56 protein-coding genes and 3 tRNA genes (2 of these 59 only partly in view) are annotated in these 53,832 nt (G+C 66.7%); 35 read left to right on the top strand and 24 right to left on the bottom strand.

The window, feature by feature from the left end:
- Positions 1–1,005, top strand: partial view of a cation:proton antiporter gene (locus ACIQC0_RS04665; RefSeq protein ID WP_400532970.1) — the 3' portion only. 300 nt of this gene lie to the left of the window's left edge; the window shows 1,005 of its 1,305 coding nt (coding positions 301–1,305); its start codon lies off the left edge, out of view; it ends in the stop codon at positions 1,003–1,005.
- 4 nt (positions 1,006–1,009) lie between these two features.
- Here the strand turns inward: ACIQC0_RS04665 and ACIQC0_RS04670 are convergent, their stop codons facing one another.
- Positions 1,010–2,449 (bottom strand): NCS2 family permease, encoded by a 1,440-nt coding sequence (locus ACIQC0_RS04670; RefSeq protein ID WP_377216804.1) that lies wholly within the window; start codon positions 2,447–2,449, stop codon positions 1,010–1,012.
- Between the two features lie 133 nt (positions 2,450–2,582).
- Between ACIQC0_RS04670 and ACIQC0_RS04675 the strand changes: the two genes are divergently transcribed.
- Entirely contained in the window at positions 2,583–3,182 is a 600-nt protein-coding gene (locus ACIQC0_RS04675; protein ID WP_400532973.1) for a copper resistance protein CopC, read from the top strand.
- Positions 3,183–3,189: 7 nt separating this feature from the next.
- Here ACIQC0_RS04675 and ACIQC0_RS04680 read toward each other — a convergent pair whose 3' ends face one another.
- Positions 3,190–3,810 (bottom strand): FAD-dependent monooxygenase, encoded by a 621-nt coding sequence (locus ACIQC0_RS04680; protein ID WP_400533272.1) that lies wholly within the window; start codon positions 3,808–3,810, stop codon positions 3,190–3,192.
- A gap of 280 nt (positions 3,811–4,090) precedes the next feature.
- Between ACIQC0_RS04680 and ACIQC0_RS04685 the strand changes: the two genes are divergently transcribed.
- Positions 4,091–5,128 carry a universal stress protein gene (locus ACIQC0_RS04685; protein ID WP_400532975.1) on the top strand — a complete coding sequence of 346 codons (1,038 nt, stop codon included), beginning with the start codon at positions 4,091–4,093 and terminating at the stop codon, positions 5,126–5,128.
- 2 nt (positions 5,129–5,130) lie between these two features.
- Here the strand turns inward: ACIQC0_RS04685 and ACIQC0_RS04690 are convergent, their stop codons facing one another.
- The 4 genes from ACIQC0_RS04690 to ACIQC0_RS04705 form a co-directional block, all read right to left on the bottom strand.
- A complete protein-coding gene (locus tag ACIQC0_RS04690) occupies positions 5,131–6,051 on the bottom strand; it encodes a cation diffusion facilitator family transporter (protein ID WP_400532977.1) in 921 nt (306 codons plus the stop codon).
- A 9-nt stretch (positions 6,052–6,060) separates the two neighbouring features.
- Positions 6,061–6,522, bottom strand: coding sequence for a metallopeptidase family protein (locus tag ACIQC0_RS04695; RefSeq protein WP_400532979.1), 462 nt, complete (start codon positions 6,520–6,522; stop codon positions 6,061–6,063).
- 9 nt (positions 6,523–6,531) lie between these two features.
- A complete protein-coding gene (locus ACIQC0_RS04700; RefSeq protein WP_400532981.1) occupies positions 6,532–7,491 on the bottom strand; it encodes a DMT family transporter in 960 nt (319 codons plus the stop codon).
- Positions 7,492–7,597: 106 nt separating this feature from the next.
- Positions 7,598–8,620 carry a PHP domain-containing protein gene (locus ACIQC0_RS04705; protein WP_400532983.1) on the bottom strand — a complete coding sequence of 341 codons (1,023 nt, stop codon included), beginning with the start codon at positions 8,618–8,620 and terminating at the stop codon, positions 7,598–7,600.
- A 166-nt stretch (positions 8,621–8,786) separates the two neighbouring features.
- On the opposite strand from ACIQC0_RS04705, the gene ACIQC0_RS04710 reads away from it, so the two are divergent.
- The 9 genes from ACIQC0_RS04710 (at position 8,787) to ACIQC0_RS04750 (ending at position 13,595) form a co-directional block, all read left to right on the top strand.
- Positions 8,787–8,859: transfer RNA gene (locus ACIQC0_RS04710), tRNA-Glu, on the top strand.
- A gap of 90 nt (positions 8,860–8,949) precedes the next feature.
- Positions 8,950–9,023: transfer RNA gene (locus ACIQC0_RS04715), tRNA-Asp, on the top strand.
- A 48-nt stretch (positions 9,024–9,071) separates the two neighbouring features.
- Positions 9,072–9,147 (top strand) — tRNA-Phe (locus tag ACIQC0_RS04720).
- A gap of 167 nt (positions 9,148–9,314) precedes the next feature.
- Positions 9,315–11,198, top strand: a complete 1,884-nt coding sequence (locus ACIQC0_RS04725; RefSeq protein WP_400532985.1) for a BCCT family transporter — start codon at positions 9,315–9,317, stop codon at positions 11,196–11,198.
- A 145-nt stretch (positions 11,199–11,343) separates the two neighbouring features.
- Entirely contained in the window at positions 11,344–11,814 is a 471-nt protein-coding gene (locus tag ACIQC0_RS04730) for an Asp23/Gls24 family envelope stress response protein (RefSeq protein ID WP_377216812.1), read from the top strand.
- The gene (locus tag ACIQC0_RS04735; protein WP_377216813.1) at positions 11,811–12,002 is read left to right on the top strand and encodes a hypothetical protein; all 192 of its coding nucleotides are present in this window, start codon (positions 11,811–11,813) and stop codon (positions 12,000–12,002) included. The genes ACIQC0_RS04730 and ACIQC0_RS04735 overlap by 4 nt, the downstream gene beginning before the upstream one ends.
- Positions 12,003–12,007: 5 nt before the next feature.
- Positions 12,008–12,379, top strand: a complete 372-nt coding sequence (locus tag ACIQC0_RS04740) for a hypothetical protein (protein ID WP_400533274.1) — start codon at positions 12,008–12,010, stop codon at positions 12,377–12,379.
- On the top strand, positions 12,376–12,987 hold the full coding sequence (locus ACIQC0_RS04745; protein WP_400532987.1) for a DUF6286 domain-containing protein: 612 nt from the start codon (positions 12,376–12,378) through the stop codon (positions 12,985–12,987). Before ACIQC0_RS04740 ends, ACIQC0_RS04745 begins: the two co-directional genes overlap by 4 nt.
- The gene (locus ACIQC0_RS04750) at positions 12,984–13,595 is read left to right on the top strand and encodes a hypothetical protein (protein WP_377216815.1); all 612 of its coding nucleotides are present in this window, start codon (positions 12,984–12,986) and stop codon (positions 13,593–13,595) included. The genes ACIQC0_RS04745 and ACIQC0_RS04750 overlap by 4 nt, the downstream gene beginning before the upstream one ends.
- 24 nt (positions 13,596–13,619) lie before the next feature.
- Here the strand turns inward: ACIQC0_RS04750 and ACIQC0_RS04755 are convergent, their stop codons facing one another.
- Positions 13,620–15,422, bottom strand: a complete 1,803-nt coding sequence (locus ACIQC0_RS04755) for a glycoside hydrolase family 13 protein (protein ID WP_400532990.1) — start codon at positions 15,420–15,422, stop codon at positions 13,620–13,622.
- A gap of 140 nt (positions 15,423–15,562) precedes the next feature.
- Between ACIQC0_RS04755 and ACIQC0_RS04760 the strand changes: the two genes are divergently transcribed.
- From ACIQC0_RS04760 to ACIQC0_RS04780, 5 genes are read left to right on the top strand one after another with little or no spacing between them, the layout of a single operon-like run.
- On the top strand, positions 15,563–16,852 hold the full coding sequence (locus ACIQC0_RS04760) for an ABC transporter substrate-binding protein (RefSeq protein WP_377216817.1): 1,290 nt from the start codon (positions 15,563–15,565) through the stop codon (positions 16,850–16,852).
- 7 nt (positions 16,853–16,859) lie between these two features.
- Entirely contained in the window at positions 16,860–17,897 is a 1,038-nt protein-coding gene (locus ACIQC0_RS04765; RefSeq protein WP_377216818.1) for a carbohydrate ABC transporter permease, read from the top strand.
- A complete protein-coding gene (locus ACIQC0_RS04770) occupies positions 17,894–18,790 on the top strand; it encodes a carbohydrate ABC transporter permease (protein ID WP_377216819.1) in 897 nt (298 codons plus the stop codon). Before ACIQC0_RS04765 ends, ACIQC0_RS04770 begins: the two co-directional genes overlap by 4 nt.
- Entirely contained in the window at positions 18,787–19,038 is a 252-nt protein-coding gene (locus ACIQC0_RS04775) for a hypothetical protein (RefSeq protein ID WP_377216820.1), read from the top strand. The genes ACIQC0_RS04770 and ACIQC0_RS04775 overlap by 4 nt, the downstream gene beginning before the upstream one ends.
- Positions 19,039–19,048: 10 nt before the next feature.
- On the top strand, positions 19,049–20,101 hold the full coding sequence (locus ACIQC0_RS04780) for a LacI family DNA-binding transcriptional regulator (protein ID WP_400532993.1): 1,053 nt from the start codon (positions 19,049–19,051) through the stop codon (positions 20,099–20,101).
- Positions 20,102–20,145: 44 nt separating this feature from the next.
- On the opposite strand, the gene ACIQC0_RS04785 is transcribed toward ACIQC0_RS04780, so the two are convergent.
- Both ACIQC0_RS04785 and ACIQC0_RS04790 read right to left on the bottom strand, forming a co-directional pair.
- Positions 20,146–21,030 carry a hypothetical protein gene (locus ACIQC0_RS04785; protein WP_400532995.1) on the bottom strand — a complete coding sequence of 295 codons (885 nt, stop codon included), beginning with the start codon at positions 21,028–21,030 and terminating at the stop codon, positions 20,146–20,148.
- A gap of 34 nt (positions 21,031–21,064) precedes the next feature.
- A complete protein-coding gene (locus ACIQC0_RS04790) occupies positions 21,065–21,871 on the bottom strand; it encodes an exodeoxyribonuclease III (RefSeq protein WP_400532997.1) in 807 nt (268 codons plus the stop codon).
- Between the two features lie 164 nt (positions 21,872–22,035).
- Between ACIQC0_RS04790 and ACIQC0_RS04795 the strand changes: the two genes are divergently transcribed.
- From ACIQC0_RS04795 to ACIQC0_RS04810, 4 genes are read left to right on the top strand one after another with little or no spacing between them, the layout of a single operon-like run.
- On the top strand, positions 22,036–23,535 hold the full coding sequence (locus ACIQC0_RS04795) for a CoA-acylating methylmalonate-semialdehyde dehydrogenase (RefSeq protein WP_400533276.1): 1,500 nt from the start codon (positions 22,036–22,038) through the stop codon (positions 23,533–23,535).
- A complete protein-coding gene (locus tag ACIQC0_RS04800) occupies positions 23,535–24,599 on the top strand; it encodes an enoyl-CoA hydratase/isomerase family protein (protein WP_377216824.1) in 1,065 nt (354 codons plus the stop codon). Before ACIQC0_RS04795 ends, ACIQC0_RS04800 begins: the two co-directional genes overlap by 1 nt.
- Positions 24,592–25,605: a 3-hydroxyisobutyrate dehydrogenase gene (mmsB, locus tag ACIQC0_RS04805; RefSeq protein ID WP_377216825.1), complete on the top strand. Its 1,014-nt coding sequence runs from the start codon at positions 24,592–24,594 to the stop codon at positions 25,603–25,605. Before ACIQC0_RS04800 ends, mmsB begins: the two co-directional genes overlap by 8 nt.
- Complete coding sequence (locus tag ACIQC0_RS04810) at positions 25,602–26,378, top strand: enoyl-CoA hydratase (protein WP_400533000.1); 777 nt, start codon at positions 25,602–25,604, stop codon at positions 26,376–26,378. The genes mmsB and ACIQC0_RS04810 overlap by 4 nt, the downstream gene beginning before the upstream one ends.
- A 23-nt stretch (positions 26,379–26,401) precedes the next feature.
- Here ACIQC0_RS04810 and ACIQC0_RS04815 read toward each other — a convergent pair whose 3' ends face one another.
- Both ACIQC0_RS04815 and ACIQC0_RS04820 read right to left on the bottom strand, forming a co-directional pair.
- On the bottom strand, positions 26,402–26,908 hold the full coding sequence (locus ACIQC0_RS04815) for a MarR family winged helix-turn-helix transcriptional regulator (protein WP_377216827.1): 507 nt from the start codon (positions 26,906–26,908) through the stop codon (positions 26,402–26,404).
- 41 nt (positions 26,909–26,949) lie between these two features.
- Positions 26,950–28,668 (bottom strand): AMP-binding protein, encoded by a 1,719-nt coding sequence (locus ACIQC0_RS04820; protein ID WP_400533002.1) that lies wholly within the window; start codon positions 28,666–28,668, stop codon positions 26,950–26,952.
- Between the two features lie 194 nt (positions 28,669–28,862).
- Here ACIQC0_RS04820 and ACIQC0_RS04825 point away from each other — a divergent pair, with 194 nt between their 5' ends.
- Entirely contained in the window at positions 28,863–29,996 is a 1,134-nt protein-coding gene (locus ACIQC0_RS04825) for an acyl-CoA dehydrogenase family protein (RefSeq protein WP_400533278.1), read from the top strand.
- Here ACIQC0_RS04825 and ACIQC0_RS04830 read toward each other — a convergent pair.
- The 5 genes from ACIQC0_RS04830 to ACIQC0_RS04850 form a co-directional block, all read right to left on the bottom strand.
- Complete coding sequence (locus tag ACIQC0_RS04830) at positions 29,944–30,300, bottom strand: hypothetical protein (protein WP_377216829.1); 357 nt, start codon at positions 30,298–30,300, stop codon at positions 29,944–29,946. The genes ACIQC0_RS04825 and ACIQC0_RS04830 overlap by 53 nt on opposite strands.
- A 130-nt stretch (positions 30,301–30,430) precedes the next feature.
- Positions 30,431–30,634, bottom strand: coding sequence for a cold-shock protein (locus tag ACIQC0_RS04835; protein ID WP_009357211.1), 204 nt, complete (start codon positions 30,632–30,634; stop codon positions 30,431–30,433).
- Between the two features lie 258 nt (positions 30,635–30,892).
- Positions 30,893–32,089 carry an acetyl-CoA acetyltransferase gene (locus tag ACIQC0_RS04840; RefSeq protein ID WP_400533006.1) on the bottom strand — a complete coding sequence of 399 codons (1,197 nt, stop codon included), beginning with the start codon at positions 32,087–32,089 and terminating at the stop codon, positions 30,893–30,895.
- The gene (locus tag ACIQC0_RS04845) at positions 32,086–32,766 is read right to left on the bottom strand and encodes a CoA transferase subunit B (protein ID WP_377216831.1); all 681 of its coding nucleotides are present in this window, start codon (positions 32,764–32,766) and stop codon (positions 32,086–32,088) included. Before ACIQC0_RS04845 ends, ACIQC0_RS04840 begins: the two co-directional genes overlap by 4 nt.
- 39 nt (positions 32,767–32,805) lie before the next feature.
- On the bottom strand, positions 32,806–33,513 hold the full coding sequence (locus ACIQC0_RS04850) for a CoA transferase subunit A (protein ID WP_400533008.1): 708 nt from the start codon (positions 33,511–33,513) through the stop codon (positions 32,806–32,808).
- 190 nt (positions 33,514–33,703) lie between these two features.
- Between ACIQC0_RS04850 and ACIQC0_RS04855 the strand changes: the two genes are divergently transcribed.
- Positions 33,704–34,501, top strand: coding sequence for an IclR family transcriptional regulator (locus ACIQC0_RS04855; RefSeq protein WP_400533010.1), 798 nt, complete (start codon positions 33,704–33,706; stop codon positions 34,499–34,501).
- Positions 34,502–34,523: 22 nt separating this feature from the next.
- Here ACIQC0_RS04855 and nadE read toward each other — a convergent pair whose 3' ends face one another.
- Complete coding sequence (nadE, locus tag ACIQC0_RS04860; RefSeq protein ID WP_377216834.1) at positions 34,524–35,378, bottom strand: ammonia-dependent NAD(+) synthetase; 855 nt, start codon at positions 35,376–35,378, stop codon at positions 34,524–34,526.
- A gap of 74 nt (positions 35,379–35,452) precedes the next feature.
- Here nadE and pyrE point away from each other — a divergent pair, with 74 nt between their 5' ends.
- The 4 genes from pyrE (at position 35,453) to ACIQC0_RS04880 (ending at position 38,730) form a co-directional block, all read left to right on the top strand.
- The gene (gene pyrE / locus ACIQC0_RS04865) at positions 35,453–36,037 is read left to right on the top strand and encodes an orotate phosphoribosyltransferase (protein WP_377216835.1); all 585 of its coding nucleotides are present in this window, start codon (positions 35,453–35,455) and stop codon (positions 36,035–36,037) included.
- A 76-nt stretch (positions 36,038–36,113) separates the two neighbouring features.
- A complete protein-coding gene (locus ACIQC0_RS04870; RefSeq protein ID WP_377216836.1) occupies positions 36,114–36,881 on the top strand; it encodes a GAF and ANTAR domain-containing protein in 768 nt (255 codons plus the stop codon).
- 115 nt (positions 36,882–36,996) lie between these two features.
- Positions 36,997–37,623 carry a hypothetical protein gene (locus ACIQC0_RS04875; protein WP_400533013.1) on the top strand — a complete coding sequence of 209 codons (627 nt, stop codon included), beginning with the start codon at positions 36,997–36,999 and terminating at the stop codon, positions 37,621–37,623.
- A 66-nt stretch (positions 37,624–37,689) separates the two neighbouring features.
- Positions 37,690–38,730 (top strand): alpha/beta fold hydrolase, encoded by a 1,041-nt coding sequence (locus ACIQC0_RS04880; protein WP_400533015.1) that lies wholly within the window; start codon positions 37,690–37,692, stop codon positions 38,728–38,730.
- Between the two features lie 10 nt (positions 38,731–38,740).
- Here ACIQC0_RS04880 and ACIQC0_RS04885 read toward each other — a convergent pair whose 3' ends face one another.
- Complete coding sequence (locus ACIQC0_RS04885; RefSeq protein ID WP_377216839.1) at positions 38,741–39,571, bottom strand: HAD-IIA family hydrolase; 831 nt, start codon at positions 39,569–39,571, stop codon at positions 38,741–38,743.
- 71 nt (positions 39,572–39,642) lie between these two features.
- Between ACIQC0_RS04885 and ACIQC0_RS04890 the strand changes: the two genes are divergently transcribed.
- From ACIQC0_RS04890 to ACIQC0_RS04905, 4 genes are all read left to right on the top strand, one after another.
- Positions 39,643–40,299, top strand: coding sequence for a TrmH family RNA methyltransferase (locus ACIQC0_RS04890; RefSeq protein ID WP_400533280.1), 657 nt, complete (start codon positions 39,643–39,645; stop codon positions 40,297–40,299).
- Between the two features lie 161 nt (positions 40,300–40,460).
- A complete protein-coding gene (locus ACIQC0_RS04895) occupies positions 40,461–41,399 on the top strand; it encodes a hypothetical protein (protein WP_400533017.1) in 939 nt (312 codons plus the stop codon).
- 172 nt (positions 41,400–41,571) lie between these two features.
- Positions 41,572–42,591 (top strand): class II fructose-bisphosphate aldolase, encoded by a 1,020-nt coding sequence (gene fbaA, locus ACIQC0_RS04900; RefSeq protein WP_400533019.1) that lies wholly within the window; start codon positions 41,572–41,574, stop codon positions 42,589–42,591.
- Positions 42,592–43,014, top strand: a complete 423-nt coding sequence (locus ACIQC0_RS04905) for a DUF3151 domain-containing protein (RefSeq protein ID WP_400533021.1) — start codon at positions 42,592–42,594, stop codon at positions 43,012–43,014. It abuts the gene before it with no gap.
- Positions 43,015–43,103: 89 nt separating this feature from the next.
- Here ACIQC0_RS04905 and ACIQC0_RS04910 read toward each other — a convergent pair whose 3' ends face one another.
- Entirely contained in the window at positions 43,104–43,736 is a 633-nt protein-coding gene (locus ACIQC0_RS04910; RefSeq protein ID WP_400533023.1) for a uracil-DNA glycosylase, read from the bottom strand.
- Between the two features lie 348 nt (positions 43,737–44,084).
- On the opposite strand from ACIQC0_RS04910, the gene ACIQC0_RS04915 reads away from it, so the two are divergent.
- The 3 genes from ACIQC0_RS04915 to ACIQC0_RS04925 all read left to right on the top strand — a co-directional run bounded on the left by ACIQC0_RS04915 (position 44,085) and on the right by ACIQC0_RS04925 (position 47,255).
- Positions 44,085–45,374 (top strand): adenylosuccinate synthase, encoded by a 1,290-nt coding sequence (locus ACIQC0_RS04915; RefSeq protein ID WP_377216845.1) that lies wholly within the window; start codon positions 44,085–44,087, stop codon positions 45,372–45,374.
- Between the two features lie 490 nt (positions 45,375–45,864).
- The gene (locus ACIQC0_RS04920; protein ID WP_377216846.1) at positions 45,865–46,416 is read left to right on the top strand and encodes an RNA polymerase sigma factor; all 552 of its coding nucleotides are present in this window, start codon (positions 45,865–45,867) and stop codon (positions 46,414–46,416) included.
- Entirely contained in the window at positions 46,413–47,255 is an 843-nt protein-coding gene (locus ACIQC0_RS04925) for a hypothetical protein (protein ID WP_400533026.1), read from the top strand. The genes ACIQC0_RS04920 and ACIQC0_RS04925 overlap by 4 nt, the downstream gene beginning before the upstream one ends.
- 4 nt (positions 47,256–47,259) lie before the next feature.
- Here the strand turns inward: ACIQC0_RS04925 and ACIQC0_RS04930 are convergent, their stop codons facing one another.
- Genes ACIQC0_RS04930 through acs form a run of 4 tightly spaced genes read right to left on the bottom strand, consistent with a single transcriptional unit; the run spans position 47,260 to position 52,491 of the window.
- Positions 47,260–47,754, bottom strand: coding sequence for a CoA-binding protein (locus tag ACIQC0_RS04930; RefSeq protein WP_377216848.1), 495 nt, complete (start codon positions 47,752–47,754; stop codon positions 47,260–47,262).
- Positions 47,751–49,106: an O-acetylhomoserine aminocarboxypropyltransferase/cysteine synthase family protein gene (locus ACIQC0_RS04935; RefSeq protein ID WP_400533028.1), complete on the bottom strand. Its 1,356-nt coding sequence runs from the start codon at positions 49,104–49,106 to the stop codon at positions 47,751–47,753. Before ACIQC0_RS04935 ends, ACIQC0_RS04930 begins: the two co-directional genes overlap by 4 nt.
- Positions 49,106–50,296: a dimethylsulfone monooxygenase SfnG gene (gene sfnG, locus ACIQC0_RS04940; RefSeq protein ID WP_400533030.1), complete on the bottom strand. Its 1,191-nt coding sequence runs from the start codon at positions 50,294–50,296 to the stop codon at positions 49,106–49,108. Before sfnG ends, ACIQC0_RS04935 begins: the two co-directional genes overlap by 1 nt.
- Positions 50,293–52,491 carry an acetate--CoA ligase gene (acs, locus tag ACIQC0_RS04945; RefSeq protein WP_400533032.1) on the bottom strand — a complete coding sequence of 733 codons (2,199 nt, stop codon included), beginning with the start codon at positions 52,489–52,491 and terminating at the stop codon, positions 50,293–50,295. The genes sfnG and acs overlap by 4 nt, the downstream gene beginning before the upstream one ends.
- Positions 52,492–52,778: 287 nt before the next feature.
- Between acs and ACIQC0_RS04950 the strand changes: the two genes are divergently transcribed.
- The gene (locus tag ACIQC0_RS04950) at positions 52,779–53,204 is read left to right on the top strand and encodes a CoA-binding protein (protein ID WP_400533034.1); all 426 of its coding nucleotides are present in this window, start codon (positions 52,779–52,781) and stop codon (positions 53,202–53,204) included.
- A 9-nt stretch (positions 53,205–53,213) separates the two neighbouring features.
- Here ACIQC0_RS04950 and ACIQC0_RS04955 read toward each other — a convergent pair whose 3' ends face one another.
- On the bottom strand, positions 53,214–53,832 hold the 3' portion of the coding sequence (locus ACIQC0_RS04955) for a hypothetical protein (protein WP_400533036.1). 5 nt of this gene lie beyond the right edge of the window; the window shows 619 of its 624 coding nt (coding positions 6–624); its start codon lies beyond the right edge, outside the window; the stop codon is at positions 53,214–53,216.

Genomic DNA, 53,832 nt, shown 5'->3' on the forward strand with positions numbered 1-53,832 from the left:
GCGATGCCGCTGTGCATCATCCTCCTCACGCTGCTTGGCCTCTGGTTCCTGGGCCTCGGCCTGGGGGCGGCCCTGCTGGTGGCGGCCAGCCTGGCCCCCACCGACCCCGTCCTCGCCTCTGAAGTCCAGGTGGGGGAGCCTGCGGATGAGGAGGAAAGCGCAGACAAGGAGGACGAGGTCCGGTTCGGGCTGACATCCGAGGCCGGTCTGAATGACGGCCTGGCTTTCCCGTTCGTCTACCTGGCGATAGCCATCAGCATCGTGGGATCGTCGCCGGCAGCCTGGTTCCCGCAGTGGTTCGGCGTGGACGTGCTCTGGCGCCTGGCCATCGGGCTGCTGCTGGGATTCCTCACCGGCAAGCTGCTGGCCCGGATGTTCTTCTCCGCCCGGAAGGAGAGCCTGAGGCTGTCCAACCACGCGGAGGGTTTCGTGGCGCTGGCAGCCACGTTCCTGGCGTACGGCCTGGCCGAAATGGTGGAGGGGTACGGTTTCATCGCCGTCTTTGTCTGTGCCGTCACCATCCGGGCCGCCGAACACACCCACGACTACCACGGCGTGCTGCATTCCTACGTGGAGCAACTGGAACGTCTGATGACCGTGGTGATCCTGGTCCTGCTGGGCGGCGCGATCGCCCGCGGGCTGCTCGCCGGGATCGGCTGGACCGAACTGCTGGTCGCCCTGGCGTTCCTGTTGCTGGTGCGCCCGCTGGCCGGCTGGCTGGGGCTGCTGGGCGGCAAGACCGGGCCGCGGGAACGGATCGCGCTGTCCTTCTTCGGCATCCGCGGCATCGGCTCGCTTTACTATCTCTCCTACGCGCTGGGCAAGGGGGAGTTCGGCGGCCAGGAGGAGTGGCTGTGGTCCTTCGTGGGCCTGGTGGTGGCGCTGTCGATCGTGATCCACGGCGCCACCACCTCACCCCTGATGAACCGGCTGGACCGGCTCCGGGCCCGGAAGGCCCGCGCAGTTGCCGGGGATGAGGGGCTCGCGCCCAACACCCCGGTATAGCCGGCTACATGCCGAGGGCGGCCTCGATGGGCCCCACGGCGAAGAACAGCAGGAAGGCACCGGCCACGGCCCACATCAGAGGGTGGATGTCCTTGGCGCGTCCCTGCACGGTGCGGATCAGCACGTACGCAATGAAGCCGGCACCCAGGCCGTTGGCGATCGAATAGGTGAACGGCATCAGCGTGAACGTCAGGAACGCCGGGATGGCGATGCCCCAGTCCTGCCAGTCGATCTTGCCCACCTGGGACACCATCATGAAGCCCACCACCACCAGGGCGGGGGCCACAGCCTCGAACGGCACCAGGTTGATCAGCGGGGTGAAGAACATGGCCACGAGGAACAGCATTCCGGTGACGATCGAGGCGACACCGGTGCGGGCACCCTCGCCGATGCCGGCGCCGGCTTCCACGTAGATCTGGTTGGAGGAGACGGACGCCCCGCCGCCGGCGATGGCACCCAGCGCGTCCACCTGCAGGACGCGGTCCACGTTCGGGATGTTGCCGTGCTCGTCCACCGTGCCGGCCTCGTTGGCCAGGCCCACCATGGTGCCCATGGCGTCGAAGAAAATGCTGAGCAGGATAACGAACGCCAGCAGCGTGGCCGCCACGAAGCCCAGGTGCTCAAACGCGCCGAAAGGGTTCGCCTTGCCGATCAGGGAGAGGTCCGGAGCGGCCCAGCCGCTGAACGTGGGGGCCACCAGGGACCAGCCCTCGGGGTTGTAGGTCTTGCCGTCGAAGCTGGGGCCGATCTTGAGCGTCAGTTCCAGGATCACGGAGATCACGGTGGAGGTGATAATGCCGATCAGGATGGCGCCCTTGACCTTGCGCACCACGAGGGCGATGGTCAGGACCAGACCGAACACGAACACGGCGGTGGGCCAGCCCAGCAGCTTGCCGTCGAAGCCCAGTCCCACGGGGACGGTGGTCCCGGCAACATCCGGGATGCGGCGGACGAACCCGGCATTGACCAGGCCGATCAACGCGATGAACAAGCCAATGCCCACCACGATCGCCGTCTTGAGCCCGTCCGGGACGGCCTTGAACACCGCGGTCCGGAACCCGGTGAGGACCAGGATCAGCATGGTGACGCCGGAGATCACCACCAGGCCCATCATGTCCGGCCAGGTCAATCCCGGGTTGGTGGCTACAGTGACGGCAACGAACGCGTTGACGCCCAGCCCCGTGGCCAGCGCGAAGGGATGCTTGGCCCACGCCCCCATGAGGATGGTCAGGATGCCGGCCACGAAGGCGGTCACGGCGGCAACGGCGGTGAAGCCCAGCGTGGTGCCGGCGGAGTCGGGGCCGGAAAGGATCAACGGGTTCAGCACCACGATGTAGCTCATGGCGAAGAAAGTGGCGAAGCCGCCGCGGATCTCGCGGGAGAGGTTGGAGCCGCGTTCCGTGATCATGAAATACCGGTCCAGGGCAGAGCCTTGCTTAAGCATTAGTCCTCCGGGGAATTGGGTGGGGATACCAGAATCCTACGGGCGCAGCGACAGGCCACGCCGCAAATTCGCCTAGTCTGTTAGCAAGCCAACACCGTCTGTTGGGCCGCTGATACTAAGGAACAAAGCACCCATGGGTTCTTTCCGCCGTCGCCTGCCGGGCTTCCTGCTCGGCCTGGCCGTCTTCGCCGCCGCCCTGCTGGGGTTGGCCGGCCCAGCCTCCGCACACGACGCTGCCGAGTCCAGCAGCCCGGCCCAGGGGGCCGCGGTGCCGGCTCCGCCTGACCGGGTTTCGGTGACGTTCAGCCAGAAACCGCTGGGCATCGGCGCCTCCTTCTCGGTCAAGGACGCCTCGGGTGCCGAGTGGGCCGACGGCCCGGTGGAGATCGTGGACAACGTGGCCACGCAAAAGCTGAAGAACGGCGGCCCCGCAGGTAAATACACGGTGGCGTGGCGGGTGGTCAGTTCGGATTCGCACCCCATCGAGGGCACATTCAGTTTCACCGCTGCCGGCGCGGCCTCCGGAAGTACCGCACCGTCCGGAAGTACGACGGCGGCCGCTTCAGTTCCGGCCATCACCACGCCCCAGCCGGGCGTCACCTCTGAGCCGGAACCTGCCGGCGACGGGCAGCCGTTCCAGTGGAGCATCGTCATCTTCGCTGCAGTGGCAGTCGGGCTGCTGGCCACCCTCGCCTTCCTGGCCCGCCGCCGCCTCGGCGCCGGAGGGGAGTAGCCGCTTCCTAGCAGGGGAGCATCGCCAGGCTGGCCGTGGGCGGACAGGCCTCACTGCCCGGATTGACCTGGGCGGAGATGGCCTGCCCCACTGTCTTGGCCTGGCGGAGGACGTCCTTGGGGGACGGGGTGATGAGTTCGCCCACTCCCACCAGGTAGATGCCCACGGCGCGCATGGCAGCGGCCGGGTTTCCCCCGGCAATGAGATCAAGTTCGCTGACCATCCGCCGGAGCTGGCTTTGCGCGCAGCGGGTGAGGACCACCTGCTGCGCCATCAGGACGCCCGCCGAAGTGTGGACCTCCCATGCAGGGGCGCCCGTGCCGTGCGTGGGTACCGTGCGGGCCAGCTGCACGGCCCGGATGCTGCGGATGTCCACGTCGTGGCTGGTCGCGTAATTGCGCAGGTGCCGCAGGATCTCGTTGCGTTCGCGGAGGGTCTCCGAGTCCGGCGCGTCGCAGCGCTGCTGGGACCCCGTGGCCGGGTGTCGGGAGGTGCTGTGCGGGTCCAGGCCGTCCACCACGATGGCGGGCACGCCACGGCGGCGCAGCTCCGCCGCTACCGCCAGGCCCGGGAGGCCAGCGCCAACAATGACGGTGGTGGTCTGTTCAGTACCGGCATCCCCAGGCATGCTTGACACTACAGGTTCGCTCCTTCGACGTTTCGGCAGGTGCCGGCATCGTTGCCGGCGCGCGTTCCGTCACCCCAAAAGTCCGGCCGCAGCACGTTGCCGCGCAGCCCGGAGACACGGAATGGGCGGGCGGCCGGATCAACAATGTCCAGAAGACTACAGAACATTTGGCGTGCTGGATAGTCCCCTCTCAGAAAAGCCTTTCCGCAGGTAAAACGGCGCCGCGGCCCTCGCTTTCTGGCAGAATAGCGGCATCATCAGGCACAGCAAGGAGGCGGCCATGGGCGCAGGAGAATCGCAGCCGGACCCCCGGTGGGAGGACGTAGCCGTTCCCATAGCCCCGCGGGGTGTCGTGGTCGGCGTGGACGGCTCTGAACATGGCCAATGCGCCCTTGTGTGGGCCGCCCGCGAAGCCCAGCGCCGCCGTCGGCCGCTTCATATCGTCAGTGCCTACTCGGTGCCCATCTTCGCTGCCTCCGGGCTGGACGGCGGCTACGCCACAGTGGACGATTCGGTGATCCGCGAGGGCGCCGAGGCCATCGTCCGGCAGGCCGTTGAGAAGGTGATGGGCTACGACATCGAGGTCACCTCATCAGTGGAAAACGGAGACGCTTCAGGGGTCCTCCTGGAGATGTCGGAAACCGCTGAGCTGCTGGTTTTCGGCACGCGAGGCCGCGGCGGGTTCGTCGGGAGGCTCCTCGGATCCGTGAGCAGTGCCCTGCCCGCCCACGCGAAATGCCCCACGGTCACGGTGCCGCTGGTCTGCTCGGACCGGCTGGGCGAAACCACCGAGGACCGGCGGATCCGCGCCGAGCAGGCACAGGAAGGCCACAAACTGGTCGAAAACGTCGTGGTGGCGGGCGTGGACGGCTCTGAGCAGGCGCGCGTTGCCCTGCTGGAAGCTGCGGAGCAGGCTGAACGGCTCGGCGCATCGCTGCGGGTGGTTTGTGCGGTGCCGCAATACAGCGGGTCCCTGGCATGGGTTCCCGCTCCCATGGACCGCAAGGCCCTGTTCGATGACATCCAGGTCACGCTCGACGCCGGGATGGCGTGGTTGCGCAGCCACTTCCCGAACCTCCGCATCGAAGGGGAACTGAAGGACGGGTCGCCTGTGGACGTGCTGGTCGAGGCCAGCCGGCATGTGGAGCTCGTGGTGCTGGGAACGCGCGGCCGCGGCGGCTTCACGGGGATGCTTCTCGGTTCGACGTCGGGCGGCGTCCTGCACCACGCAAAAGGCCCTGTCATGGTGGTCCCGGACCGCGAGGACGCCCGCCTGGCCGACCGGGCCCGGTTCGGCCCCGTCCTGGGCAACGACTGACGTCAGGCGTGCTGTCGCGATTCGTGCTCGGAGTGGCTGGCCGGCTCCAGCTGGAACGTGCAGTGGTCCGTGTCGAAGTGCGTCCCCAGGCATACCACCAGTTTGTCGAGGAGCTGGTCCGCGCCGCGGGCGTTGAGCACCCCGTCCTCCACCACCACGTGGGCTGAAAACACCGGAACACCTGAGGTGATGGTCCAGATGTGGATGTCGTGCACGTCCGTCACACCCTCCACCGAGAGGATGTGCTCGCGGATCATCTGCACTTCCACCCCTCTGGGGCTGGCTTCCAGCAGGACGTCCACCACATCCCGCAGCAGGTGCCAGGCGCGGGGCAGGATCATCAGCGCGATCAGCACGGACGCGATGGTGTCCGCCGCGTTGAAGCCCGTGAGCATAATGATCACCGCCGCCGCGATTACCGCGAGGGAGCCCAGAAGGTCCCCCAGTACCTCCAGGTAGGCGCCGCGGACATTCAGGCTCTCCTGGTGGGCGCCGCGCAGGATCAGCAGGGAAGCGATATTGGCGGCGGCGCCCAGTATGGCGGCGAAGAGCATGATGTCCGTCTGGACGTCCGGGGCGGAACCGATGCGGCGGAGGGCCTCGGTGAAGATCACCACCGAGATCGTGATGAGGACGAGGGCGTTGGCGAGCGCGGCGAGCACTTCGGCGCGCTGGTAGCCGTAGGTGCGCTGGTCGCTGGCCGGGCGTCCTGCGATCCATGCGGCGAGTAGCGCGATGGTGACTCCGGCGGCGTCGGAGAGCATGTGGCCCGCATCCGCCAGCAGGGACAGCGAGCCGGACAGGCCGGCGCCCACGGCCTGGACCAGCACGACGGCCAGCGTGATCGCCAGGACGGCGAGCAGACGCTTGCGGTGCCGCCCGGCGGCAGTCAATCCCGATACGTGGCCGTGGTCGTGTCCCATGCCTACAGGCTAGCCCCAGCCCAGCTCATGCAGCCGGTCGTCGTCGATGCCAAAATGGTGGGCGACTTCGTGGACCACGGTCACCGCTACCTCATGGATAACTTCGTCCCGCGAAGCGCAGATGTCCAGGATGGCCTCGCGGTAGATGGTGATCCGGTCCGGCAGGGACCCTGCACCCCACCACGAGTCGCGTTCTGTCAGCGGTACGCCCTCGTAGAGGCCCAACAGCGAGGTTTCAGGATCTTCGCCCGGGTGCGGAACGTAGCGGTCCTCGATGAACACTGCCACGTTGTCCATGGCGCGGGCCAGCCGCGGCGGGATGGAGTCGAGGGCATCGCTGACGGCCGCTTCGAACTCGTCCGCGGACATGCTGAAGCCGGCGCCGCCTGGTTTCCACGGTTCGTGTGGACCGCCGGGAACGTTGGGCATTCCTGGAACGCTGGGCTGTCCGGGAGGCAGGCTTGCTCGCATACCCCGACTCTAGCGCCGTACGCCGGTACCGCTCCGCCGCCGGGTCAGCGCTACCCCCACCAGGCACACCACACCGCCCGCCAGGGCCCACTCGCCGGGAACTTCGGCCAACAGGAGCCACGAAATCAGGATGGTGGTGCCGGGAACCAGGTATGTGGTCACCGCCAGCTTGCCGGCGTCCACCAGGGAGAGGGCATACGCCCAGGTGGTGAACGCGATCGCGGTGGGGAAGATCCCGAGGTACACCAGCCCGCCGGTAGCCGCGGGGGGAGCTGCCTGCACCTCCGCCACCAGTTGGCCCGCGAACGGCAGGCAGCACAGCGCCCCCACCAGGATGCCGAACCAGGTGGCCTGCGCCGCGGGGAACTTCCGCAGCACCGGTTTCTGGATGATGACGCTGACTGCGGCGAGCACGGCGGCCAGGAGGCAAAGCGCCACGCCTGCAACATCCGCCGTCGTGCTTTCCCCGTCCGCGGCCGGCCGCGCGGAGCCAAAGGCAATCAGCGCTACCCCCGCGAAAGCCACGGTGCTGCCGATCAGCAGCCAACGTGGAAAGCCTTCCTTGAGGAATAAGCCCGCCATGATGGCCACCAGGATGGGATTGACGTTGATGAGCAAGGCGCTGGTGCCGGCATCCAGGACGTGTTCGGCAGCGTTCAGCGCCACGTTGTACCCGCCGAACCACATCACGCCGTAGGCCAGGATGGGCAGCCATTCGCGCCCCTGCGGCAGCAGGCGGCTCCTGAGCAGTTGGGGCACCACCAGGACAGCGAGTACGACGGCGGCAATCGCCAGCCTGCCCAGGGTCAGGGAGCCGGGGGAGAAGTGCGGGCCAACGGCCCGGATCCCCACGAACGCGGAGGCCCACAACACCACCGTCACCACCATCGCGGCGACGCCCAGGGCTTTGGTGCGGCCGGGCGCGGGGCGGGCAGCGGCGGGACGGGCAACGTGCGTGATCGGGGGCATGAAATCAATCTAGCTTCGGTGGGCGCCATCGGTCTGGCGGAAATCGGCCATGTCAGGGCAAGATCCTGCCAAAAGCGTCAGCGGACGGTGCCCGGTGGGAGCAGGCTTAGCGTTTGGTGGCTGTCCACTCCAAGAGGCGGTCAACGGGCCAGGTGGTCACGATCCGTTCGGCCGGCACGCCGTTCCGTTCGGCCCGTTCCGCCCCGTACTGGAGGAAGTCCAGCTGGCCGGGCGCGTGGGCGTCGCTGTCGATCGAGAACAGGCACCCGGCCTCAAGTGCCAGCTGGATCAGTGCGTCCGGCGGGTCCTGGCGCTCGGGCCGGGAATTGATCTCCACCGCCACGTTGTGTTCGGCGCAGGCGGCGAACACAACGCGGGCGTCAAAGTCCGACGGTGGCCGGGTACCCCTGGATCCTTCCACCAGCCGTCCGGTGCAGTGTCCCAGCACGTTGGTGTGCGGGGCGCGGATGCCGCCCAGCATCCGCCGGGTCATGGTTTTCGTATCCGCCCGGAGCTTGGAATGGACGCTGGCCACCACGACGTCCAGCCGGTCGAGCAACGCAGGGTCCTGGTCCAGCTCGCCGGACTCCAGGATGTCCACCTCGATGCCGCTCAACAGCGTGGGCCCGGTGCCGTCCCCGCCGTTGAGGGCGGCCACCACGTCCAGTTGTTCGTTCAGGCGTTCGGCCGAGAGGCCGTTGGCGATGGTCAGGTTGGGTGAATGGTCCGTCAACGCGACATACTCTCTCCCCAGCACCGCAGCGGCGGCGAGCATCACCTCGATGGGGGAGCCGCCGTCGGACCATTCGCTGTGGCTGTGCAGGTCGCCGCGCAGCTGCCGGGAAAGCTCCGCGCCGCCGGCGGCCAGCGGCTTGGCGCCCTTCTCCCGCAGGTCCGCCAGGTATTCCGGGACATTCCCTTCCACCGCCTGCCGGATCACCTGGAACGTCCGGTCGCCGATTCCCTTCATGGACTTCAGCCGGCCGGACACCGCCCGCGCCCGGACCTCCTCCGGCGGCAGGCCGCTGATGGCCGCGGCCGCCTTGCGGAAAGCCTGGACCTTGAAGGTGGCGGCGCGTCCGCGCTCCAGCCAGAAAGCAATCTCATTGAGAGCTGCAACAGCATCCATGGGTCCATCTTCACCCGCAAATGGCCCGTCCGGGCGGGATCCTGCCCCGATTTTGGTTAATGCGCGCCCAGGCCCTATAGTTTTAGAGTCCAGTTCGGAGAAACGCCAAGGACAAAGACGGAAAGCCCCGGCTGGAAGCCTTTTTCTTTGTTCCGGACAGGTTCTGGCCCCCATCGTCTAGCGGCCTAGGACACCGCCCTTTCACGGCGGCGGCACGGGTTCGAATCCCGTTGGGGGTACGCAAGGAACTGGTCAACCAGGCTGAAAAAGTCTGGTAGGCTGGAAGCCTTGAAAAACGCGGTAGAGATACTGCAAAGCAAGAAACGCAAGGCCCTGTAGCGCAGTTGGTTAGCGCGCCGCCCTGTCACGGCGGAGGTCGCGGGTTCAAGTCCCGTCAGGGTCGCTCTGATTGTTGGAAGCAATTCCGGCCATCACGGTGACTAGTCACCTAGGCTCTGTAGCTCAGTTGGTAGAGCGTTCGACTGAAAATCGAAAGGTCACCGGATCGACGCCGGTCGGAGCCACCACTGGGAAGCACCAGTTCTTCGGAACTGGTGCTTTTCTTCGTTGGAGCCTGCATTTCTGCATTTAAAATCGGAAGACCGGGCTACCCGCCGGTTCCGTAGAGTTGCAGGCTCGAGACTAAGACCAAGAGAAGTCTGAGCGTTGCACAGCGCATAAGGAGAAACTGGGAATGTCCGCCACACCAGGCAAACGGACCATCAGCCAACCACAGGGAGCGCCACCGGCCTTGAACCAAGGGGCGGACCAACCGCCCGGAACGAAAGGGCAATACCTCGCAAGATGGGTCTTTTGGCCCGCAGCTGCCGCAATCATCGTCTTCGTCCTCTTCGCCATCCTGTTCCCGGCATCAGCCACGGACGTCTTCGGTACCATCCAGGGCAACGTCATCCAGTGGTTCGGCTGGTACTACGTCGCGGCGATCGCACTGTTTGTGGTGTTCTCCCTCTGGATCGGGCTCAGCCGCTACGGTGACATCAAGCTCGGCAAGGACGACGATGAACCCGAGTTTTCGGTCATGTCGTGGTTCGCCCTGCTTTTCGCCGCGGGCATGGGCATCGGCCTGGTGTTCTTTGGCGTGGCGGAGCCGCTGAACCACTTCGCCGCACCGCGCCCCGGCGTAGAGGGTTCCCCGATGGTCCTGGCCCAGCAGGCCATGACCCAGACCTACCTCCACTGGGGACTGCACGCCTGGGCCATCTACGTGGTGGTGGGCGTCTCCATCGCGTATGCCGTGCACCGCAAGGGCCGGCCCATCTCCATCCGGTGGACACTGGAACCGCTCCTGGGCAAGAAGCGCGTAGCCGGCGGCTGGGGCAACCTGATCGACGTCGTTGCCCTGGTGGGCACGCTCTTCGGCGTGGCCACCTCGCTGGGTCTCGGTGTCCTGCAGATATCCGCCGGCTTGGACCAGGCCAACATCCTCGAAGCGACCACCATGACGCAGATCGGCCTGATCCTGTGCATCATCACGCTCACCATTGTTTCCGTGGTGTCCGGCGTGGGCAAGGGCATGAAGTGGCTCTCGAACATCAACCTGGTGCTCGCCGGGCTGCTGATGCTGGTGGTTCTGTTCACCGGCCCCACGCTCTTCCTGTTGCGCGAGTTCGTCCAGTCCCTGGGCCACTACCTGCAGAACGTCGTCGGCCTGACCTTTAACACGCTGGCCTACTCCGGCGCGGAAGGTGAAGCCTGGCAGGCGGCATGGACCACCTTCTATTGGGGCTGGTGGATCTCCTGGGCACCCTTCGTCGGCATCTTCATCGCCCGCATTTCCAAGGGCCGCACCGTCCGCCAGTTTGTGGCCGGCGTCCTCCTGGTCCCCACTAGTGTCGGTTTCCTGTGGTTCTCCGTCCTTGGCGGGGCCGCCATTTACCGCGAACTGTTTGGCGGCGGCGGACTCATCGGCGAGGACGGAACGGTGGACACCGAGGGTGCACTGTTCGACCTCCTGGGCAGCCTCCCGGCCGGAACCCTGTTGATGGTCGGTGCCATCCTGCTCATCGCCATTTTCTTCATCACCTCGGCCGACTCCGGCGCCCTGGTCATGGGAATGATCTCCACCGGCGGCGACGTGGAGCCGCGGAATTGGCTGCGCGTGTTCTGGGCCCTTTCCGCGGCCGGTGTTGCCATCGCACTGCTGCTGGCCGATGGACTGACGGCGATCCAAACGGCCGCCATCCTGACGGCGGTGCCGTTCAGCGTGGTGCTCATCCTGATGTGCATCGCGACCGCCAAAGCGTTCCACGGCGAGCATGAAGCCCTGATGCGTGCGCAGCGGAAGCTCGCGCGGGACCAGGTAACCGCCCATGTGACCGAGCACGTCCAGGACACCATGCAGGACACGATGCACGACTCCGTCCAGGAGCACTACCAGGAACACCTGGCGGGGCAGGTTCAGGACCAGGTGGCAGAGGCTGTTGAGGCGCAGCTGTCCGAGATGCTGGCCACCGGCGAACTGCCGGAGCAGGCCACGGCCGCGTCATCCCCGGCAGCGGATCCGCGGGACGCGTCCGCCGGCCGCACTTCGGCTGACGGCAGGCGCACCTTGGGCTGACCGGCTTAGGAGCAATCAAAAGGGGAGGGGCACGTTCGTAAGGGAACGTGCCCCCCCTTCCGTGTCCGGCAGTTTTCTCCGGTGCTTCGCCTGACCACGGCGGTAACGGAGGGATAGGGTGGAAACAACAGAAGGGGAGTGCCTGATGGAATACCAGAACCCACAACCCGTACCCGGGGACATCCTTGAAGCCGCCGCACCCCTGCCGGTGCCGCAGCAGACACCAGGCCTGGGCCGGACCGTTATTTCTGAACCTGCCGTCGCCAAAGTGGCAGGCATTGCGGCCCGTTCGGTCCCGGGCGTGCATTCGCTGGGCTCAGGCCCTTCCCGGGCGCTCGGCGCCATTCGGGACGCAGTAGGGAGCTCGGACCACGCGGCCGGCATCCACGCCGAAGTCGGCGAAACCCAGGTGGCCGTGGACATCGAACTGGTGGCCAGCTACGGCACACCGCTGCACTCCCTGGCCGACCAGGTTCGAGCAGCCGTTTACCGGGCCGTGGAGGAGCTGGTGGGCCTCCAGGTCATCGAGGTCAATGTGGAAATAACCGATGTGTATGTGCCGCCACCGGTCAAACCAGTCACTGCGGCACCGGGCGAGCGGGAGGCGCTCCTGTGAACCTCACCATTGCGGGCGCGGCCGTTGGAGCCTTCGTCGCGTTCATGTCGCTGGAATTCGGGCTGTGGGGCTTCCTGGTGTCACTCCTGTTCATGGCCATTGGTGCGCTGCTGGGACGCGCCGCCGAGGGGAAGCTGGACCTCCGCGGGGTCGTGGACGCAATCATCGGCCGCCGCTCATCGTCATGACGACCATGGCGGCCCCCGCCCCGGCGCAGCGTCTGAACGGCCACAACCGGATCAGCACGCAGGCGCTCACCAGCCTGGCCCGGACGGCTGCCGCCCTCGCGCTCGATGTCGACGCGAATGATGTCCGGGTTCAATGGACGGACGACGACGGCCTGCTGGCGCTGTCCCTCGTCTCACCCATCAAGGTCCCGCCTTTGCGGGACGTGGCCCGGGACCCCGCGCGGGTCGGCGCCTTCGGCGGTTCCATTCGGGACCGTGCCGTGGCGGCGAAGGCCCAGATCTTGGCCACCGTCACCCAACTGAGCGGGGCACAGGTGAGCCGCGTGGACATCAGGATCAGCGGGGCGAGGATCAGCGAAGGAGGGCGGGTGCAGTGAACAGCGAAGCAGCGCACCGCGACGCGCCCGGCCCGGACCTGGACCGCATCATCCGGCGCGAAACGTACTCCACCCGCGCGGCGGTAGCCATCGCCGCCGCGGTCCTGGTGCTGGTGGGGGCCGGTTACGGACTGCTGGAAGCCGGGGTCCATGCCATCGGACAGCCGCCCTGGCTGCTCGACCCGAGGGTGGCGGGAAACCGGCTGGTGCAGCTGCCGGCGGGCGTACCCACGGCCCTGCTGGCAGCCCTGGGGGCTGTCCTTGCCATGCTGGGGCTGGTGTTCTTCCTGAATGGCATCCTCCCTGGCCGCCGGGCACGGCACGTGATCCGCGCATCCGGCCCGGGCTCCGCCGTCGTAGTGGATGACGAAGTGATCGCCTCCGCCCTGGCCCGGCGCGCCCGGCTCGCTGCCAATGTCACCCCGGATCAGGTCATGGTGGTGGTGTCCCGGCGCCAGGTGGTGGTCAACGTCCGCCCTACGTCCGGCGTTCCGGTGGACCAGAACGAGGTGTTGGCCGCCGTGCAGGATGAACTGGACCAGATGGCGCTTGAACCCGCTCCGGCAGCCCGCATCAATGTGGCGTCCTCGGGGGTGATTGGGGCATGAACAGCACCCCAAGCATCCTCAACCGGATCCTGGTGTCGGTCCTGGGCCTGAAGCTGCTGGCGATCGGCATCCTGTTGATCCTGCTGGCCTACGTTCCGGCCGTGGCCGCCTGGTGGCACGGCTGGTCAGCCGGCATCCGGACGGCCGTACACCAGGCCTTCGAGTCAACCCGGTTTCCCGGCCGCAGCGAAAGCTGGCTGTGGATCTTTGTTGTGGCAGGGCTGCTCGTTGCCATCGGGCTCATGGTGGCCTGGATTGCACAGCAGGGTAAAGGCCGGGCCAACCTGCTGGCAGAGGAATACGATCCCGGAGAGGTTCCGGGCGACGTACGGATAGGCGCAGGGGTAGCCGAGCAGGCCCTTAAGCAGGCCCTTGCCGGCCGGCCCGACCTGGCCGGCGCCACAGTGGCAGCCTATGACGTCAAGGGCACTCCGGCGCTGAAGGTCCGGCTGCTCCCACGGCAAGGGGTGGCCCCGCACCTGCTTGCCGCGGAGGTAGCCGAACTTGTGGCCGCGCTGGACAGCGTGGCGGGAACCAGCACGCCGGTGCTGATCCACATCGGGGCTGGCGCGCGGACGCGTTTCGGCAGGGCCGAACGCGTCCGCTAACGCGGCTGCGGTGCCAGGTGCGGATCAGTTCTTTGCCAGGTACACCGTGCAGTCCACGGGGACTTCACGCATTCCCGACCAGTCGGCGGCGGGTTCGAGTCCGCTGGACAGCGCCACCGAGTAACCCTCGGGGACAGGGGCCGAGGCGAAGCCCGTATTGGCCAGGACCAGGACGTCCCCGTTGTGGAAAGCCAGGACACCGCTTTCGGGGGCGTGGCTGTCCGCCCACGCAAAGGTCCCCAACCCGAGCCGCCGGCCGGCCCGGAAGGCAAGGGCCGCGCGGTAGAGCTCCAGGGTGGAACCGGACACGCCGTCCTGCTGGTCCGCAGCGTGCGGGCCGAAGCTTTCAGGCTGCGGGAGCCACGGCGGGGCAGCGGTCAGGGAATGGCTGCCGGCGAAACCGTAACCCGGCTGGTCGGCGGCCCAGGGCAGCGGAACCCGGCAGCCGTCACGTCCGGTTTCGGCGCCCCGCGTCCGGAAGAACGTGGGATCCTGCCGTGCTTCGGCCGGGAGGGTGGTGTGTTCCGGCAGGCCCAGCTCTTCGCCCTGGTAAACGTACGCTGAACCCGGAAGCGCCAGCGAAATCAGGGTTGCCGCGCGCGCCCGGGCCAGGCCCAGCGCTGCATCAGGCTGTTCGTCGGTGGCGGCGATACCCTTGGGGAACGTAGTGGGGTCCTTGAGGCCGAACCGTGTGGAGTGCCGGACGGTGTCGTGGTTGCTCAGCACCCAGGTGCACGGGGCGCCAACGGAGGCGGCCGCGGCCAGGGAGGCGTCGATGGATTCGGACATCCGCTCGGCGTCCCAGCCGGCCAACAGGAAATCGAAGTTGAAAGCCTGCTGCATCTCGTCCTGCCGGACGTACCGGGCCAGCCGTTCGGCGGGCTCCACCCATGCCTCGGCCACCATCATGCGGTCGCTGCCGTACCCTTCCAGCACGCGGTGCCAGTCCCGGTAGATGTCATGGACGCCCTCCTGGTCGAAGAACGGCGAGGGCGGGTAGGTGGGGGAGACAGCACGGTGTGGTTCTTCAAGGTCGGTGTGAGCGCCGGGTGCATCGCCGGGTTGCATGGGTTCGCGGTGCACCTCCGTTCCCTCCACCATCGCGGCAGCGCCCTCCCAATCGGGAAGCCCGGCTTCCTTGACCATGCCGTGGGCCACGTCCACGCGGAACCCGTCCACGCCACGGTCCAGCCAGAAACGGAGAACTGACCGCATTTCCTGCTGGACCTCGGGATTCTCCCAGTTCAGGTCGGGCTGCTTGGTGTCGAAAAGGTGGAGGTACCACTCTCCGGGCGAGCCGTCCGCCTCGGTGATCCGGGTCCATGCGGGTCCGCCGAAAATCGATTTCCAGTTGTTCGGTGGACGGTTTCCGTCACCGGAGCCGGGTACTTCGTCTTTGCCCGGCCGGAACATGTAGCGGTCCCGTTCGCGGGATCCGGGCGGTGACGCGAGCGCTTCCTGGAACCAGACATGCTCGTCGGAGGTGTGGTTGGGGACAAGGTCAACGATGACCTTCAGGCCGCGCTGGTGGGCATCTGCCAGCATCGCGTCAAAGTCCTCCAGGGTGCCGAACAGCGGGTCCACCTGCCGGTAGTCCGCCACGTCGTATCCGGCGTCGGCCTGCGGAGACTTGTAGAAGGGCGAGAGCCAGATGGCGTCCACGCCCAGCTCGGCCAGATAGGGAAGGCGTTCGACGACGCCACGAAGGTCGCCCATGCCGTCACCGTTTCCGTCGGCAAAGGAACGGGGATAGATCTGGTAGACCACCGCGTCCGACCACCATGGCGCGGGGGAGGGGCCGGAGCTGTCGACAGGAGGGTTGGACATTTCGTTCCTCTCGGATAACTTTTTGATGTAAACGCTTGCATTACCTGCGGCAACCTTACTAGTGTGACTGTCACCACATCAACCTCACCTAGCAAGCGCACTGTCGACTTACTTGTCACTCAGCGAGGAGCTTCAAGCCAATGAAAACCCCCAAATTCCTTCTGCCGGTTGCGACTGCCGGCGTCCTGGCCCTCACGCTTTCAGCCTGTGGCGGGGGTGGTGGCGGCGGAACCACGGGCGGCGGAGGCGGAGACGCCGAAGCCAACCTCGACGGCCGCGGGCCCATCACGTACGTCCAGGGCAAGGACAACAGCAACGTGGTCCGCCCGCTGATCGAGAAGTGGAACAAAGAGCACCCGGACGAGAAGGTCACGTTCAAGGAGCAGACCGACCAGGCGGACCAGCAGCACGATGACCTGGTGCAGAACTACCAGGCCAAGAACCCCAACTACGACGTTGCCAGCGTGGACGTCGTGTGGACCGCCGAGTTCGCCGCCAAGGGCTGGCTGCAGCCACTGAAGGACAAGATGGCGGTGGACACCGAGGGCATGCTCGAGCCCACCATCGAGGCGGGTTCCTACAACGGCACGCTCTATGCGGCCCCGGTCTCCTCCGACGGCGGCATCCTGTACTACCGCAAGGACCTGGTTCCCAACGCCCCCAAGACCTGGGACGAAATGATGGAGATGTGCTCCATCGCCAAGGAAAACAAGATCGGCTGCTACGCCGGCCAATTCAAGCAGTATGAAGGCCTCACGGTGAACGCCTCGGAGGCGATCAACTCCGCCGGCGGCTCCGTCCTTAATGACGAAGGCAAGCCGAACCTGAACACCCCTGAGGCCAAGGAAGGCCTGGAGAACCTGGTTGAGGCCTTCAAGAACGGCAACATCCCGGCAGAGGCCATCACGTACCAGGAAGAGGAAAGCCGCCGCGCATTCCAGGACGGCAAGCTGCTGTTCCTGCGCAACTGGCCCTACGTCTACAACCTGGCCACCACTGAGGGTTCCTCCAAGGTCAAGGATGTCCTGGGCATGACGGCTCTTCCGGGCAAGGACGGTCCGGGCGCTTCCAGCCTGGGCGGCCACAGTGCAGCCATCAGCGTCTACTCGAAGCACAAGGCAACCGCCCTTGACTTCGTGAAGTTCCTGGTCGAGGAAGAGCAGCAGAAGTTCTTCGCCACCCAGGGTTCCCTCGCTCCTGTCCTGGGCGCGCTGTACGAGGACGAGGAACTTGTTTCCAAGCTGCCCTACCTGCCGGTCCTGAAGACCTCCATCGAGAACGCTGTGCCGCGTCCCGTCACGCCGTTCTACCCTGCAGTCACCAAGGCGATCCAGGAGAACTCCTACGCGGCGCTGAAGGGTGAGAAGGCTGCTGAGCAGGCCCTGGCCGACATGCAAAAGTCCATCGAATCCGCCACAGCAGGATCGTAGTCTGAAGATGGCAACCGAATTGGGCCCGACGTCGGCTACCAAGCCGGCGTCGGGCGCGCCTCCCGTCCATCACGGCCCCAAGGGTGTCGGCGAGGATAACAAGATCCTCAGCCAGGGGAAGTGGGCCTCATGGCTGCTTGCCCCCACCGTCATCGCGCTGGGCATCGTCATCGTTTATCCGATCATCAGTGCCATCGTCATGTCCTTCCAGAAGGACGCTGGCCTGGATCCGGCCACCGGCCTCTTCACCGCCGGCGGACCCGCAGGCATCCAGAACTACGTCAACTGGCTGGGCCAGCAGTGTGCCGCCCCGGGCGGCGGCACCATCGCGTGTCCCCCGGGAACCCTCGGCGGGCAGTTCTGGACCGCCACCGGCACCACGTTCTTCTTCACCGTCATCACGGTGGCGCTCGAGACCGTCCTCGGCTTCTGGATGGCCATGATCATGGCCCGCACGTTCAAAGGCCGCAGCCTGGTCCGTGCTGCCGTCCTGGTGCCGTGGGCCATCCCCACCGCCGTGACCGCCCAGCTGTGGCTCTTCATGTTCGATTTCAACGGCATCATCAACAAGCTGTTCAACGCCTCCATCCTGTGGACCGGCAGCGAGTGGCCTGCGAAGTGGGCCGTCATCATCGCAGACACCTGGAAGACAACGCCCTTCATGGCCCTGCTGATCCTTGCCGGCCTGCAGATGATTCCGGCGGAAGTCTACGAGGCTGCGAAGGTCGACGGCGCCAGCGCCTTCCAGCGGTTCAAGCTGATTACCCTTCCGCTGGTCAAGCCGGCGCTCATGGTGGCCATCCTGTTCCGCACGCTGGACGCCCTGCGCATGTTCGACCTTCCGTACATCCTCACCGGCGGCGCGAACAACACCACCACGCTGTCCATCCTGGTGATCAACCAGATCAGGCAAGGGTTCAACTCGGCCGCTGCACTGTCCACCATTACGTTCCTCATCATCTTCCTGGTCGCGTTCATCTTCGTCCGCTTCCTGGGTGCGAACGTCGTGGAGCAAAGCGGTGCCACCGGTAAGGGGAAGAAATGACAACCTCAACTGCCTCCGCTGAGCTGCGGGCCGAGCAGGACAAGGGCCGTAAGGTCGCCCAGAACCGCGAAAAGTGGGCCAATGCGCGAACCTACATCAGTGCCGCTGTCATCCTCATCTGGTGCCTGGCGCCGGCCTACTGGATGGTGGTGACGGCCTTCCGCGAGGTGGGCTTTACCTACGACACCACGCCGTGGCCAACGCACGTCACGCTGGACAACTTCATGACCGCCTTCGACACCTCCTTCGGCAACAAGTTTGGCCAAGCGCTGCTTAACAGCATCATCATCGGTGTCACCGTCACCGTGATCTCACTGGTCATTGGTGTCTTCGCGGCCTACGCCCTGGCACGCCTGAACTTCCGCTTCAAGTACCTGGTGCTGGGCTTTATCCTGGGGGCTTCCATGTTCCCCGGCGTCGCCCTGATCACCCCCCTGTTCCAGCTGTTCACCAACATCGGCTGGATGGGCACCTACCAGGCTCTGATCATCCCGAACATCTCGTTCGTCCTGCCGCTGACCGTCTACACGTTGACCTCCTTCTTCCGCGAAATGCCGTGGGAACTGGAGGAGTCTGCCCGCGTGGACGGCTGCACGCAGGGACAGGCGTTCCGGAAAGTGATCATGCCGTTGGCTGCGCCGGCCATCTTCACCACGGCAATCCTCGCGTTCATTTCCTCGTGGAATGAATTCCTGATCGCCAGCCAGCTGTCCAACGAAGCCACCCAGCCGGTGACCGTGGCCATCGCCAGCTTTGCCGGCGCACAGCCCAACCAGATCCCGTATACGGCCATCATGGCCGCCGGCACCATTGTCACCATTCCCTTGGTGATCCTGGTCCTGGTGTTCCAGCGCAAGATTGTGGCCGGCCTGACAGCCGGTGCGGTCAAGTGACGGACGGCGCCTCCCGCTCCCGGCCTTCGGGCCGGACGGGGGGCCGCAGCCGGCTGGTCAGGTCGGGCGAAGATTTTGACATCATCATCGGATTCCTGGGCTTCTGGGCCTTGGTCCTGCTGGTAGTCACCGTGTGGAAGGAACTGACCGGCCAGCCCGCGCTCTGGTGGGCCCTGGGGCTGCTGGCAACGCTCCTTGCTATCTACGGAATGCACCGGCTTCGGGGCAAACTTCCTGCCCGCCGGTAGGAACGAAATCGTGGCACGAATGTCAGAGAGGTCGCAGCGGGGCGGCCACACGGGGGTCAGTATCGAGGACGTGGCGGCCGCCGCGGGGGTTTCCACTGCGACGGTGTCCCGGGCAGTCCGCGGGCTCCCCAGGGTATCGCCGGCCACGCGCGAGAAAATCCTGGAAATCGCCGGAAACCTGGGCTACGTGGCCTCTTCGTCCGCCTCCGGGCTGGCGACGGGGCGGACCCGTACTATCGGCGTGCTGGCCCCCTTCGTGAGCCGCTGGTTCTTCTCCAAGGCAATCGAGGGCGCAGACCGGGAGCTCCATGCCCGGCAATACAATCTTTCCCTGTTCAACCTGGGCGGCCATGGCAGCCACCGGGAACGCCTGTTCAGCAAGACCATGGTCTACAAGCAGATCGATGCCTTGCTGGTGCTCTGTATGGCGCTGACCCCGGAGGAACTGGACCACCTGCAGAAAATCGACATTCCCCTGGTGGTGGTGGGCGGGCACGTGGAGGAGTGCGCCTACATCGGCATCGACGACTACGCCGCGGCGTCCACCGCGGTCCGCCACCTGATTGACCTGGGCCACCGGGACATCGCCCTGCTCCACGGCGACGACGAAACGGACCTGAACTTCGATGTTCCCAGGGTCCGGATCCTCGCGTTCAAGGACGTCATGACCGCGGCGAACCTGCCTACCAGGCCGGAATGGGACGAATGGGGCGACTTCACGGTCAAGAGCGGACAGGAAGCGTTCCGTCGTCTTTGGGCACTGCCCGGCGGGAAGCCAACAGCCATCTTCTGCGCGTCCGACGAAATGGCGATGGGCGTGATTTTCGAGGCTGCCCGGATGGGTGTGAAGGTCCCGGAACAGTTGTCCGTGGTAGGCATCGATAACCACGACTTCGCCGAGCCCATGGGCCTGACCACCGTGGGCCAGCGGCCGGATGAGCAGGCCGAGCTGGCAACCAAGATGCTCCTGGACGAGCTGGACGGCACCGTAGGCTCCGTCCGGTCCGCCGTCGCTCCGCATCAGCTGATCATCCGAAACACCACGGCACCACCTCAGGCCTGACGAACCGCCCGGCGCGGGACCGGGGCGCTCAGGGACCGCGGGCCTCAGGAAGCGCGGGCCAACTGCCTGATGGGTATCCAGCGCGATGCCAGCCGGCGGTAGGCCGCGGCGGCGCCGGTCATGTCGCCTTCAGCGAGGCACTCGATCCCCAGCCGGATGTCTGTGGGGGATTCGTCCGGATAGACCTTGTCCGCCACCGCTCCGTAATCAAGTTCCACCATCGATTCAACGTGGAACTGCTCCAGCCATTCGGTGAGCTGCGCCAGGTCGTCCAGCATGTCCAGGTCCGGTGCCGCAAGCGCCAGGTTGGCCACCGCATAGCGTGCACGTTCCAGGGCGTCGGTGATGGACGCCCACACCCGTACCGTGAGGATCCTGCCGGACGCTTCCACCACCTCCTTGCGGTCCTGCTCCATGAACAGGGAGAACCAGCTGAAGGGGATGCCCCAGGTGGAGGCCCGGGTGTGCACGCGAACGGATCCGTCACGTGCCTTGACCGCATCAATCCGTTCCTGGTGCCGGTCCCGCTGCGCTTCCGGGATGAGGAGCTCGGCGAGGGGTCCGTGGATGCCCTCCATCAGGGCGTTGGCCGCCAGGCCGGCGCGCAGCACCAGTTGGCTGGGACAGTAGAGCAGCACCTCGCCGGCGGCAGCGCCGTCGTCGTCCGCGTCTTTACCGGTACCGGGAACCGAGGTGACGCGCACCAAGTCGGTGCGCCCGGTGGGAAAGGGGTCGCCGCCGGATCGGGTGATGCGCCCCAGGGACGCAAGCAGTTCCGCGTTCTCGACGGCGGCACGCGAGGCGGCGCGTTCGCCCGCCGTCCGAATGGCGGCCCGTTGCTCCTCGGGAAAGGCTTCCAGGGGCTCGTAGACCCGGAGGGTGGAGGAGAACGGCAGGCCTGCCTGGCCCCGGTAGAGGTTTCCGTTCATCGCGTCCTCCTTCGCTGGGTCCAGGGCATGGCCATCAGTCTGCCAGTTCCGCCACGACGGGCGCGTGGTCCGAGGCGCCCTTGCCCTTGCGTTCCTCGCGGTCGATCGACGCCCCGGTGACGCGGGCGGCGAGGGCGGGCGAAGCCAGGATGAAGTCGATGCGCATGCCCTGGCGCTTCGGGAAGCGGAGCTGCGTGTAGTCCCAGTAGGTGTAGACACCGGGACCCGGGGTGTAAGGGCGGACGACGTCGGTGAACCCGGCAGATTCGAAAGCGTGGAAGGCGGCGCGCTCCGGCGGGCTGACATGCGTGTAGCGGTTCTGCACGAAGAGGTCGATGTCCCACACGTCCTCGTCGAAGGGCGCGATGTTCCAGTCGCCCATCAGCGCGATCTGGGCCTGGGGGTTCTCTGCGACCAGGCCTTGGGCATGGGTCTTGAGGCTCTCCAGCCACTTGAGCTTGTACGGCATGTGCTCGTCATCGAGGGACCGGCCGTTGGGGATGTAGAGGCTCCACACCCGGACGCCGCCACAGGTGGCTGCCATGGCCCGGGCTTCCTGGACAGGGTCCTTTCCGGCCTTGCCGAACGCCGGCTGGTCCAGGAAGGTCCGCTCCACGTCCTCCAGGCCCACCCGGGAGGCGATCGCGACGCCGTTCCACTGGTTCACCCCGAAGTGCGCCACCTCGTAGCCCATCCGCTCGAACAGTTCCCAGGGAAAGTTTTCGTCCTTGCACTTGGTTTCCTGGATGGCCAGGACATCGCAGTCGCTGCGCTGCAGCCAGGCTTCAACGCGGTCGGCACGGGCACGGAGCGAGTTCACATTCCAGGTAGCTATCTTCACAGTCCTAACTTACCGAACTTGCCTTGGGGCAGGGCCGGGCTGCCGCAAATGCCACTCTGGAATTTAGTAGGAAGTCCGAGTATATTCAGGAGCGGAAGATGATGTGGGTCACATGCCGCCCGTGGGGCGGCTCGGCCATCACCGGTGCAAAGGAGCAATCCATCATGGTTCGGGAGCTTTCCCATTACGTTGGCGGGCAGCATGTCGACGGCACGTCCGGCCGGTTCGCCGACGTCTACGATCCGTGCGCCGGCCAGGTCCAGGTACGCGTCCCCCTGGCCTCGTCCGACGAAGTGCGGAACGTGGTGGCCGCAGCGGAAAAAGCCCAGCCCGAATGGGGTGCCATGAACCCGCAGCGGCGGGCCCGCATCCTGCTGAAGTTCGTGGACCTGGTCAACCGGGACCTGGACGAACTCGCGGCCCTGCTGTCCTCGGAACACGGCAAGACCCTCGCAGACGCCCGTGGCGACATCCAGCGCGGCGTCGAAGTGGTGGAGTTCGCCGCGGGAGCGCCGCACCTGCTGAAGGGCGAGTTCTCCGACAGCGCCGGCGCCGGCATCGATGTCCATTCGATGCGGCAGCCGCTGGGCGTGGTCGCCGGCATCACCCCGTTCAACTTCCCGGCCATGATCCCGCTCTGGAAGGCCGGCCCCGCGCTGGCCGCCGGAAACTCCTTCGTCCTCAAGCCCTCGGAACGCGACCCGTCCGTACCGCTGCGCCTCGCGGAGCTCTTCACCGAAGCCGGGCTGCCGGACGGCGTATTCAACGTGGTCAACGGCGACAAGGAAGCTGTGGACGCCCTGCTGGAAGATCCGCGGGTCCAGGCCGTGGGATTCGTGGGATCCACGCCGATCGCCCAGTACATCTACGCCACCGCGGCAGCCCACGGCAAGCGGGCCCAGTGCTTCGGCGGCGCCAAGAACCACATGGTCATCATGCCGGACGCGGACCTGGACATGGCTGCCGACGCCCTCATCGGCGCCGGCTACGGGTCCGCCGGCGAACGCTGCATGGCCATCTCCGTGGCGGTGCCGGTGGGCAAAGCCACGGCGGACGCCCTCGTGGCCAGGCTCCGGGAGCGCATCGCCGGGTTGAAGGTGGGCCACAGCCTCGCCAAAGACTCGGACTTCGGCCCGGTGGTGGCAGCCTCCGCCAAGGAGCGGATCGAAGGCTACATCCAGTCCGGCGTAGACGCCGGCGCCACCCTGGTCGAAGACGGGCGCGGCCTCACGGTGGACGGCTGCGAGGGCGGATTCTGGGTGGGGCCAACGCTGTTCGACAACGTCACCAAGGACATGGCCATCTATAGGGAAGAGATCTTCGGCCCGGTGCTCAGCGTGCTCCGCGCCGAGGACTATGACGAAGCCCTGCGCCTGTGCAGCGAGCACGAGTTCGGCAACGGGGTGGCCATCTTCACCCGCGACGGCGACTCCGCCCGGGATTTCGCCAGCCGCGTCCAGGTGGGGATGGTGGGCATCAATGTCCCCATCCCGGTTCCCATCGCCTATTACACCTTCGGCGGGTGGAAGGCGTCCGGCTTCGGCGACCTGAACCAGCATGGCGCGGATGCCTTCCGCTTCTACACCAAGACCAAGACGGTCACCACCAGGTGGCCCTCCGGCATCCGCACCGGCGCCAGCTTCGTCATGCCGGAAGGCAGCTGATGGAGGGCAGGGACGCGGAGCAGGCGGAAGTACTCTTCGAGCGGCGCGGACGGCTGGGTGTCATCACTCTCAACCGGCCACGCGCCGTCAACGCACTCACGGCCAGCATGGCGGCGGCGATGCTGGAGCAGCTCACCGCATGGGCGGATGACGACGACCTCGCCGCCGTCCTGGTGCAGGGGGCGGGAGGGCGCGGCTTGTGCGCCGGCGGCGACATCGTGGCCATCTACCGGGATATTCCCGACGGCGGCGGGGCCACGGCGGATTTCTGGGCGGTGGAATACCGGCTCAATGCCCTCATCGCTTCCTACCCCAAGCCGTACGTTGCCTTCATGGACGGCCTGGTGCTGGGCGGCGGGGTGGGGATCTCGGCGCACGGATCCGTCCGCGTGGTCACCGAGCGAACCCGGACCGGCATGCCGGAAACCACCATTGGATTCGTGCCCGACGTCGGGGGGACCCTGCTGTTGTCCCGGTCGCCGGGAGAGACAGGCACCCACGCCGCCCTTACCGGCGAGCACCTGAGCGGCGCGGATGCGGTGTTCCTGGGCCTGGCCGACCACTTCGTGCCCTCCGACCGGCTGCCGGACCTCGCCCGGGCGCTGGAGGCCGAAGAGCCCGGCGCCGCCGTCGGACGCTTCGCTGAAGCAGTACCGCCCTCGGTGCTGGCAGCGCGGCAGGAATGGATCGACGCCTGCTACTCCAGCGACGACGCGGAGGAAATTGTCCGCCGCCTGCACCTGGCCGGCGGTGAGGCCGCGGACGCCGCACGAACCATCGAGGCGAAGTCGCCCACCGCCGTGAAGGTCACGCTCGCGTCGCTGCGGCGGGCCGCGGGACTCAGCCTCGAGGAAGCCCTGCAACAGGAATACCGCGTCGGGCTCCGGTTCCTGGCCGGGCACGACTTCCGCGAGGGGATCCGCGCCCAGGTGGTGGACAAGGACCGCACCCCGCACTGGCGGCCGGCCAGCCTGGCGGAAGTCGGTCCCGGGGACGTGGAGGCGTTCTTTGCGCCGCTGGGTGAACGGGAACTGAAACTGGCAAAGGAGCAGGACCATGTCTGAGTCAGCGGCGTCTGAAACACCCAGGGAGGGCGGGGTCGCGCCCGTCGGGACCATCGCGTTCCTCGGCCTGGGCCACATGGGCGGCCCGATGGCCGTCAACCTGGTCAAAGCCGGTTATGGAGTGAGCGCGTTCGACGTCGTGCCGCAGGCGCTCGAAACGGCCCGGGCGCACGGCATTGCCACTGCGGCAACCGCGGCCGAGGCCGTGGCGGGCGCCGGCGTCGTACTCACCATGCTGCCCAGCGGCAGGCATGTGCTGGACGCGTACCGCGGCACCGGCGGCCAGCCGGGGCTGCTGGAAACGGCCCCTACGGGAACGCTGTTCCTGGACTGCTCCACCATCAATGTGGACGAGGCGCGGGAAGCGGCGGAGTTGGCCGTTGCGGCCGGCCACCGTTCCGTGGACGCGCCCGTGTCCGGAGGCGTGGTGGGTGCCGAGGCAGGCACCCTGACGTTCATGGCGGGTGCGCTGGCGGAGGACTTTGAGTACGTGCGGCCACTGCTGGAAGTGATGGGCAAACGCGTGGTGCACTGCGGCGGGCACGGGGCCGGGCAGGCCGCCAAGATCTGCAACAATCTGATCCTCGGTGTGTCCATGATTGCCGTCAGCGAGGCCTTCGTGCTCGGCGAGAAACTGGGGCTCACCCACCAGGCCCTGTTCGACGTTGCATCCGCCGCCTCCGGGCAGTGCTGGGCGCTGACCACCAACTGCCCGGTCCCCGGGCCTGTTCCCACCAGCCCCGCAAACCGCGGCTACCAGCCGGGGTTTGCCGGTGCCCTGATGGCCAAGGACCTCAACCTGGCCCTCAACGCCCTGCGCAGCACCGGAGTGGCCGGGCGGATGGGGCCCCTGGCCGCGGAAATCTACGATACGTTTGCGGCGGAAGGCGGAGCCGGACAGGACTTCTCCGCCATTATCAACGACATCCGGGACAGGTCCGCTGCGGCCGCCGGCCAAACCTCAGACCACCTGCCGGCGGCGCAGGATGACGGGAGCCCTGAATGACGGAATACCAGAACATCCTGGTGGAACAACGCGGCCGGGTGGGGCTGGTGACCCTGAACCGGCCGGAGGCGCTCAACGCCCTGAACCACGCCACCATGGAGGAGCTCGTGGCGGCGGTGACCGCCATGGACGCAGACCCGGGTGTTGGCGCCGTGGTGATCACCGGCTCCGCCAAGGCCTTCGCGGCCGGGGCTGACATTAAGGAGATGGCGTCGCAGGGGTACATGGATATGTACCGGGCGGACTGGTTCCGGGGCTGGGAGGACTTCACCCGGCTGCGGATTCCCACGATTGCCGCGGTGTCCGGGTTTGCCCTGGGCGGCGGCTGCGAGCTGGCCATGATGTGCGACCTCCTCATCGCGGGGGACAACGCGAAGTTCGGCCAGCCGGAGATCAACCTGGGCGTGCTTCCGGGCATGGGCGGCTCGCAGCGGCTCACCCGTGCGGTAGGCAAGGCCAAGGCGATGGACCTGATCCTCACCGGCCGCTTCATCGGGGCCGAGGAAGCCGAACGCTGCGGTCTGGTGTCCCGCGTGGTTCCGGCCGAGGACGTCGTGGAGGAGGCGCTGAAGGCCGCAGAAACCATTGCGTCGAAGTCCAAGCCTGTGGCCATGGCCGCCAAGGAAGCGGTCAACGCCGCCTTCGAGACCGGCCTGGCACAGGGCATGCTCTTCGAACGGCGCCTTTTCCACTCGCTCTTTGCCACCGAGGACCAGAAGGAAGGCATGTCCGCGTTCACAGAGAAGCGGCAGCCGGAGTTCAAGCACCGGTAGGGCGACCCGGCCGCAACGCGGGCCTACTCGCTGAAGTCGCCCGCGTTGCGCCGGAAGTTGCCCAAAATCCGGATGAGCTGATCCACGTCCTGGTCCCCAAAGCCCGACTGGGCGAACACATCTGAGTTGAGCGCCGCCGTCGCGCTCTTGGCCAATCTGCGGCCCTCCGGGGTGAGCTCGATCAGCGTGGTGCGGCCGTCCGTGGGGTGCGGCGAACGGTGCACCAGTCCGGCCTGCTCCAGACGGTCGACGGCGTTCGTCACCGACGTGGGATGCACCTGCAGGAGGGCGCTGGCCTTGTTCATGGGCAGCGCGCCGCTGCGGGCGAAACTGAGCAGGGCCAGGAGTTCGTAGCGGGCGAAGGTCAGGCCGAAAGGCTTCAGCACCGCCTCGATGCGGGCCAGCAGGATCTGCTGGGTGCGCATGATGGCGGTGATGGCGGCCATCGGCGCGGCGACGTCGGACCAGCCGTGCCGCTCCCAGTTCAGCCGGGCGTCCGCGATCGGGTCACGCGGCAGCGGCGTGGCCATGGCACCTCCCGCGGGTCGTCCTGCAATCCATGGGCATCAGCCTAGCTTTTCAGCGCCGGGAAATCGGCTTCGGAGTACTCGACTCCGAGCCCGGCCGGGAGCGGGGCCTGGCTGTGGCGGAGCGCCTCGCTGCGGCGCAGTTCAACCCTCCGGATCTTTCCGGAGATGGTCTTGGGCAGCTCCGCAAACTCCAGCCGGCGGATGCGCTTGAACGGCGCCAGGTGCTCCCGGCAGTAGCGCAGGATGTCCTGGGCAAGTTCCGGGCTGGGCTCATGCCCGGCTGCCAGCACCACGAACGCCTTGGGCACGGACAGCTTGACCGGATCGGGGGAGGGGACCACGGCCGCCTCGGCCACGGCGGGGTGTTCGATCAGGACGCTCTCAAGCTCGAAGGGAGACAGCCGGTAGTCAGAGGACTTGAAGACGTCGTCGCCGCGTCCCACATAGGTGATGACCCCGTTGGCGTCCCGGCTGGCCATGTCGCCCGTGTGGTAGTAGCCGTCCCGGAACGCCTCGGCGGTCTTGGCCGCATCACCGAAGTACCCCTTCATCAGCCCCGCGGGACGGGGGTCCAGGCGCAGGCAGAGCTCGCCGTCGTCGCCTTCCGCTCCCGTGGCGGGGTCCACCAGGACCACGTCATAGCCGGGCAGTGGCTTGCCCATGGCGCCGATGGTGACGGGCTGGCCGGGGGTGTTGGCGATCTGGACCGTGGACTCGGTCTGGCCGAAGCCGTCGCGGATAGTTTGGCCCCAGGCGCGGCGGACCTGGTCGATCACCTCGGCGTTGAGGGGCTCGCCGGCGGACACCACTTTCGACGGCGGCGTCTTGAGCAGGGTCAGGTCCGCCTGGATGAGCATCCGCCACACCGTGGGAGGCGCGCAGAAGCTGGTTACGGACTCCCGCTCCATCTGTTCCATGAGGGCCCTGGCGTCGAAGCGGTCGTAGTTATAGATGAAGACGCACGCCTCGGCGATCCACGGCGTGAAGACGTTGGACCAGGCGTGCTTGGCCCACCCGGGGGAGGCCACGTTCAGGTGGACGTCGCCGGGTTCCAGGCCGATCCAGAACATGGTGGACAGATGGCCCACGGGGTAGTAGGTGTGCGTGTGCTCCACGAGCTTGGCCTTGGAGGTGGTGCCGGAGGTGAAGTAGAGCAGCAGGGTCTCGTCGGCGTGCGTGGGCGCGTCCGGTCTGAAGTCCTCCGCCGACCCGGTGGCCTCCGCATACTGCAGGGCCACTGGCTCGCTGGAGGCTGCCCCGATTTCGACCAGCGTGTAGTCGCCGGGGACATCTCGGAATTTGGCGATGTTGGCGCTGCCCACCGCTGCCCAGGTGGCACCTCCGCGTTCCACCCGGTCCTTCAGGTCCGCCGGCCCCATGAGGGTGGTGGTGGGGATCATGACGATGCCCAGTTTGATGCCGGCCAGCATGAGTTCCCAGAGCTCCACCTGGTTGCCCAGCATGATGATCATCCGGTCGCCGCGGCGCACGCCCTGGCTGCGGAGCCAGTTGGCCACCTGGGAAGAGCGCCGGGAAAGGTTGGCAAAGCTCCGTCGGGTGGCCGAACCATCCTGTTCAACGATCACAAGGGCCGGGCGATCCGCCGTGGCCGGCGCCGCCGCGACCATGTCGAACCAGTCCAGGGCGAAATTGAAGTGCTCGAACCGGGGCCACTGGAATTCGCTGTATGCGGCGTCGTAGTCCTCCCGGAGTGCGAGCAGGCGGTCCCGTGCCGCGCGGAATTCCTCAGTGACGGTCATGGTGCACCTTTCGCCGGATGGGTGTAGCTAGTGATCCATGTCACTGTGCAATATACTAGGACATCCAAGGGTTTGAAAGATCCGGCCGGTCCGGAGCACTCTCACGGAAGGGATGGGCCCCTGTGCGGCCTCATGCAGCAGCACCATCAGCAGTTCAGCCGCAGCCGGCGCCGCCGTTTCCGGACGCCGACCTCATGCACGTGGTGGAGCAACTGCCGCCCGCAGAGCAGGACCGGTACCACGAAGTCCGCGAGTTCCTGCAGAGCCGGATCCGCGCAGCCTCCATCGACTACTGGAACCGGGAGGAGTTTCCGTTCGGCCTGGTGGCGGAACTGGGGAAGTACGGGCTGGGCGGCCTGCAGACGGACGGCACCTCCGTCCTCTTCAAGGGCCTCATGTACGCGGAGGTGGCCCGGGCGGACGTGTCGCTGTCCGCGCTGGTAGGGATCCACAATGAACTCATCGTCGGGATGATCCACCAGCTGGGCTCGGAGGAACAGAAGACCCGCTGGTTGCCGGGGCTCACGGCCCTGCAGCAGATTGGCGCGTTCGCACTGACCGAACCCGACCACGGCTCGGACATCGCCGGCGGCCTGGCCACCACTGCCCGGCGTGACGGCGCGGAATGGGTGCTCAACGGCGCCAAGCGCTGGATCGGCGCCGGAACCATCGCCGACTTCGCCCTGGTGTGGGCCCGGGATACCGCGGACCGGCAGATCAAGGGCTTCATCGTGGAGACGGACCGGCCGGGCTACACGGCTACCAAGATTGCCAACAAGATCGGGCTGCGGATCATGCAGAACGCGGACATCGTGCTGGACGAGGTGCGCATCCCGGCCGGCAACCTCCTGCCGGGGGCAACGGACTTTTCCCGCGCCAACGAGCTGCTGCGGGACTCACGCGCCTGGGTGGGCTGGCAGGCAGCGGGCATCCAGCTGGCGGCTTTCGACGTCGCCAGGTCCTATGCCCTGCACCGGAAGCAGTTCGGCAAGGAACTCGCGCGCTTCCAGCTGATCCAGCAGCAGCTCGCCGAGATCCTGGGCAACGCCACGGCGTCCCTTTCGCTCATGGTCCAGCTGGCGCGGATCCAGGCGGGCGGCAAACTGGAAATGGCCCAGGCCGCCATGGCAAAGTCGACCACCACCAGGTTGGCCCGGGCATCCGTGGCGATGGGCCGCTCCCTGATGGGCGGCAACGGGATCAGCACCGACTACGAGATGGGCAAGCTCTTCGGCGACGCCGAGATTCTCTACACCTACGAGGGCACCTACGAAATCAATTCCCTGATCGTCGCCAGGGCCGTGACCGGAAAGTCCGCCTTCGCATAGACCGGCTGCGTGCCTGCGCCACCAGGCGGCTGAAAGCGAAGACGAAGATGGCTTCGGTGACCAGCATCAGCGACACCAGCAGCCACTGTCCCTGGGCGGCAAAGACGATCCCGCCGGTGACCGCCATGAGGGTGCCCAGTGCCAGGGCGTAAACGGCGAATCCTACGGCCACACGTGCGCTGCGGACACCGGTGCGAAATCCGAATCCGTGGGGCTCGCCGCCGGGTTGGCCGGGAATGCGGTCGGGCGCGGCCGGTCCCAGCCGGTCGAACTCTTCCCAGGGGTCCCGCTCCTGTCCCGTCACCCTTCCATTGTCCCAAACGAGGGGCCGGGAGAAGCAGTGGAACGCAAAACAGCGGCTCCTTCGGCACAATACCGAAGGAGCCGCTGAGTGGTACCGGGTTCAGCCGGACGGGCCGGCGGTCACCAAAACCTTAAAGGGGGCGGATGTTTTCTGCCTGCGGACCCTTGGGGCCCTGGGTCACATCGAATTCGACCTTCTGGTTTTCGTCCAGGGAGCGGTATCCGCTGGTGGCGATTGCCGAGTAGTGGGCGAAAACGTCAGCGGACCCGTCATCGGGGGCAATGAAGCCAAAACCCTTTTCGGCGTTGAACCATTTAACTGTGCCTGTTGCCATGGCTGCATTCCTTCATGTGACTCTGATTCTCTCCCCGGGTTATCCGCCCAGAGTGTGCGGAGAACGTCCCCCGCAGTCCCAAACGTACGGTGCGCACGCCCGGCATGCAAGGGTTCGGCCCTGTCGCGTCGTTGCTTGCGCCCGTTTTCCCCGCATTTGCCGGGAAATTACGACGGCGCGCCGCACCTTTCGGGCGACACGCCGCCGTCGTGCCCCAAAGGTGGGGAAACCCGGCGCGCACCCAGCTAACGCCGGAGCCTAGATAGCCTCGAGGATGCTGACGTAGTTGGCGATGCCAACGCCGCCCATGTTCTGGACGGCTGCGCGGCGGGGACCGGCCAGCTGCATCTCACCGGCGGTCCCGGTCAGCTGCATGGCCGCCAGCACGTGCTGTGAAACGCCGGTGGCGCCCACCGGGTGGCCCTTGGCCTTCAGGCCGCCGGAGACATTGACCGGCAGCTTTCCGTCCTTGAAGACCCAGCCCTCTTCGATGGCACGGCTGCCCTCGCCGGGTTCGGTGAGGCCCATCGCCTCGTACATGAGGAGTTCGGCGATGGTGAAGCAGTCGTGCACCTCGGCGAAGTCGAGGTCGTCAAGCCCGACGCCGGCCATCGCCAGGGCACGCTGCCAGGACATCCGCGTGGCCTCGAAAGCGGTGGGGTCCCGGCGCTCGGCGGGGAAGAAGTCGTTGGCCTGGCCGAACCCTGCAAGCCGCACTGGCCCGGCCGCGCCGCCCGTGGGTGAGGAAGACAGGACGACGGCGGCCGCGCCGTCGGACACGGGGGAGCAGTCGGTGCGGCGCAATGGATCGGCGACCATCGGGTTCTTGTCCGAGACAGTGCGGCAGAATTCCTCGCCCAGGTCCTTCCGAAGCTGTGCGTACGGGTTGTCCACGCCATTGCGGTGGTTCTTGGCCGCGATGGTGCCCAGGACATCGGACAGGTTTCCTGCGCCAGCGCAATAGCGCTTCTGGTAGTGCTTGGCCACCTCCGCGAAAAGCCCGGTGAAGCCCGTGGTGGAGGACTTGCCGGCCATGTCGTAGTCCGCACCCAGCAGACCGGCGCCCACCACGTCGGCGCCGGCGTGGGTCATCTTTTCCGCGCCCACCACCAGGACCGTCTTGGCGGTGCCGGCCAGGAGCGACTTGGTGCCCTGCTGGAACGCGGCGGAACCGGAGGCGCAGGCATTTTCGACCCGGGTGGACGGGACGTTCGCCAGCTCCGGGGAAACCTGCAGTGCCAGCGAAGACGGGAACGCCAGCGGCATCATGCCGGAGTTGAACTGGCCCACAAAGATTTCGTCGATCTGGCCGGGCTCGATTCCGGCAGTGTTGATGGCGTCAGTGGCCACCTGGACGATCAGCGATTCCAGCGTGTCCTCGCTGAGCTTCCCGAAGCGGCTGTGTCCCCAGCCGGTGATCAGGACATCCTTGCCAAACTGTTCCTGCAGGCTCATGCCGGTGCTCCTTCCAGGGCCGGGTCGTCCAGGGCGACGGTGAATTCCGCCTCGGTCTTCTCCCGGATCTCCTCTTCGGTGACGCCCGGGGCCAGGCGCGTCAGCGTCAGCTGCCGCCCGCCGTCGTCCGTTTTCACCAGGTCGAAGACGGCGAGGTCGCTGATGATCCGGTCCACGCAGCTCAGGCCGGTTAGCGGCAGGGTGCATTCGCGCACGATCTTGGCCGTGCCGTCCTTGGCGTTGTGCTCGGTCAGGACCACCACGCGCGGAGTTCCGGCCACCAGATCCATGGCGCCGCCCATGCCCTTGACCATCTTTCCGGGAATGGTCCAGTTGGCCAGGTCGCCGTTTCCGGAGACCTGCATGGCGCCGAGGATGGCCACCTTGACGTGGCCGCCACGGATCATGCCGAACGAGGTGGCGGAGTCGAAGATGCTGCCACCGGGCAGGACCGTCACGGTCTGCTTGCCGGCGTTGATCAGGTCCGCGTCCTCTTCGCCCTCGTACGGGAAGGGGCCCATCCCCAGCAGTCCGTTCTCGCTCTGCAGGACCACCCGCACGCCTTCGGGCAGGTTGTTGGCCACGAGTGTGGGGATGCCGATCCCCAGGTTCACGTAGTCGCCGTCGTTCAGTTCCTCGGCCGCGATGGCGGCCATTTCGTCCCTGGTCCAGGCCATGGGGTTCTCCTTAAAGTTGGTTCAGGTGGGTGGGCGCTGTTAGGCGAATACGCGCGGCCGGACGGTGCGCTGCTCGATGTCCTTGACGCGGTCCGTGGCCTGCACCAGCCGCTGGACATACACGCCGGGGGTCACGATGTGGTTGGGATCCAGTTGGCCGGGGTCCACGATGACCTCGGCTTCGGCGATGGTCAGCTCCGCCGCGGTGGCCACTACCGGGTTAAAGTTGCGGGCGGTGTAGCGGTAGACGAGGTTGCCGTCCGTATCCGCGGTGTGCGCGTGGACCAGGGCGACGTCGGCCCGGATGGCGCGCTCGCGGACGTACGTTTCGCCGTCGAATTCCTCGAGGGGCTTGCCTTCCGCCACCATGGTGCCCACACCGGTCTTGGTGAAGAAGGCGGGGATGCCTGCGCCGCCGGCACGGAGCCGCTCGGCGAGGGTGCCCTGCGGAGTGAACTCCACCTCGAGCTTGCCCGCGAGGTACTGCTCGGCGAAGAGCTTGTTCTCGCCCACGTAGGAGGCGATGACCTTGCGGACCTGGCCGGCTTCGATGAGGATGCCCAGGCCTTTGCCGTCCACGCCCATGTTGTTGGAGACAACTGTCAGGTCCTTGACCCCCGAGTCCCGCACGGCTTCGATCAGGTCCGCGGGGATGCCGCTGAGTCCGAAACCTCCGACGGCAAGGGTCATGCCGTCCTGTAGCGATCCTTGCAGGGCCTCGGCGGCAGATGGACGGAGTTTGGTCATGGCGTCTCCTCATTGAGCGGCGCGGGTTGCGCGGGGCGGGCCGTCCACTTTATGGACGGGTGTTCTGCCATAGGAGATTACGGGCCGCCCTGAGGATGCGTCAAGGCTCGCTTTTCTTGATGTACGACCTGTTTTACACTGTGGACGGACGAAGACCAGGTATCCACAATATGGACGTTTAGGAGATTTCATGGGCAGTGTTCCGGTTCAGGGTGCCCAGGTGGTCAGCCGCATCGCGGGCCTGCTGCGCCTGGTGGGGCGCAGCAGCGAGGGGATGCCTCTCGCCCCGCTGGTGCGTGAGTCCGGTTTGACCCGGCCCACGGTGCACCGGCTCCTGTCCTCCTTGGCGTCGGAAGGCCTGTTGGACCACGACGCAGCCACCGGAAACTGGGTCCTTGGCCCGGAGATGCTGCTCCTGGGATCCGTCGCCTCGGCCCGTTTCCCGCTGGAGGACATTGCCCGGCCAAGCCTCCGCCGCCTCGCCGAGGCCACCGGGGAGAGCGCCTTCTTCTCGATCCGCCGCGGCGCCGAAACGGTGTGCCTGCTGCGCGAAGAGGGCAGCTTCCCCGTCCGCTCCTTTGTGCTGCACGAAGGTGTGCGGTTTCCGCTCGGGGTCGCCTCCGCCGGAACCGCGATCATGGCGTTCCTGTCGGAGGCTGAGCAGGAGGAACTCTTCGCGGACTGGCAGGCGCATGCCGGATCCTTTGCCGTGGCCCATTCACCGCAGGTGGTGCGCGCGAACCTGGCCGAGACGCGGCTCAAGGGATACTCGGTCAACCCCGGCCTGGTCCTGGAAGGGAGCTGGGGGATGGGTGCGGCGGTGTTCGATTCTTCCGGCCGCCCCGCCTGGGCTTTGTCGCTCACCGGGATCGAGCCCCGCTTCAAGCCGGAAAGGCAGGCGGAGCTGGGGTCCCTCCTGCTGGGCGAGGCCCACCGCATCACCCAGCAGTTGGGCGGCGTTGCAGAAAAGGGGCGCCTGCCCCGCTGACCCGGCGGGGTTACCGTCCCGGCTAGAGGCCGGTGCGGGGCTCTTCCGGGCCCTCGTGCTTCCACCAGGTGTCGAAGATGCTGACCGGGACGGTGCGCTTGTGCCGGGTCCGCAGGTACTTCTGCTCGATCAGCTCCGCGACGTGGTCCGGAACCTCCCGGCCCTCGAGGTAGTCGTCAATCTGGTCGTAGGTGAGGCCCAGCTCGTCCTCATCGGTGCGGCCCGGCTTATCGTCCAGCAGGTCGGCGGTGGGCACCTTCTCCCACACCCGCGCGGGCGCGCCCAACTCGGCCAGGAGGGCCCGGTTCTGCCGCTTGTTCAGGCCGAAGAGGGGAAGGATGTCCGCGCCGCCGTCGCCGTACTTGGTGAAGAAGCCGGTGACGGACTCGGCGCCGTGGTCCGTGCCCACCACCAGATAGTTGTGCTCCCCGGCCAGCGCATACTGGGCGATCATTCGGGTGCGCGCCTTGGTGTTGCCCTTGTGGAAGTCCGAGATTTCATTGCCTACGGTCTTCTCGAATTCATCCTCGAAGCCGTCCACGGCCGCGGCAATATTGAAGGTCCACTGGGTCTTGGGCTGGATGAAGTCCATGGCGGCCTGGGCATCGTCCTCATCGTGCTGGACCCCGTAGGGGAGGCGCACGGCCACGAAATTGGCGTCGACCCCCTCAGCTTCGAGCTCCTGGACCGCCATCTGCGCGAGCCTGCCGGCAAGGGAGGAATCGAGCCCACCGGAGATGCCCAGCACGAAGCCTTTGGTTCCCGTGGCTTTGAGGTAATCCTTGAGGAAATCGACGCGCTTGCGCACCTCCCCTGCGGGATCAATGCGGGGCTGGACGCCCATTTCTTCAATGATTCTGGCCTGGAGTTCGCGCATGGGATCCAGCCTAGCCAGAGGTGTCAATAGCCCTCAAGCGCAGGCGGCGGCCGTGCCCCACTAAACTGGGAACCATGACTTCCCCCACCGAAACCGCGGCCGATACTGCCGCCGCCCGCGCCCGCCTGCTGGAACTGATCAAGGAACTGGCCGTAGTCCGCGGCAAGGTCATCCTCTCCAGCGGAGCTGAGGCGGACTACTACATCGACCTGCGCCGCATCACCCTGCACCATGAGGCGTCCAAGCTGGTGGGCCAGGTCATGCTGGCGCTCGCCGACGACGCCGGCATCAGCTTCGAGTGCGCGGGCGGCCTGACGATGGGGGCCGACCCCGTGGGGACCGCCGTCATGCATGCCGCGGTCGATGCCGGGCGCCCGGTCGACGCCTTCGTGGTGCGCAAGGCGCAGAAGTCGTACGGCATGGGACGGCAGGTCGAGGGCCCGTCAGTGGAGGGCCGCAACGTCCTGGTCCTCGAGGACACGTCCACCACCGGCGGCTCCGCGCTGACCGCTGTGGAAGGCGTCCGCAAGGCCGGCGGAAACGTGGTGGCCGTGGCAGTCATCGTGGACCGCGATACTGGCGCGAAGGAAAAGATCGAGGCGGAAACCGGGGTTCCCTACCTCTTTGCGTTCGGCAAGGACGAACTGGGCCTCTCCTAGCCTGCAAACTGTTGGAACCCCGGCGCCCCTGATTTATCATGTGCGTACCCCTTCGAATGACCCTGGAGAACGCGCCATGCTCCACGCAGACCCGCCCCTCAGCACCACTGACCAGGTGCAGAACCTCATCCTGGAGAGTGCCGACTTCGAGGACTTCCTCAACGAACTCGCGCGGTTCTCTGCGCACCAGATGGCCGGCGACGGCGACGACGCGCTGTGCGGCATCACGCTGCTCCGCGACCGTAAGGCCGCAACTATCGGGTGGAGCAGCGAATCGGCCCGGGAAGTGGACCAGATACAGTATTCGCTCTCCCAGGGACCGTGCCTCACTGCAGCCCAGGAGGAACGCGAAGTCCACGTCCCCGACCTGCTCGAGGAGAACCGCTGGGGGCCCGATTACGCCCACGCCGTGGCCGCGCACGGCCTGCGGTCCGTCCTGTCCCTTCCCTTCAACCTGCAGGGAGAAGCGAAGGCCGCACTGAATCTTTACTCCGATGCGCCGCGCAAGTTCGATGAGCGTGCTACTGCCAGGGCCCGCGGGTTCACCCGCGAGATCTCCCAAGCCCTTCGGCTGGCCGTACGGTTTTCACTCCACACCGACAGCGCCGCCAACCTCCGCGCCACCCTTGAGTCCCGGACCATCATTGACATCGCCATCGGCATAGTCATGGCCCAGAACCGCTGCAGCCAGGAAACAGCTGTCGGGATCCTGACCGAGGCGGCGAGCAACAGCAACACCAAGTTACGGGACATCGCCCGGTCGCTGGTGGACTCTGTAGGCGGCGCCGGAACACGGACGCATTTCCAGGAGCCCGGAAAGGTGGAATCCAGCCGGACTGCGTGAGCCCCCGGCGCCGCATCAGGCGCTGTACCGCGCGGATGGCTTGTGCGGAGGCTGTCGTGGCGGATACGCTTGCCGAGGTTGAGCCGTCGGCCATAGAACCTCTTTTGGAGTACCTATGGACCACACCTTAAATGCCCGGATCAGCATCGATGTTCCTTCCGATGTTGTCCGGATCGACGTCGAGGGAAGTCTGGACCAGCAGTCCCGCCCCGTCCTGATCCACATTATTGGCCGCGTGCGTCGGATGGGCATCCGCTCCCACATCCGTGTTGACCTCTCCCGGGCGGAGCTTATTGCCTCCGCCGCCCTTGCCGGACTCCGCGGCGACCTCAATGCCATGGATGCCCTCACCCTGCCCGGAATCTACAGTGCCGGAGTTTCCATTGAGGTCACTCCGGGGCTGGACGTCCCGGCTGCCGGCGAGCCGCTGACGGTCGACGGCGGCGGGTCGCCGACCAGCGATGTGCACCCGCCTGTGGGGTTGCCGCCCACCACCGGCGCGTACCTGGATGAGCTGTGCGGCCGTCCCCTCGCCGACTATGCGGACCCGGAACTGCTGGCCGCGAGCGACGCACTTTTTTCGCTCCTGGACAGCCCCGGTGCCTTGGCCGGGGCCGACCTGCTGGGCCGCTACAACGACATCGGGCGGGAGATCCTGCGCCGCCAGCAGTCGGTACTGGATGGCTGGCCTGCGGAAACTCCGGGTTCTCGTCCGGCAGCCGGGAACCAGGCTGCCAGCTGACTTTACGCCGAATGGTTACCTCCACCGTCTTGCGGGGGGCTCTTCCCGTATGCCTACGGTAGGGGAGTGCCACACGAGGGGGAGCTGACTGCCCAGGACCGGCCCCGGACTCCCGAAGCCCGGCTGCTGGATGAAGCTGCTGCCCTGAAACGGTTCTCCCGCCGCAGCTTCCTTGCCGGTGCCGGGGCGTCCGGAATTCTCGCCGCGGACATGCTCATTACCCGGCACGTCCAGTCCCAGCGCCGGACCAACCGGATTCTGGCGGTGCCGGACGACTTCGCGGACGAATACCATCCCAACGCCAGCTGGTTCCTTTTTCCCGGCTACAAAACCAGCTGGGAAGAGGCCCAGTGGATCCTCAACTCCCTCCGGGGGGCTCTGAACAAGCGCGCACGGCTGGCCGCCGTCGGATATTCCAACCTTGGCCTGGACATCGACGAGGTAGTAATAGCCGTCATCGAGCACGTCCGGGCCGAGAAGATCACCAAGCTGTTCTTCTATGGCCACAGTTTTGGCGGCATGGTGGCAACGCAGGTTGCCGCCCGGCTGCTGGAGATCCACGGCGTGGAGGTGGACTTCATCGTGCTGGATTCGAGCCCTTACAGCAAGCACGACGTGCTGGACCAGAGCTGGTTCGACGGCGTGGTGTTCCTCTACGAGCGCGGGTTCCGGTTCCCGTCTGCGCTGCGGGGCGGCTACGAACTGGGCGAGAGGGTCATCCACAAGGACGAGCGGACCTGGCGGCAGATCCTGGACCAGACCCTGGAGCAGCTCTCGCCCATCGCCCCCTCCAGCGTGCTCATCCAGTCCGAGTCCGCCTTCATCTACCACTTCGACGGGTTGCGGTTCGTGGGCAAGCTCGGCAACGCCAAGATGGCCTACATCGGCAACCGGCGCGACCGGACCGTCCGCTACCAGACGGCGGTTGAGGCGTGGGCGGTGGCCTTCAAGGACAACATGGTCTCCTGGGACCTGCAGACCGAAGGCGCGCAGCCTGCCCACGCCAGCCCCGGCTGGAACCCGCACATCTACCGGCCCGTCCTGGCGGACCTGCTGGACAGCTACTTCCCGCTGCCGCGCGGCGGCTCCCGCGTGAGCATCTTCTAGGCCGTCGGACCTAGATCTGGTTCTTCAGGTCCGCCACGGAATCCAGCACCTGGTTGGGCCTGAACGGGAAAGAACCGATGTCCTCGCGCCGGGTGATGCCGGTGAGGACGAGAACGGTGTGCAGGCCCGCTTCCATGCCGGCCACGATGTCCGTGTCCATCCGGTCGCCGATCATGGCGGTGGTTTCCGAGTGGGCGTCGATCTGGTTCATCGCGGACCGGAACATCATGGGATTGGGCTTGCCCACGATGTACGGCTCGCGCTCCGTGGCCTTGGTGATAAGGGCGGCGATGGCGCCTGTGGCCGGCAGCGGCCCGTCCTTTGAGGGCCCGGTGGCGTCCGGGTTGGTGGCAATGAACCGCGCTCCCGCCAGGATCAGACGGATGGCGGTAGTGATGGCCTCGAAGGAATAGGTGCGCGTCTCGCCGAGCACCACGAAGTCCGGGTCCTGGTCGGTGAGGATGAAGCCGGCCTCGTGCAGCGCCGTCGTCAATCCTGCCTCGCCGATGGTGTACGCCCGGTTCCCGGAGCCCGAACCCTGCACCTGGTCCTTGAGGAACTGGGCGGTGGCCAGTGCGGAGGTCCAGATGTTCTCCTCCGGCACCTCCAAGCCGGAGGCGCGCAGCCGGGCGGCGAGGTCGCGGGGCGTGAAGATGGAGTTGTTGGTGAGCACCAGGAACCGCTTGGACGTGTCCACCCAGCGCTGGATGAGTTCCGCGGCGCCGGGAACTGCCTGGTTTTCGTGCACCAGCACGCCGTCCATGTCGGTCAGCCAGCACTCGATTTCCTGGCCGCTGCGGTAAACCGCCGGGTTGCCCTTGACCATGTCCGCTTCTGCCATACCTAACCTCCGCCGGTGATGTTTGCTCCGATGGTCCAGTCTAGTGTTGAGGGGTGACCCAAACGCCCGGTATGACGAACGAACCCGACCACGCGCCCGGGGAGGCTGAACTGCCCAGGGCGGAGGTCGGCGCCGGGCCCTGGGAAGGCGAGCTTCCCGAAGGCGACCACTGGGACCCAGACCTGCTGGCGGACGGTGACCGGCGCAACGTGCTGGACAAGTACCGCTACTGGAAGCACGAGGCGATCGTTGCGGAACTGGATTCCCGGCGGCACAACTTCCACGTCGCCATCGAAAACTGGCAGCATGACCTCAACATCGGCACGGTGGTGCGCACGGCCAACGCGTTCCTGGCCAAGGAGGTCCACATCATCGGACGACGGCGCTGGAACCGGCGCGGCGCGATGGTCACCGACCGCTACCAGCACGTCCGCCACCACCCCACCGTGGAGGATTTTGTCGCGTGGGCGCAGGGCGAAGGGCTGGCGATCATCGGCGTCGACATCTTCCCGGACTCGGTGCCGCTGGAGACGTACGACCTTCCGCGCGACTGCGTGCTGGTGTTCGGCCAGGAGGGGCCCGGGCTGACGCCGGAGGTGCACGCCGCGGCCGCCGCCACCCTGTCCATCGAGCAGTTCGGCTCCACACGGTCCATCAATGCCGCCTCCGCCGCAGCGATAGCGATGCACGCCTGGGTCCGACGGCACGTGTTCAACCAGCACGTCTGACCGGCCCGCCCCTTCCCGCCCACCCCCTCACCCCCCGCGAGATGGCATTTAACGGCAGTCCGGGGCCCCACAACTGCCGTTAAATGCCATCTCGCGGAGGGGTGGGAAAGCTGGCCTGTGGATAACCCAATCCGGGCATCGGGGCCGGGCAAGAATGAAGGATGCGCAGGGCCGAACTTCCCGATGAGCTGACCACGGGTTCCTTTTCCGTGAGGAGCTCCGACAAGGCAGGGGTTAGCCGGACGCGCACTGCAGCCAAGGATCTGGTCACCGTCTCCCGGGGAATCCGGATACCGGTCCACTCCGGAGCCTCGGGTGCTGCGGCATTGCGCGGCTACACGGACCTGGACGACACCTCCGTGCTGACGTCCCTGTCGGCGCTACGGGTCTGGGGCGGACCGGTGCCGGCGGCAATGAGCGGTGACTGGCGAATCCATGTGGCACGCCGGCGGGGTTTCAGCTTTCCGCGGCGCGTCAACGTGGTGGGCCACCTCCTGACCTTCCTTCCGGGGGAAACGGTGGAGTACGACGGCGTCCGCGTCACTTCGCCTGCGCGCACCTGGCTCGACCTCGCGTCGCTGCTGGTACTGAAGGATCTGGTGGCAGTTGGCGACTTCTTCGTGTGTGCCCACGGACCGGAGTTCCCACGGCCCCGGCGCGCACTCTGCAGCATCGAAGACCTCCGGGTTGCCGTATCAAGGCACCGGGGCATGCGGGGCCTGAAGACGGCGCGGGCGGCGCTTGAGCTGATCCGGGTGGGCTGCGACTCTGCGCCCGAGACGCATATGCGGCTGGCACTTGTCGACGCCGGACTGCCTGAACCGGAACTGAACCACGTACTTTTCGGCCGCGACGGGCAGCCCGTGCTGTGGCCCGACGCCGCGTACCCCGACTGGAAGATCGCCCTCCAATACGACGGACGCCACCACGGCGGCGAGGAGCAGTACCTGCGGGACATTAGGCGCCAGGACACCACGGCGCTCCATGGCTGGCTGGAGGTGCGCATCGGTAAGCAGCACCTCGAAGGCGACCATCCCGCCGTCGTCCGCAAAGTGAGGTCCGCCCTCCTGAGCCGTGGCTGGACGCGAGATGGCATTTAACGGGAGTCCTGAGGCGCGCAACTGCCGTTAAATGCCATCTCGCGGGGGAGTGTTACCGCCCTGCGTGACGCGAGACACTGGCGTAGGGCAGGAATCGCTAGGATGGTGCCTAGCCAACGAGGTCTACTCCAGCGACATATCCCTCAGACGAAACCCCAGCATAGGAGTCAGCATGCCCATTGCAACCCCAGAGATTTATACCGAGATGATTGATCGTGCCAAGGCGGGCGGCTTTGCGTTCCCGGCGGTGAACGTGACTTCCTCGCAGACGCTGAATGCTGCCATCCGCGGGTTCGCCGAAGCTGAGTCCGATGGCATCATCCAGGTGTCCACCGGCGGCGCGGCCTACTGGTCCGGCGCGTCGGTCAAGGATATGGTTGCCGGTTCGCTGGGCTTCGCGGCCTTCGCCCGCGAGGTGGCCAAGAGCTACAACGTCAACATCGCCCTGCACACGGACCACTGCCCCAAGGACAAGCTGGACGGCTTCGTCCTGCCGCTGCTCGCAGCTTCCGAGGCCGAGGTCAAGGCCGGCCGCAACCCGCTGTTCAACTCGCACATGTGGGACGGTTCCGCTGAGACGCTGGAGGACAACCTCCGCATCGCCCGTGAGCTGCTGGAGCGCACCGCCGCCGCCAAGATGATCCTCGAGGTGGAGATCGGCACCGTCGGTGGCGAAGAGGACGGCGTCGAGAACGAGATCAACGAAAAGCTCTACACCACCGTCGAAGACGCCCTGGCCACGGTTGAGGCCCTCGGCGCCGGCGAGCGCGGCCGCTACATCACCGCGCTGACGTTCGGCAACGTCCACGGCGTGTACAAGCCCGGCGGCGTGAAGCTGCGCCCGGAGATCCTCAAGGACATCCAGGCCCAGGTCGGTGCGAAGATCGGCAAGGAAAACCCGTTCGACCTCGTGTTCCACGGCGGCTCCGGCTCCTCGGACCAGGAGATCGCGGACGCCGTCTCCTACGGCACCATCAAGATGAACATCGATACCGACACCCAGTACGCCTACACGCGTCCGGTGGCTGACCACATGTTCCGCAACTACGACGGCGTCCTGAAGGTGGACGGTGAGGTGGGCAACAAGAAGACCTACGACCCCCGCGTCTGGGGCGCGGCCGCCGAAGCAGGCCTCGCCGCACGCGTGGTGGAAGCCACCAAGCAGCTCGGCTCCGCCGGAAAGACCTTCTAGATGTCGGACGAGTTCCGCCGGAACCTGATGGGTCCAGAACCCACGCTCCTTCCTGCCGAGCCTGAGGTGTACCAGCAGCTGGAGGCGGGCCAGGAAACGCTGGACCTGGTGGCGAAGCACCCCACATCCTCGCTGCTGTGGGCCGTCCTGGCCGAGGAAGCGTGGGCAGAGGGCCGCACCATCGATTCCTACGCGTACGCACGGGTCGGCTACCACCGCGGCCTGGATTCGCTCCGCCGCAGCGGCTGGCGCGGGGCTGGGCCCATCCCGTGGGAGCACGAGCCCAACCGCGGCTTCCTCCGCGCGCTCTACTCGCTGGGGCGCGCGTCGGCGGCCATCGGCGAGGCGGAAGAGCCGGAGCGCATCGAGAAGTTCCTCAAGGACTCCGATCCCACGGCCAAGGCTGCGATCCAAGCCTCCTAGCCGCATCGCTGTTTAACGTTCGACGGCGGCCGGTCACCTTTCGCGAAAGGTGACCGGCCGCCGTCGTCCGTCCTGGGAGGGAAAAGTCGTCAGGAGGCTTTTTGGAGGCCTGTCCGGGCCATCGCGTCGGCGTAGGCGACGCGCATGTCCTGGAGATATTCCTCCTGGCGGGCGGGGGAGCCGGCAAACGCGCGGCCGCTGAGGGACCGTACCTTGTAGGTCTTCAGCCCGCGGCGCCACAGCAGTGGAACCTCGGTCTTCAGCAGCAGGTTGGCCAGGCGGTTGGCCTCGGTCCCGTGGGCAACGATCACCGATGCGCGCGGTACCAGGGCCAGGAACTTCAGCAGCGGCTTGAGGCCGGACTGGATCTGGTCGGGCGTGAACTTACCGTTCGGCTCACCGGGAACGTGCCACGGGTGGACGTTCCACGGCATCACGAACTCAGGGCGCAGGCCCAGCTTCCACTGGATCCCCAGCATGCGCGCGGCGGCATCGTGGTCCCCGGCGGTGATGAAGCCGGACGGGTCCGCTTCCCCGATGTTGGAAAAGAGGCTGATGATGCGGCATTCGTCCACGTCGTGCATGGGGTCAACGTACGGCACCACCGTGCCCGGCTTGGCTTCCTGCAGTGAATCACACAGCTCGTTGACGGCTGCGACGTTGGGCTCGTAGCGGCGGCTCAGGAGCTGATCATGGAAGGATTCGGGGGCCAGTGCTGTCATGAAGGGCGGGGTCTCCTGCGGATATGGCGTTGCTGACACACCGGAAAAGGGCGCACGACGGCGCAGCCGCTCCGGGGCTGGGAAAAGGGGTGGGCCGGTTCCTGGCCGGCCTTGACCAGTTTAGCAAGCCGCAGGTCGTCGAAATGCCGGACTGAGACGCCAAACGAGTGGACAAATCGGCTGATCCGCTAAACTTGGGTGGTAAGGGCCCCGGAACTCTTGCATTGCTGCGCCGCCAACGCGGAACAGTGACCGCCGGTACGTTCGGGGCATTCTCATGAACGGCGCCGCAGGGACCAGCCAGCTTTTGGCCGGACCGGGCGGCCCGAACGAATGGGGGAGGATCCCATGCCAGCAATTGTGATCGTAGGAGCCCAGTGGGGCGACGAAGGAAAAGGCAAAGCGACTGACCTCCTGGGCGGCCGCGTCGACTACGTCGTCAAGCCCAACGGCGGCAACAACGCCGGGCACACCGTCGTCGTAGGCGGTGAAAAGTACGAACTCAAGCTGCTGCCGGCAGGCATCCTCAGCCCCAACGCCGTTCCCATCATCGGCAACGGCTGCGTCGTGAACCTCGAGGCTCTTTTTGAAGAGATCGACGGCCTGCAGGCCCGCGGTGCGGACACCTCCAAGCTGCGCGTATCCGCAAACGCCCACCTCGTGGCGCCCTATCACCAGGTGCTGGACAAGGTCACCGAACGCTTCCTCGGCAAGCGCGCCATCGGCACCACCGGGCGTGGCATCGGCCCCGCCTACATGGACAAGGTGGCCCGGTTGGGTATCCGCGTCCAGGACGTCTTCGACGAGTCCATCCTCCGCCAGAAGGTGGAAGGCTCGCTGCACCAGAAGAACGAGGTGCTGGTCAAGATCTACAACCGCCGCAGCGTGGTGGTGGACGAGATTGTCGAATACTTCCTGTCCTTCGCCGAGCGCCTGCGCCCCCTGGTAATCGACAGCACCCTCGTCCTCAACACCGCACTGGACGAGGGCAAGGTGGTGCTGATGGAAGGCGGCCAGGCCACGTTCCTGGACGTCGACCACGGCACCTACCCGTTCGTCACCTCCTCCAACCCGACGGCCGGCGGCGCCTCGGTGGGCTCGGGCATCGGCCCCACCCGCATTTCCCGCTCCATCGGCATCATCAAGGCCTACACCACCCGCGTCGGCGCGGGCCCGTTCCCCACGGAGCTCTTTGACGAGATGGGCGTCTACCTGCAGAAAACCGGCGGTGAGTTCGGCGTGAACACCGGCCGTCCCCGCCGCTGCGGCTGGTACGACGCCGTCCTGGCCCGCCACGCTTCCCGCGTCAACGGATTCACGGACTACTTCGTCACCAAACTGGACGTGCTCACCGGCATCGAGCAGATCCCGGTCTGCGTGGCCTACGACGTCGACGGCGTGCGCCACGACGAAATGCCCATGACGCAGACCGAGTTCCACCACGCCAAGCCCATCTTCGAGTACTTCGAGGGCTGGACCGAGGACATCACCGGCGCGCGCACCCTCGCGGACCTGCCGGAGAACGCCCGCAACTATGTCCTTGCGCTGGAGAAGCTGTCCGGCACCCGGTTCTCGGCCATCGGCGTGGGCCCGGACCGGGACCAGACCATCGTGGTGAACGACCTCATCAACGATTAGCGCATCAACGCGATACGACGACGGCGGGGGCCCCGGTTGGGGTGGCCCGCCGTTGGCGTTTCCACGGGCCGTTGCGGCCGGGCTGGGATTGTGGGCGCGCCTTCGGTGTCGACCCGCATGTTGGAGGTCGACGCGGATATGCGCTGGCGCGGCCCGTATAGGAGGGGCGACGGTGCACGGGCGCGTCGAGAACGCCTATGTGCGTCGAAAACCGGACACGGGGCAGCGCGGATCGAGGGCATGCAGTTGCAAAACCGGCCAGGGTCCGGGGATGCGAAAAGTTTTTAAAAGATTTCTCGAAAACGCGTAACCCTTTCGGGCAGCCGGGCGATTACCTCTATGAAGCGCCGAGCTGGAACCTGTCCCCCATCACGTTCCAGCCCGGCTCTTTTTATGTGTGAGCATTTGGTTGTAGAGGGCAAGTTTCGTGGACGCTCTGCCGGGCCTAGACTTAGCAAGCAAAGTTCCCTCCATTGAAAGCCGTACGTCCGTGACCGATGCGCTGATCGATGACGCAATACGCGACGGCGCCGGCGACCCGGAAATCTTCAACCTGGTGTACCAAACATACGCATCACAGGTGTTGGGCTATCTCACGGCCCGCGGAGTAGAGGATCCGGAGGCTGTCATGCAGGATGTGTTCCTGGCAGTGCTGCCCCGCCTGGAGACCATCAGCGGCGGAATGGCCGGCCTGCGCACCTTCATCTTCTCCATAGCCCACGCCCGCATGGTGGATGACCACCGCCGGCAGAGCCGCACGCCGGCCAGGCTTCCCTTCGAGCCGGAACTGGACCGGCGCGAAGATTCCTCTGCCGAAACCGAAGTCCTGGAGCTGATCGCTCCCCAGGAAGTCCAGCGCCTGCTCAGCGGCCTGCTCGACGACCAGCGCGAGGTGCTCACCCTGCGCATCGTTGGCGGTCTCACCGTGGAGCAGGTTGCCGAGGTGCTGGACAAAAGCCCGGGTGCTGTTAAGCAGCTGCAGCGCCGGGCACTGAACAGGCTCCGGGAGGAGCCCGCTGTAAAGGAATATGTGAGGCCATGAATCCCCACGCTGCCAGGGTCCTGGACACAGTGGACCAGATCCTGCTCGAGGCCGGCCAGGAGGGCGCGTCAGACCTGCGCTCTGCCCTGATTTCCATGGGCGCCCTGGCCGAGATGCCCGTGCCCGCGCCGGGTCCCCAGCTTGCGGCGCTGCTGTCCGGCACCTCTGTCCATACCAGCCCTGTCCATACCACCCGCCGCGAAGCCCTCGCGCGGGAAGCGGCGGTTCGGCAGGAAGCCGCGCGAAAGGGTGCGCGTTTCCGAAGCGATGAGCTGGCCCGCCGCCGCGCCCTGCGCCGGAACCGGTCGGCCGTGGTCGGACTGACCGTGATGGCCGGGATGGGCCTGGGCGTGACCGGCGTGGCCGCCAGCCTGCCGGCGGCCACGGACAACCACGCAACCGTGCAGCAGCTCCTCGAGGACTGGTCGCCGCATTGGACCATCGAGGCTCCCAGTGCCGCGGAGGACTATGCACCGATGCAGGGACCCGCAGTGTCGGTGGAACCGGAGGCTGCCGAGGCCCCTGAGGCCCCTGAGGCCGCCACTGCCGCTCCCGAACAGGGTGCCAACCCGGCGGCAGGGCCTGGACAGTCCGGTACCGCCGGCAACGGCAAGTCGCAGGCCCTGCTCAACGCGGGCGGCCCCACCGCGGCTGGAGTGCCCAGCAGCACACCCGCCGGTGATGGCGGCCGGGCTGCTGAAGCAGGCGGGAAACCGGCCGGCCCGGAAGAGGCCGAAGCGGCGAAACCGGCGGAGCAGGAGTCGGCCAAGGCGGGCAGCTCCGGAACCGGCCAGAAGGCGAGCCCCGGAGCCCGTTGGCTGAAGAAGTTCGGCCAGTAGCGCTTTAGGCCTGGACCTGGCGCTTGGAGGAGATCACACCGGTGTCGAAACCGGCCAGATGCAGCCCGCCGTGGAAGCGGGCGTGCTCGATCTTCACGCAGCGGTCCATCACCACGTTGAGGCCGGCCGCCTCGGCGTCCGCGGCAACGCCCTCGTGCCAGGAACCCAGCTGCAGCCAGAGGGTCTTGGCGCCAGCCGCAACGGCTTCCTCCAGGACGCCCGGGAGGTCGTCGTGCTTGCGGAACACATCCACGATGTCCGGGCTTTCGGGAAGATCGGCCAGTGAGGCGTAGGTGGGCTGGCCAAGGATCTCCTTCACCACGGGGTTGACGAAATACACCTTGTACCGGGTGGAGGACTGCAGGTACGTGGCCACGAAGTAGCTGGCCCGCGATGGCTTGTCCGAGGCCCCCACGATCGCGATCGACTTGGCCGCCCGCAGCAGCGAGAGGCGCTCCGGGGCCGCGGGGCCCTCCCAGGTCCGTACAGCGGTGCTCATGCGCGTGCTCCGATCGTGCAGGCGTCAGCCGCCTCCTCAGGGCGGACGACGGCGTCATCCGCGGTTGCGTCCTGGGCTGCGGCGAGTGCCTGGTCCAGGTCCCACAGGATATCCTCGATGTCCTCCAGGCCCACCGAAATGCGGACCAGGTCCTCTGGCACTCCGGCGGACTCGAGCTGTTCATCGCTCAGCTGCTGGTGCGTGGTGGACCCAGGATGGATCACCAGGGTGCGGGAGTCGCCCACGTTGGCCAGGTGCGAGGCCAGCTGCAGTGACTCGATGAACTTCTGGCCCGCGGGTCGTCCGCCGGCAACGCCGAAGGAAAACACCGATCCGGGACCCTGCGGCAGGTACTTCCGCGCCCGCTCGAAGTGCGGGTGGGAGGGCAGTCCGGAGTAGTTCACGTAGGCCACCCGCGGGTCGGCGTCGAGCCATTCGGCCACGGCCTGTGCGTTTTTCAGGTGCTCATCCAGGCGCTGGGGGAGGGTTTCCACGCCCTGCAGCAGCTGGAACGCGGACTGCGGTGAAAGGGCGGGCCCGATATCGCGCAGCTGTTCGCAGCGGAGCTTGGTCAGGAAGCCGTACTCACCGAAGTTGCCCCACCAGGAGACATTGCCGTAGGAGGCCACGGGCTCGGTCATGGTGGGGAACTTGCCGTTGCCCCAGTTGAACCGGCCGCTCTCCACAATCACGCCGCCCAGGGTGGTGCCGTGCCCGCCCAGGAACTTGGTGGCGGAGTGGATCACGATGTCGGCGCCATGTTCGATCGGACGCACGAGGTAGGGCGTGCTCAAGGTGGCGTCGACCACCAGGGGGATGCCGGCGTCGCGCGCCACCCTTGCCAGCCCCTCCAGGTCCTGGACTTCCGACGACGGGTTGGCCACCACCTCGACGAATATCGCCTTGGTGTTCTCCTGGATGGCCGCGGCGTAGTCCGCGGGGTCCGTGCCGGGCACGAACGTGGTATCCACGCCGAAGCGGCGCAGGGTGACGTCCAGCTGGGTGACGGTGCCGCCGTAGAGCTGGGAAGCGGCCACGATATGGTCGCCCGCCTGCGTCAGCGCGGCGAAGGTGAGGAACTCCGCTGCCATGCCCGACGACGTCGCAACAGCACCGATGCCGCCCTCCAGTGAGGCAATGCGTTCTTCGAAGGCTGCCACCGTGGGGTTGCCGATGCGGGAGTAGATGTTGCCGTACTTCTGCAGCGCGAAGAGGTTGGCTGCGTCCTGGGTGTCCTTGAACACGAAGGACGTGGTCTGGTAGATGGGCACAGCACGGGCGCCGTGTTCGGCGTCGGGGGTGCCGCCGGCGTGCAGGGCGCGGGTGCGGAAACCGAATTTGCGGTCAGCCATCAGGCGGCCACCGTTTCAGCGACGGGTGCCTGGGAAAGGTCCAGCTCGATGCCGTTCTTCCGGGCGAGGTCAGCCTCGAGTTCACGGACGATCGGCAGGATGTCCCGGCCGAACGCGGCGATCTCTTCCTGGAAGTGCAGGTAGCCGGTGAGGAACAGGTTCACGCCGATCTTCTTGTACTCGACGATGCGCTCGGCGATCTGCTCCGGGGTGCCGATCAGCTGGGTCTTGAAGCCGTCGTTGTACTGGACCAGGTCCTCGAACGTGGAGTCGGCCCACATGCCCTTGCCGTCCTTCGTGGAAGGTCCGGCCTCCTGCACGGCGTCGCGGAAGCCCTGAACGGCCGGCTTGTGTGCCTTCTCGACGATTTCGCGGAGGGTGTCGCGGGCTTCCTTCTCGGAGTCGCGGGCGATGACGAAGCCGTTGAGGCCGAACCGCGGTGCGGGGAGGGCGTCCTCGGTGCCGCGGCGGGTTTCGCCGGAGGCGGCAACCACGCCGGCGATGTTCTCCTTGAAGCCCTCCAGGTCCTTGCCGTTGGAGAAGTACCAGTCCGCCACGCGGCCCGCTGTGGCCTGGGCCGCCGTGGAGTTGCCGCCGAAGAAGATCTCCGGGTGGGCGCGGCCGGGAACGCTGACCGGGGCCGGGTTCAGGGTGAAGTCCGTGATGTTGTAGTACTTGCCGGACTGGCTGTACTCCTGCTCGGTCCAGAGGCCGCGCAGCACCTTGATGAACTCCTCGGTGCGGACGTAGCGCTCGTCGTGCTCCAGCCATTCGAGGCCAAAGTTTTCGAACTCCGCCTTCAGCCAGCCGGAGACGATGTTGACTGCGGCGCGGCCGTTGGAGATGTGGTCCGCGGTGATGATGTACTTGGCCAGCACGCCAGGGTGCCACATGCCCGGGTGGACCGCGGCGATGACCTTCAGGCGCTCCGTGGCGGCCAGCAGCGCCAGGCTGAACGAGGTGGCCTCGTGCTGCTTGTCCGCACCGTAGGAAGCGGCGTAGCGGGTCTGGGACAGGGCATATTCGAAGCCGGAGTTCTCGGCGATGCGTGCCAGCTTCTTGTTGTAGTCGAAGTCCCAGCTGGTGCGCTGTTCGATGGTGGACACCACCAGGCCGCCGGAGACGTTGGGAACCCAGTATGCGAACTTGAGCGGTTCGGAGAGCCGGGCGACGTTGCTGATCTCGGTCATGAATTTTCCTTTGCTTGGGTCCGCTCGCGCAGGACGTCCTGGATGCCGGCGATCGCCGGTTCGTTCTGGAGTGAGGTGGTATCGCCCAGGGCGGTCCCCTCGAACAGTTGGGTGAGCAGCCGGCGCATGATCTTGCCGCTGCGGGTCTTGGGTACATCGGGAACCACGACGACGTCGCGCGGCTTGGCGATCGGGCCGATCGCCGTCGCGACGTGGTGCCGGAGCTCGTCGGCGAAGGCGGCCTCGCTGGATGGGCCCACGCCCGCTGGTTCCCCTGCCCGAGCTTGCGGGGGGAGGGGGCGGGTGGGGACAACGAAGGCCACCACGGCATGCCCGGTTTTCGGGTCCGCCACGGGACAGACGCCGGCTTCCACCACGAGCGGGTGGGATACCAGGGCGGACTCGATCTCGATGGTGGAGAGCAGGTGGCCGGAGACGTTCAAGGTGTCGTCCACCCGCCCGAGGATCCAGATGTCGCCGTCCTCGTCGTACTTGGCGCCGTCGCCGGCCAGGAACCAGCCCCGGTCCGCGTACTTGCTCCAGTACGAATCGAAGTAGCGCCGCGGATTTCCCCAGACGGTCCGCGCGATGGCGGGCCCGGGGGAGTCGACCACGATGAATCCTTGGACGCCGGGCGGGACCGTTGCCCCGCCGTCGTCCACGATCCTCGTACTGACGCCGGGGAGGGGCCGTGCCGCGCATCCGGGCTTGAACTCCGTGTCCGTCGGCGCGGGGGAGAGGATCGCTGCTCCCGTCTCGGACTGCCACCACGTGTCCACCACGGGAGCGGTGCCGGCGCCGACATTCTCCCGCAGCCAGCGCCACGCTTCCGGGTTGACGGCCTCACCCACGGTGCCGAGCATGCGGATGGAGGAGAGGTTGTAGATGTCCGGGACGCCGTCCGGGAACCAGCCCATGAGGGAGCGGACGAGAGTGGGTGCCGTGTAGTACTGGGTGACACCGTAGCGCTCGATGATCTCAAAGTGCCGGCCCGGATGCGGGGTGTTCGGCGTGCCTTCGAAGATCACCTGGGTCACGCCGTTGGAGAGCGGGCCGTAAATCTCGTAGGTGTGCGCGGTGACCCAGGCCAGGTCCGCGGTGCACCAATGCACGTCCTGGTCCCGGAGCGCGGGGTCAGGGTTGCTGAACAGGTGCTCGAAGCTCCAGGACGCCTGCGTGAGGTAGCCGCCGGAGGTGTGCACCAGGCCCTTCGGCTTTCCGGTGGTGCCGGAGGTGTACATGATGAACAGCGGCGTTTCGGCGTCGAATGCCTCAGGTTCGTGGACGTCGGGGGCGCTGCCGACGGCGTCATGCCACCAGACGTCGCGGCCTTCGGTCATGTTCACCGTGTGGAGGTCCTCAGCGGGCGTAGTGCGGTTGACCACCAGGACGTGCTCGACGGCGTTGTCCCCGGCCACCGCTGCGTCCGCATTGTCCTTGACGGGTACTGCCACGCCGCGGCGGTACTGGCCGTCCGTCGTCACCAGCAGCTTGGCTCCGGTGTCTTCCACCCGGAAGCGCAGCGCCTCGGCGGAGAAGCCGCCGAAGACCAGCGAGTGGATAGCCCCGATCCGGGCCAGGGCCAGGGTGATGATGACGGTCTCGGGGATGACCGGGAGGTAGATGACCACGCGGTCGCCCTTGGTGATTCCGAGTGACAGGAGGGCATTGGCCGCCTTGGCGACCTCGCGCTGCAGCTCGGCGTAGGTGATGGAGCGCCGGTCACCGGGCTCGCCCTCGAAGTAAAGGGCCACTTTGCTGCCCAGGCCGTTCGCCACGTGGCGGTCCACGCAGTTGTAGGCCACGTTGAGCCGGCCGCCGTCGAACCAGCTGATTTGCGGGCCGGTGCCGGCCTCCGCATCGGCCGGGACCCAGCGGTGGGCCGTGTGCCAGGGGGATTCCCAGTCCAGGCGCAGGGCCTGCTGCTCCCAAAAGGCGATGTTCTGCGGGGACACGATGGTGCTGCTGTGACGCGCCGGACCGCCGGACGGTACGCCGTGCACGGCATCGTCTTCCGGCCCGGTCGAGGACCATCCCGAAGAGCCGGAGGCGGGGCCGGGCGCGTCACGCAGCCCTGCTTCGACCGCCGTCGCGTTCGAAGTGGTGTTGTGGGAACCCGCGGGGGGCACGCCAAGGGCGGCCACAGCAGGATTCCGGGTGGAAACGGGCGTAGCAGTATCAATTTCAAGGGTCATGGTGCTCCATCGATCCTGGCAGTAGCACCCTTCGCCGCCTGCCGTGGATGGTCGCCTCGGCACGTGCTGCTTTTCGGACGGCAAGCCGCCCTAGGGATGCTGCGGCTTCATCGATCCAGGTCTCTCAGCCGCTCGGGATGGTCACTACCAACTACAGCCGAACCGCACGGCATCGGCCAAATCTGCCAACACGCTGCCGTAATATTCGTTCACGGGCGCAGGGTGCCCGCCCCCATCAGTCATTTATTCGGCAGAAGGGACTTGCGGCCACGGCGTAGGCTTGGGGCATGGCCCATACCAACGATCCTGCAGTCATTGAGCGCCTCATGCGAAACAAAGGGCGGTGGGCCATCGTGGGCCTGACCACCAACGAGTGGCGCGCCGCCTACGACACATCGCTGTTTATCCGGGACCGGCTCGGCATGGAAATCATCCCGGTCAACCTGCCCGGCGACCCCGTCCACGGCGAAGCCGGGTACCGCACGCTCGGTGAGATACCGGCGGAAAAGCACCCTCTCGACGTCGTCGATTGCTTTGTGAATTCGCGAAAGGTGGGCGCCGTGGTGGACCAGGCGATCGCCGTGGGAGCCAAGGCCGTCTGGCTGCAGCTCGGCGTGCTGGACGAGGCCGCTGCCGCGCGCGCCAAAGCCGCCGGGCTGGACGTAGTCATGAACCTCTGCCCGGCCCAGGTGGCGTGGAACTACAACCTCTAAGGCGCAGGGTCAGTCGACGGCGAGGGCGCGTTCGCAGGACCTGATGGCGTCCCGTGCCCCTTGCTGCTGATCGGGAGTTCCGGCGCGCTCGGCCCATTGCTCGGCCAGCTGGAACTCCACGATCGCCTCGGGATAGCGGCCTGCCTCCCGCAGGGTGCCACCCAGCGCGCTGTGGAGTGCGGGCAGCCAGCGGCGGGCGCGGGGGTCGTGTGCGGTGGCGGCGTATTCGATGGCGCTGCGGGCCCACGGTTCGGCATGGGCGGAGTCTGCGGCCGCCAGCATGGCCAGGGCGTCGACGGCTAGCAGTTCCTCACCGAGGTGGTCGCCCAGTTCTGCCGCCTGCTCGAAGAGCGGAGCCGCCATGGCAGAATGGCCGCCTGCGTGCAGCAGCCGGCCGCGCTCCAGCAGGACGCGGACCGCGACGGTGGGTTCCTCGCCGTCGATGGTGTCCAGCAGGGCGTCCGCTTCCTCGAACCGGCCCTGCATCCCCAGGGCCCGCCCAAGCTGCGTGGCGAGCTCTGCTTTCTCGTCAGCGTCGTACTCTGTGCCTGCCATGGCGTCCTGGAACCGCTGCCCGGAGAGCCCGGGGTCCGCGTAGTTCCACAACCGGTCAAGGGTCTCCTGGTCC

It is taken from the genome of Pseudarthrobacter sp. NPDC092419 (assembly GCF_044755045.1).
In the GTDB taxonomy this organism is placed as follows: domain Bacteria; phylum Actinomycetota; class Actinomycetes; order Actinomycetales; family Micrococcaceae; genus Arthrobacter.

Excerpts from the sequence above, each read along its gene's own strand:
- ACIQC0_RS04695 (WP_400532979.1), bottom strand. The coding sequence starts at position 6,522 with ATGCGAGCAAGCCTGCCTCCCGGACAGCCCAGCGTTCCAGGAATGCCC.
- fbaA (WP_400533019.1), top strand. The coding sequence starts at position 41,572 with ATGCCCATTGCAACCCCAGAGATTTATACCGAGATGATTGATCGTGCC.
- ACIQC0_RS04890 (WP_400533280.1), top strand. The coding sequence starts at position 39,643 with ATGACGAACGAACCCGACCACGCGCCCGGGGAGGCTGAACTGCCCAGG.
- ACIQC0_RS04690 (WP_400532977.1), bottom strand. The coding sequence starts at position 6,051 with ATGGGACACGACCACGGCCACGTATCGGGATTGACTGCCGCCGGGCGG.
- ACIQC0_RS04755 (WP_400532990.1), bottom strand. The coding sequence starts at position 15,422 with ATGTCCAACCCTCCTGTCGACAGCTCCGGCCCCTCCCCCGCGCCATGG.
- nadE (WP_377216834.1), bottom strand. The coding sequence starts at position 35,378 with ATGCGCGAACTCCAGGCCAGAATCATTGAAGAAATGGGCGTCCAGCCC.
- ACIQC0_RS04950 (WP_400533034.1), top strand. The coding sequence starts at position 52,779 with ATGGCCCATACCAACGATCCTGCAGTCATTGAGCGCCTCATGCGAAAC.
- ACIQC0_RS04680 (WP_400533272.1), bottom strand. The coding sequence starts at position 3,810 with ATGCCTGGGGATGCCGGTACTGAACAGACCACCACCGTCATTGTTGGC.
- ACIQC0_RS04785 (WP_400532995.1), bottom strand. The coding sequence starts at position 21,030 with ATGAACGGAAACCTCTACCGGGGCCAGGCAGGCCTGCCGTTCTCCTCC.
- ACIQC0_RS04770 (WP_377216819.1), top strand. The coding sequence starts at position 17,894 with ATGACAACCTCAACTGCCTCCGCTGAGCTGCGGGCCGAGCAGGACAAG.
- ACIQC0_RS04910 (WP_400533023.1), bottom strand. The coding sequence starts at position 43,736 with ATGACAGCACTGGCCCCCGAATCCTTCCATGATCAGCTCCTGAGCCGC.
- acs (WP_400533032.1), bottom strand. The coding sequence starts at position 52,491 with ATGACCCTTGAAATTGATACTGCTACGCCCGTTTCCACCCGGAATCCT.
- ACIQC0_RS04930 (WP_377216848.1), bottom strand. The coding sequence starts at position 47,754 with ATGAGCACCGCTGTACGGACCTGGGAGGGCCCCGCGGCCCCGGAGCGC.
- ACIQC0_RS04800 (WP_377216824.1), top strand. The coding sequence starts at position 23,535 with ATGGAGGGCAGGGACGCGGAGCAGGCGGAAGTACTCTTCGAGCGGCGC.
- ACIQC0_RS04840 (WP_400533006.1), bottom strand. The coding sequence starts at position 32,089 with ATGAGCCTGCAGGAACAGTTTGGCAAGGATGTCCTGATCACCGGCTGG.
- ACIQC0_RS04885 (WP_377216839.1), bottom strand. The coding sequence starts at position 39,571 with ATGGCAGAAGCGGACATGGTCAAGGGCAACCCGGCGGTTTACCGCAGC.
- ACIQC0_RS04760 (WP_377216817.1), top strand. The coding sequence starts at position 15,563 with ATGAAAACCCCCAAATTCCTTCTGCCGGTTGCGACTGCCGGCGTCCTG.
- ACIQC0_RS04820 (WP_400533002.1), bottom strand. The coding sequence starts at position 28,668 with ATGACCGTCACTGAGGAATTCCGCGCGGCACGGGACCGCCTGCTCGCA.
- ACIQC0_RS04765 (WP_377216818.1), top strand. The coding sequence starts at position 16,860 with ATGGCAACCGAATTGGGCCCGACGTCGGCTACCAAGCCGGCGTCGGGC.
- ACIQC0_RS04855 (WP_400533010.1), top strand. The coding sequence starts at position 33,704 with ATGGGCAGTGTTCCGGTTCAGGGTGCCCAGGTGGTCAGCCGCATCGCG.
- ACIQC0_RS04685 (WP_400532975.1), top strand. The coding sequence starts at position 4,091 with ATGGGCGCAGGAGAATCGCAGCCGGACCCCCGGTGGGAGGACGTAGCC.
- ACIQC0_RS04795 (WP_400533276.1), top strand. The coding sequence starts at position 22,036 with ATGGTTCGGGAGCTTTCCCATTACGTTGGCGGGCAGCATGTCGACGGC.
- ACIQC0_RS04935 (WP_400533028.1), bottom strand. The coding sequence starts at position 49,106 with ATGGCTGACCGCAAATTCGGTTTCCGCACCCGCGCCCTGCACGCCGGC.
- ACIQC0_RS04730 (WP_377216812.1), top strand. The coding sequence starts at position 11,344 with ATGGAATACCAGAACCCACAACCCGTACCCGGGGACATCCTTGAAGCC.
- sfnG (WP_400533030.1), bottom strand. The coding sequence starts at position 50,296 with ATGACCGAGATCAGCAACGTCGCCCGGCTCTCCGAACCGCTCAAGTTC.
- pyrE (WP_377216835.1), top strand. The coding sequence starts at position 35,453 with ATGACTTCCCCCACCGAAACCGCGGCCGATACTGCCGCCGCCCGCGCC.
- ACIQC0_RS04835 (WP_009357211.1), bottom strand. The coding sequence starts at position 30,634 with ATGGCAACAGGCACAGTTAAATGGTTCAACGCCGAAAAGGGTTTTGGC.
- ACIQC0_RS04740 (WP_400533274.1), top strand. The coding sequence starts at position 12,008 with ATGGCGGCCCCCGCCCCGGCGCAGCGTCTGAACGGCCACAACCGGATC.
- ACIQC0_RS04905 (WP_400533021.1), top strand. The coding sequence starts at position 42,592 with ATGTCGGACGAGTTCCGCCGGAACCTGATGGGTCCAGAACCCACGCTC.
- ACIQC0_RS04850 (WP_400533008.1), bottom strand. The coding sequence starts at position 33,513 with ATGACCAAACTCCGTCCATCTGCCGCCGAGGCCCTGCAAGGATCGCTA.
- ACIQC0_RS04725 (WP_400532985.1), top strand. The coding sequence starts at position 9,315 with ATGTCCGCCACACCAGGCAAACGGACCATCAGCCAACCACAGGGAGCG.
- ACIQC0_RS04700 (WP_400532981.1), bottom strand. The coding sequence starts at position 7,491 with ATGCCCCCGATCACGCACGTTGCCCGTCCCGCCGCTGCCCGCCCCGCG.
- ACIQC0_RS04675 (WP_400532973.1), top strand. The coding sequence starts at position 2,583 with ATGGGTTCTTTCCGCCGTCGCCTGCCGGGCTTCCTGCTCGGCCTGGCC.
- ACIQC0_RS04870 (WP_377216836.1), top strand. The coding sequence starts at position 36,114 with ATGCTCCACGCAGACCCGCCCCTCAGCACCACTGACCAGGTGCAGAAC.
- ACIQC0_RS04670 (WP_377216804.1), bottom strand. The coding sequence starts at position 2,449 with ATGCTTAAGCAAGGCTCTGCCCTGGACCGGTATTTCATGATCACGGAA.
- ACIQC0_RS04825 (WP_400533278.1), top strand. The coding sequence starts at position 28,863 with ATGCACGTGGTGGAGCAACTGCCGCCCGCAGAGCAGGACCGGTACCAC.
- ACIQC0_RS04705 (WP_400532983.1), bottom strand. The coding sequence starts at position 8,620 with ATGGATGCTGTTGCAGCTCTCAATGAGATTGCTTTCTGGCTGGAGCGC.
- ACIQC0_RS04915 (WP_377216845.1), top strand. The coding sequence starts at position 44,085 with ATGCCAGCAATTGTGATCGTAGGAGCCCAGTGGGGCGACGAAGGAAAA.
- ACIQC0_RS04815 (WP_377216827.1), bottom strand. The coding sequence starts at position 26,908 with ATGGCCACGCCGCTGCCGCGTGACCCGATCGCGGACGCCCGGCTGAAC.
- ACIQC0_RS04895 (WP_400533017.1), top strand. The coding sequence starts at position 40,461 with ATGCGCAGGGCCGAACTTCCCGATGAGCTGACCACGGGTTCCTTTTCC.
- ACIQC0_RS04845 (WP_377216831.1), bottom strand. The coding sequence starts at position 32,766 with ATGGCCTGGACCAGGGACGAAATGGCCGCCATCGCGGCCGAGGAACTG.
- ACIQC0_RS04925 (WP_400533026.1), top strand. The coding sequence starts at position 46,413 with ATGAATCCCCACGCTGCCAGGGTCCTGGACACAGTGGACCAGATCCTG.
- ACIQC0_RS04750 (WP_377216815.1), top strand. The coding sequence starts at position 12,984 with ATGAACAGCACCCCAAGCATCCTCAACCGGATCCTGGTGTCGGTCCTG.
- mmsB (WP_377216825.1), top strand. The coding sequence starts at position 24,592 with ATGTCTGAGTCAGCGGCGTCTGAAACACCCAGGGAGGGCGGGGTCGCG.
- ACIQC0_RS04875 (WP_400533013.1), top strand. The coding sequence starts at position 36,997 with ATGGACCACACCTTAAATGCCCGGATCAGCATCGATGTTCCTTCCGAT.
- ACIQC0_RS04810 (WP_400533000.1), top strand. The coding sequence starts at position 25,602 with ATGACGGAATACCAGAACATCCTGGTGGAACAACGCGGCCGGGTGGGG.